This is a genomic window from uncultured Aquimarina sp., from assembly GCF_947496855.1.
In the GTDB taxonomy this organism is placed as follows: domain Bacteria; phylum Bacteroidota; class Bacteroidia; order Flavobacteriales; family Flavobacteriaceae; genus Aquimarina.
In genome coordinates this window covers 230,687-288,357 of sequence record NZ_CANMED010000007.1, presented here as the reverse complement: position 1 = coordinate 288,357, position 57,671 = coordinate 230,687, and the positions used below count along the sequence as shown (strand labels likewise).

General features: G+C 33.2%; 43 protein-coding genes and 1 tRNA gene (2 of these 44 running past the window's edge). 21 read left to right on the top strand and 23 right to left on the bottom strand.

The window, feature by feature from the left end; genetic code table 11:
- Together Q0921_RS20790 and Q0921_RS20785 are read left to right on the top strand one after the other, a co-directional pair.
- Positions 1-801: the 3' portion of a hypothetical protein gene (locus Q0921_RS20790; RefSeq protein ID WP_299260328.1), read on the top strand. It extends 123 nt beyond the left edge of the window; the window shows 801 of its 924 coding nt (coding positions 124-924); its start codon lies off the left edge, out of view; the stop codon is at positions 799-801.
- Between the two features lie 111 nt (positions 802-912).
- Positions 913-1,665, top strand: a complete 753-nt coding sequence (locus Q0921_RS20785) for a hypothetical protein (protein WP_299260327.1) — start codon at positions 913-915, stop codon at positions 1,663-1,665.
- Between the two features lie 163 nt (positions 1,666-1,828).
- Here the strand turns inward: Q0921_RS20785 and groL are convergent, their stop codons facing one another.
- The 7 genes from groL to miaB all read right to left on the bottom strand — a co-directional run bounded on the left by groL (position 1,829) and on the right by miaB (position 8,546).
- The gene (gene groL / locus Q0921_RS20780) at positions 1,829-3,466 is read right to left on the bottom strand and encodes a chaperonin GroEL (protein ID WP_299260326.1); all 1,638 of its coding nucleotides are present in this window, start codon (positions 3,464-3,466) and stop codon (positions 1,829-1,831) included.
- Positions 3,467-3,500: 34 nt separating this feature from the next.
- The gene (gene groES, locus Q0921_RS20775; protein WP_219007873.1) at positions 3,501-3,776 is read right to left on the bottom strand and encodes a co-chaperone GroES; all 276 of its coding nucleotides are present in this window, start codon (positions 3,774-3,776) and stop codon (positions 3,501-3,503) included.
- Positions 3,777-3,924: 148 nt separating this feature from the next.
- A complete protein-coding gene (secG, locus tag Q0921_RS20770; RefSeq protein WP_299260325.1) occupies positions 3,925-4,260 on the bottom strand; it encodes a preprotein translocase subunit SecG in 336 nt (111 codons plus the stop codon).
- A gap of 9 nt (positions 4,261-4,269) precedes the next feature.
- A complete protein-coding gene (locus Q0921_RS20765; protein ID WP_299260323.1) occupies positions 4,270-5,229 on the bottom strand; it encodes a hypothetical protein in 960 nt (319 codons plus the stop codon).
- Between the two features lie 18 nt (positions 5,230-5,247).
- Entirely contained in the window at positions 5,248-5,748 is a 501-nt protein-coding gene (locus tag Q0921_RS20760; RefSeq protein ID WP_299260321.1) for an LptE family protein, read from the bottom strand.
- A 55-nt stretch (positions 5,749-5,803) separates the two neighbouring features.
- Positions 5,804-7,063: a sigma 54-interacting transcriptional regulator gene (locus Q0921_RS20755; RefSeq protein WP_299260319.1), complete on the bottom strand. Its 1,260-nt coding sequence runs from the start codon at positions 7,061-7,063 to the stop codon at positions 5,804-5,806.
- A gap of 37 nt (positions 7,064-7,100) precedes the next feature.
- Positions 7,101-8,546, bottom strand: a complete 1,446-nt coding sequence (miaB, locus tag Q0921_RS20750; RefSeq protein ID WP_299260317.1) for a tRNA (N6-isopentenyl adenosine(37)-C2)-methylthiotransferase MiaB — start codon at positions 8,544-8,546, stop codon at positions 7,101-7,103.
- A 138-nt stretch (positions 8,547-8,684) separates the two neighbouring features.
- Here miaB and Q0921_RS20745 point away from each other — a divergent pair, with 138 nt between their 5' ends.
- The 8 genes from Q0921_RS20745 to Q0921_RS20710 all read left to right on the top strand — a co-directional run bounded on the left by Q0921_RS20745 (position 8,685) and on the right by Q0921_RS20710 (position 19,158).
- Positions 8,685-9,467: a hypothetical protein gene (locus Q0921_RS20745; protein ID WP_299260315.1), complete on the top strand. Its 783-nt coding sequence runs from the start codon at positions 8,685-8,687 to the stop codon at positions 9,465-9,467.
- A 200-nt stretch (positions 9,468-9,667) separates the two neighbouring features.
- Complete coding sequence (topA, locus tag Q0921_RS20740) at positions 9,668-12,169, top strand: type I DNA topoisomerase (RefSeq protein WP_299260313.1); 2,502 nt, start codon at positions 9,668-9,670, stop codon at positions 12,167-12,169.
- An 11-nt stretch (positions 12,170-12,180) separates the two neighbouring features.
- Positions 12,181-13,344 (top strand): formimidoylglutamase, encoded by a 1,164-nt coding sequence (locus Q0921_RS20735; protein ID WP_299260311.1) that lies wholly within the window; start codon positions 12,181-12,183, stop codon positions 13,342-13,344.
- Between the two features lie 110 nt (positions 13,345-13,454).
- Positions 13,455-14,828, top strand: coding sequence for a gliding motility lipoprotein GldK (gldK, locus tag Q0921_RS20730; protein ID WP_299260309.1), 1,374 nt, complete (start codon positions 13,455-13,457; stop codon positions 14,826-14,828).
- 93 nt (positions 14,829-14,921) lie between these two features.
- Complete coding sequence (gene gldL, locus Q0921_RS20725) at positions 14,922-15,548, top strand: gliding motility protein GldL (RefSeq protein ID WP_299260307.1); 627 nt, start codon at positions 14,922-14,924, stop codon at positions 15,546-15,548.
- 43 nt (positions 15,549-15,591) lie between these two features.
- Positions 15,592-17,136, top strand: coding sequence for a gliding motility protein GldM (gene gldM, locus Q0921_RS20720; protein WP_299260305.1), 1,545 nt, complete (start codon positions 15,592-15,594; stop codon positions 17,134-17,136).
- A gap of 15 nt (positions 17,137-17,151) precedes the next feature.
- Positions 17,152-18,042 carry a gliding motility protein GldN gene (gldN, locus tag Q0921_RS20715; protein ID WP_299260303.1) on the top strand — a complete coding sequence of 297 codons (891 nt, stop codon included), beginning with the start codon at positions 17,152-17,154 and terminating at the stop codon, positions 18,040-18,042.
- A 69-nt stretch (positions 18,043-18,111) separates the two neighbouring features.
- Positions 18,112-19,158, top strand: coding sequence for an FAD-binding oxidoreductase (locus Q0921_RS20710; protein ID WP_299260301.1), 1,047 nt, complete (start codon positions 18,112-18,114; stop codon positions 19,156-19,158).
- Here Q0921_RS20710 and Q0921_RS20705 read toward each other — a convergent pair.
- Positions 19,150-19,536: a DUF983 domain-containing protein gene (locus Q0921_RS20705; RefSeq protein ID WP_299260299.1), complete on the bottom strand. Its 387-nt coding sequence runs from the start codon at positions 19,534-19,536 to the stop codon at positions 19,150-19,152. The two genes, Q0921_RS20710 and Q0921_RS20705, sit on opposite strands and share 9 nt — an antisense overlap.
- Before the next feature lie 56 nt (positions 19,537-19,592).
- Here Q0921_RS20705 and Q0921_RS20700 point away from each other — a divergent pair, with 56 nt between their 5' ends.
- The 6 genes from Q0921_RS20700 (at position 19,593) to Q0921_RS20675 (ending at position 28,337) form a co-directional block, all read left to right on the top strand.
- On the top strand, positions 19,593-21,509 hold the full coding sequence (locus tag Q0921_RS20700) for an ABC-F family ATP-binding cassette domain-containing protein (RefSeq protein ID WP_299260297.1): 1,917 nt from the start codon (positions 19,593-19,595) through the stop codon (positions 21,507-21,509).
- A 226-nt stretch (positions 21,510-21,735) separates the two neighbouring features.
- Positions 21,736-22,191, top strand: coding sequence for a MarR family winged helix-turn-helix transcriptional regulator (locus tag Q0921_RS20695; RefSeq protein ID WP_299260295.1), 456 nt, complete (start codon positions 21,736-21,738; stop codon positions 22,189-22,191).
- 164 nt (positions 22,192-22,355) lie between these two features.
- Positions 22,356-23,522 carry an HlyD family efflux transporter periplasmic adaptor subunit gene (locus Q0921_RS20690; RefSeq protein WP_299260293.1) on the top strand — a complete coding sequence of 389 codons (1,167 nt, stop codon included), beginning with the start codon at positions 22,356-22,358 and terminating at the stop codon, positions 23,520-23,522.
- A gap of 2 nt (positions 23,523-23,524) precedes the next feature.
- Positions 23,525-26,731, top strand: coding sequence for an efflux RND transporter permease subunit (locus tag Q0921_RS20685; protein ID WP_299260291.1), 3,207 nt, complete (start codon positions 23,525-23,527; stop codon positions 26,729-26,731).
- Positions 26,721-28,079 carry a TolC family protein gene (locus tag Q0921_RS20680; protein ID WP_299260289.1) on the top strand — a complete coding sequence of 453 codons (1,359 nt, stop codon included), beginning with the start codon at positions 26,721-26,723 and terminating at the stop codon, positions 28,077-28,079. The genes Q0921_RS20685 and Q0921_RS20680 overlap by 11 nt, the downstream gene beginning before the upstream one ends.
- Before the next feature lie 75 nt (positions 28,080-28,154).
- Entirely contained in the window at positions 28,155-28,337 is a 183-nt protein-coding gene (locus Q0921_RS20675; protein ID WP_299260287.1) for a CPXCG motif-containing cysteine-rich protein, read from the top strand.
- A gap of 53 nt (positions 28,338-28,390) precedes the next feature.
- Here Q0921_RS20675 and leuB read toward each other — a convergent pair whose 3' ends face one another.
- The 4 genes from leuB to leuC all read right to left on the bottom strand — a co-directional run bounded on the left by leuB (position 28,391) and on the right by leuC (position 33,292).
- Positions 28,391-29,449, bottom strand: a complete 1,059-nt coding sequence (gene leuB, locus Q0921_RS20670) for a 3-isopropylmalate dehydrogenase (protein WP_299260285.1) — start codon at positions 29,447-29,449, stop codon at positions 28,391-28,393.
- Positions 29,450-29,464: 15 nt separating this feature from the next.
- Positions 29,465-30,988, bottom strand: a complete 1,524-nt coding sequence (locus Q0921_RS20665; protein ID WP_299260283.1) for an alpha-isopropylmalate synthase regulatory domain-containing protein — start codon at positions 30,986-30,988, stop codon at positions 29,465-29,467.
- A gap of 194 nt (positions 30,989-31,182) precedes the next feature.
- Positions 31,183-31,779: a 3-isopropylmalate dehydratase small subunit gene (leuD, locus tag Q0921_RS20660; protein ID WP_299260281.1), complete on the bottom strand. Its 597-nt coding sequence runs from the start codon at positions 31,777-31,779 to the stop codon at positions 31,183-31,185.
- 100 nt (positions 31,780-31,879) lie between these two features.
- Complete coding sequence (gene leuC / locus Q0921_RS20655) at positions 31,880-33,292, bottom strand: 3-isopropylmalate dehydratase large subunit (protein WP_299260279.1); 1,413 nt, start codon at positions 33,290-33,292, stop codon at positions 31,880-31,882.
- A gap of 389 nt (positions 33,293-33,681) precedes the next feature.
- On the opposite strand from leuC, the gene Q0921_RS20650 reads away from it, so the two are divergent.
- Positions 33,682-33,754: transfer RNA gene (locus tag Q0921_RS20650), tRNA-Met, on the top strand.
- Between the two features lie 397 nt (positions 33,755-34,151).
- Here the strand turns inward: Q0921_RS20650 and Q0921_RS20645 are convergent.
- Positions 34,152-34,718: a glycosyltransferase gene (locus Q0921_RS20645; protein WP_299260277.1), complete on the bottom strand. Its 567-nt coding sequence runs from the start codon at positions 34,716-34,718 to the stop codon at positions 34,152-34,154.
- 223 nt (positions 34,719-34,941) lie between these two features.
- On the opposite strand from Q0921_RS20645, the gene Q0921_RS20640 reads away from it, so the two are divergent.
- From Q0921_RS20640 to Q0921_RS20630, 3 genes are read left to right on the top strand one after another with little or no spacing between them, the layout of a single operon-like run.
- Positions 34,942-38,040, top strand: coding sequence for a hypothetical protein (locus tag Q0921_RS20640; RefSeq protein ID WP_299260275.1), 3,099 nt, complete (start codon positions 34,942-34,944; stop codon positions 38,038-38,040).
- Positions 38,041-38,047: 7 nt separating this feature from the next.
- Positions 38,048-39,280: a hypothetical protein gene (locus Q0921_RS20635; RefSeq protein WP_299260273.1), complete on the top strand. Its 1,233-nt coding sequence runs from the start codon at positions 38,048-38,050 to the stop codon at positions 39,278-39,280.
- Positions 39,277-40,827 (top strand): cellulase family glycosylhydrolase, encoded by a 1,551-nt coding sequence (locus Q0921_RS20630; RefSeq protein WP_299260271.1) that lies wholly within the window; start codon positions 39,277-39,279, stop codon positions 40,825-40,827. Before Q0921_RS20635 ends, Q0921_RS20630 begins: the two co-directional genes overlap by 4 nt.
- A 29-nt stretch (positions 40,828-40,856) precedes the next feature.
- Here Q0921_RS20630 and Q0921_RS20625 read toward each other — a convergent pair whose 3' ends face one another.
- The 5 genes from Q0921_RS20625 to Q0921_RS20605 form a co-directional block, all read right to left on the bottom strand.
- Positions 40,857-42,074 carry a glycosyltransferase gene (locus Q0921_RS20625; protein WP_299260270.1) on the bottom strand — a complete coding sequence of 406 codons (1,218 nt, stop codon included), beginning with the start codon at positions 42,072-42,074 and terminating at the stop codon, positions 40,857-40,859.
- 42 nt (positions 42,075-42,116) lie between these two features.
- Positions 42,117-42,416, bottom strand: a complete 300-nt coding sequence (locus tag Q0921_RS20620) for an STAS domain-containing protein (RefSeq protein ID WP_299260267.1) — start codon at positions 42,414-42,416, stop codon at positions 42,117-42,119.
- A 31-nt stretch (positions 42,417-42,447) separates the two neighbouring features.
- Positions 42,448-42,744, bottom strand: coding sequence for an STAS domain-containing protein (locus Q0921_RS20615; protein WP_299260265.1), 297 nt, complete (start codon positions 42,742-42,744; stop codon positions 42,448-42,450).
- Between the two features lie 136 nt (positions 42,745-42,880).
- Complete coding sequence (locus tag Q0921_RS20610) at positions 42,881-44,137, bottom strand: oligosaccharide flippase family protein (protein WP_299260263.1); 1,257 nt, start codon at positions 44,135-44,137, stop codon at positions 42,881-42,883.
- Positions 44,138-44,324: 187 nt separating this feature from the next.
- Positions 44,325-48,299, bottom strand: a complete 3,975-nt coding sequence (locus tag Q0921_RS20605; RefSeq protein ID WP_299260261.1) for a DUF4114 domain-containing protein — start codon at positions 48,297-48,299, stop codon at positions 44,325-44,327.
- Between the two features lie 691 nt (positions 48,300-48,990).
- Between Q0921_RS20605 and Q0921_RS20600 the strand changes: the two genes are divergently transcribed.
- Positions 48,991-51,060 (top strand): tetratricopeptide repeat protein, encoded by a 2,070-nt coding sequence (locus tag Q0921_RS20600; protein ID WP_299260259.1) that lies wholly within the window; start codon positions 48,991-48,993, stop codon positions 51,058-51,060.
- A gap of 239 nt (positions 51,061-51,299) precedes the next feature.
- On the opposite strand, the gene Q0921_RS20595 is transcribed toward Q0921_RS20600, so the two are convergent.
- The 5 genes from Q0921_RS20595 to Q0921_RS20575 all read right to left on the bottom strand — a co-directional run.
- Positions 51,300-55,259, bottom strand: coding sequence for a DUF4114 domain-containing protein (locus Q0921_RS20595; protein ID WP_299260257.1), 3,960 nt, complete (start codon positions 55,257-55,259; stop codon positions 51,300-51,302).
- 118 nt (positions 55,260-55,377) lie between these two features.
- Positions 55,378-56,094 carry a LytTR family DNA-binding domain-containing protein gene (locus Q0921_RS20590; protein ID WP_299260255.1) on the bottom strand — a complete coding sequence of 239 codons (717 nt, stop codon included), beginning with the start codon at positions 56,092-56,094 and terminating at the stop codon, positions 55,378-55,380.
- A gap of 14 nt (positions 56,095-56,108) precedes the next feature.
- Positions 56,109-56,429 carry an Hpt domain-containing protein gene (locus tag Q0921_RS20585; RefSeq protein WP_299260253.1) on the bottom strand — a complete coding sequence of 107 codons (321 nt, stop codon included), beginning with the start codon at positions 56,427-56,429 and terminating at the stop codon, positions 56,109-56,111.
- A 3-nt stretch (positions 56,430-56,432) separates the two neighbouring features.
- On the bottom strand, positions 56,433-57,497 hold the full coding sequence (locus Q0921_RS20580) for an ATP-binding protein (protein ID WP_299260251.1): 1,065 nt from the start codon (positions 57,495-57,497) through the stop codon (positions 56,433-56,435).
- A gap of 42 nt (positions 57,498-57,539) precedes the next feature.
- On the bottom strand, positions 57,540-57,671 hold the final stretch of the coding sequence (locus Q0921_RS20575; protein ID WP_299260250.1) for an FIST N-terminal domain-containing protein. It continues 1,002 nt past the right edge of the window; the window shows 132 of its 1,134 coding nt (coding positions 1,003-1,134); its start codon lies beyond the right edge, outside the window; the stop codon is at positions 57,540-57,542.

Genomic DNA, 57,671 nt, shown 5'->3' with positions numbered 1-57,671 from the left:
GGTGTTCAGGCTGCTACAGCTCCCTGGGCCTTAGCAATGGATTGGCGATTTAGCTTTGGATCTTGCGCTACCGGACCTGGTGTATGTTTTACAGATGGAGATGGAGATATTGTTATTAGCTGGGGCACTCTAAATAATTCAGGATCAGGTACAGGTTTTGTGAGTGAATTAAACCAAGCTTTTAAGCTTTTATTAAATGATAATGATGACCCAGATAATGGAGTGATCGCATTTCGCATAGAAGGAGATCGATTGCACATGGTGTTTTCAAGAAGTTTAGAGGAGCGTGATTTTAATCTTACCGAAGATGTTGTATTAAGAAGTAATGTGAGTAGAAATCTAGGAATGCAGGAGATTATTATCCCAGCAGGAGTATATGAGGTAGATAGAAATAATTTTGAGCACGGAGAAGTAAAAGTTCCTTTTGAAGGGAAAGGAATTGTTTTAGATTACCATGAAGATTATGGAAGAATACTTGCCAAAGATTATGCTGTTGGAAGAAAATCATCTTTAGAGGCTTTTTTAAAAGATTTAAATATTACCGAAAACGATTTAAAAAGACATCAAATTATTGAAGCTAAATTTACAGGGACAGCCTATGCAGAACATCTTATTGATGGTAAAATTATTCAAGTTTGGCATAAATATGAAAATGAGCCAGTATTTATGTTCGAAGGAGTTCTTAATGATGGAAGGCCAGTAAATTCTCAGAGAATTAGTTGGTGCGGAAATGAGTTTGGAGGATGGAATACCTTTGACTTTTTTTGGGATTTTATTGATAATGGCTGCTCGTGGTGCTAATAATATAATAGGAAGTCAAAATAATAAATTATTGAAGTTTTGTTTTTTCATAAGTAATAAAAGTGAAAACCTAATGAGAAAAGAAACAACATATCAAATAAAACTTAAAAAATGAAAAAAATAATTTATGGAGTAGTATTCCTTGCCATAGTAGGAATTGCATTTATCTCTTGTGATAAAGAAGAAGTGACTGAAATGAATTCGATATCTAATGATGAGGTTGTTAGTATAGGAGATAACAATTCTGAAATTGGGAAAAACTACAATTTTAGTAGGGATTTAACAGTAAAAGATATCAGGGGGAATGAAGTAGATCTTGTTATTTTTGCAAATACACGAGAAAATGCCAAAAGTCTGAATAATGAAAGTTTTGAAATTGTATTAAATAACGCTGAAGAAGTTGAAAAAAATATAATTTCAAATCCGATTCAAGCTAAGGTTTTAGAAGAGAACCTTGAGAACTCTATTGAAAACTCGGTTTTGGTATATATAAAAGACAAAAGATTCATTGATAATGTTAGTTCATTTGCTATTTACCCTTCTGCTTTTGAAAATGAGGAAAAAGCAAGTTCTGGAAATTTTAAAAATTATGCTTATGCAGCTGCAGGCGTAATTGGTGCAACCGTTACTTATACATCAGAGACGCAGTCAAAAGAATATTTGGAGCTTGATATTAAAAAGAAAAACGGAACTTATGGAATTTGGTCAAGATTATTAGGTACTAAATTGTATAATGTTGGTAATTCTGCAACGTACTGTGGATCCACTGTTTATCATACAATGATGATAAAGGTTAATTTTCATAAAATTAAAACTGGAAAATGCTGCTATGGGTATAGTTACTCATTTAAAACATCATGCTAATTAATTAAAATCTTTGTAATAAATAATAAGCCCTTGTTTCTAAATCTTGAAACAAGGGCTTATATTCATGTCAACAAATTACTTTACAAACTTGCTGAATAATCATTTTATAGTTGGTGTTTTCCACAAACAGTCTAAATGAATAGCTTGTGGTGGCTCACCGCTACATCATTCCTGGCATTCCTCCGCCCATTGGTGGCATTCCGCCTCCAGCAGGAGCATCTTCTTTAATGTCGATTAACGCACACTCTGTAGTAAGAATCATTCCTGATACAGAAGCTGCATTTTCTAAAGCGATACGAGTTACTTTCTTAGGGTCGATAATTCCAGCCTTAAGCATATTTACATATGCTTCAGATTTTGCATCATATCCGAAATCATCTTTACCTTCTAATACCTTAGAGATTACTACAGAACCTTCTCCACCTGCATTTTCTACAATAGTTCTTAAAGGAGCTTCGATTGCCTTGTTTACAATTTGCACACCAGTAGTTTCGTCAGCGTTCTCAGTTTTAATTTTGTCTAATGCGGCCTTTGCTCTTACTAAAGCAACACCACCACCAGCAACAATACCTTCTTCTACCGCTGCACGAGTAGCATGAAGTGCATCATCTACACGGTCTTTCTTTTCTTTCATTTCTACTTCAGAAGCAGCACCAACATATAATACAGCAACACCACCAGCTAGTTTAGCTAAACGCTCTTGTAGTTTTTCTTTATCATAATCAGAAGTTGTAGTTTCGATCTGAGCTTTGATTTGATTTACCCTGTTTTTGATTAAATCTTCTTCACCAGCACCATTTACTACGGTAGTATTATCCTTATCGATAGCTACTTTTTCTGCGGTACCTAAATTTTCGATAGTTGTAGTTTCTAGGGTAAAGCCTCTTTCTTCAGAAATTACCGTACCACCTGTTAGGATAGCAAGATCTTCTAGCATAGCTTTACGTCTGTCTCCAAAACCAGGAGCTTTTACAGCAGCAATTTTTAAAGCACCTCTTAGTTTATTTACTACTAAGGTAGCTAAAGCTTCTCCATCAACATCTTCTGCGATAATTAAAAGAGGTTTTCCTGTTTGAGCAACTGGCTCAAGAATAGGTAATAAATCTTTCATAGCAGAGATCTTTTTGTCATATAATAAAATATATGGGTTTTCAAGATCTGCAGTCATTTTTTCACTATTCGTTACAAAATAAGGAGAAAGGTACCCTCTGTCGAACTGCATTCCTTCTACGATATCTACGTGAGTATCTGTTCCTTTTGCTTCTTCTACAGTGATAACACCTTCTTTTCCAACTTTTTCAAAAGCTTGGGCAATAAGGTCACCAATTGTTCCATCATTATTAGCAGAAATAGAAGCTACTTGTTTGATTTTATCAGAAGAGCTTCCTACTTCTTTAGTTTGCTTTTCTAAATCTTTAGTAATTGCAAGAACAGCCTTGTCAATACCTCGTTTAAGATCCATAGGGTTAGCACCGGCAGCTACATTTTTAAGTCCTTCTTTTACGATAGCTTGCGCTAGTACTGTAGCAGTGGTAGTACCATCACCTGCTAGATCATTGGTTTTAGAAGCTACTTCTTTTACCATCTGCGCTCCCATATTTTCTAGAGCATCTTCTAATTCAATTTCTTTAGCAACAGTAACTCCATCTTTAGTCACCTGTGGCGCTCCGAATGATTTACTGATAACAACATTACGACCTTTTGGTCCTAAAGTTACTTTTACCGCATTTGCTAATGCGTCCACACCGCGTTTGATTCCGTCACGTGCTTCTATGTCAAATTTTATGTCTTTAGCCATAATATTTTTAATTTGTGTTTTTTGATTCAGTTTTTTAAACGATCGCTAGGATATCATCCTCGCGCATAATTAAATAGTCTTTTCCATCTAATTTTAATTCAGTACCAGAATACTTTCCGTAAAGTACAGTGTCACCAACTTTAACAGTCATTTCGTGATCTTTTTTACCGCTACCTACTGCTGCTACTTTACCTTTTTGTTGCTTTTCTTGTGCTGAATCAGGGATGTATAATCCTGAAGCTGTTTGCGTTTCAGCTGGAAGTGGCTCAATAACCACACGATCTGAAAGAGGTTTAATATTTACTCCCATTATGATTAGTTTTATATTTTAAAATTAAAATGAATTACTTGATGGTATATATTTCAGAAATTATGCCAGCGGCCCGATACTGACAAATTGAAACAAAAAATGCCGACTATATGACAAGTCGGCATTTTATTTTAGTTTTTATCAAGAGTTAATCTTGTGGAGTGTCATCTGCATCTGGAGCAGGTGTCACTGGTGTGTCAATTAATTGCACATCGTTCGTGTCCACAGTAGGATCTTGATTTGTTGTTGCATCCATAAGATCTACATTGGATAAAAGAATAAGCGCTAACAATAAGGTCGCTAGTGCCCAGGTACTTTTGTCTAAGAAATCTGTTGTTTTTTTTACACCGCCTAATTGCTGTGTTCCACCGCCGCCAAAAGAAGATGATAGACCTCCTCCTTTAGGATTCTGAACCATAATTACTACAACTAGTAAAAATGATACGATTACGATTAATATTAAAAAGATTGAAAACGTTGTCATTATATATTGTTATTTATTTTCTTGTAATTTTTTTACTGCTCGAATTTGGTCTGCAAAGAAACCACTTTTTTCGGGATTTTTCAAAATTAATATTTTATATGCTTGAATTGCCTTTTTATACTTTTTTTGAGCTAAATATACTCTAGCTAAAGTCTCCGTCATTAACTCGTCTGGAGTAACCGTATGTTTATTGGCTAAGTTACGTGAAGGAGTGTTTTTTTCAGCCGGTTTGATCTTTGGGTTATTGGCTATGAATTCATCAATCAGATTAAATTTATGTTCTTGATCCGGCAGCTTTTCAGTTTCTTTTTCTTTTGTAATTTCTATACTTTCATCCTTAATACTATCTTTTTCTTCAGTGTTTCGATCAATAGGTTGTATGGATGAGAGTTTTAACCATTCTGCGAAAGAGTGTGCCTCTTTTTTGTTAAAATCAAGAGGTTTGTCAATCTCTAACTCTTTTTCAATATTTTTTACAGAGTTCGATTCTTCTGTAGAATTATTTTTTTCAGATTGTTCAATTATAGTTTCAGCAATAGTAATATTTCTGGTAAAGTTTTCTTCTTTAGATGAAAATAAGGCAGGATCGAGCACTTCTTCTGCTTCTTCTATTTTCATGGATACGGCATCGTCCAGTGAAATTCTTGAAAGTACCTTTACTTCTTGTGCATCTATAACGTCGATATCTACTTTATTCTTCTTTGATGTTATAGGCTCTTTAATATTTTTATCAAAGAGTTTAGATGTTATAAAATCAAATAAAATACCTCTATCCGTTGTATGTGCGGCTGTGGTTTTTAGCTCTTGATTATATCTAAAGTTTTCATCTTCCTTTAAGCCTTTTAATATCAGAGCTCTTACAGATTGAAAATATGGAAACTCTCGAATGATTTTTTCCAGATTCTCTGTTTGCTCCTTATTAATTGAAGAAGGGTTTTGAAATAAATATGTAAGTTCTTTAGTATTCAAAAAACAATAATTAAGTTTTTACCACTTGGCTAATGTAGCATTAAGTATATCCTGTGTAATTCTTTCAAAGATTATTTCAAGAGCTTCGCCTCTTACTGCGGTTTCGGATTGAGAAGCAGGAAAGTCAAAAAAGAAAGAAAAACGTTGTTCTATGTCTTCTTTTGGGTTTTTAGTGTCATAAAAACGAACATTTACCGCAATTGTAAGTCGATTTTGGGCCGCTGTGTTTTGTGAGGTAGCATTTGTTGGTATTACAACATCCTGAACGATTTCTCCTTCATAAGCTATGTCTCCATTAGAGGTAACAAGATCCAGATTGGTTTGGTTTAGAATTAAATCTTGTAGCTGATTGGTAAAGGTTTGGTCAGTCCCCGGATTAATAATGGGAGATTGATTCTGGAAAAAGGCTACCTGAAACGTAGCAGCGTCTGTATTAATCCCACTAAAAGAATATGCACCACAGCCTTGAAGCACTGTGATGACTATCAATCCGATTAAAATATGTTTTAGTTTTTTCATTTAAATAAAAATTCTCGTAAAATTTGAAATTTATCTATTCTATAATAGCAAGGATTTATAAATCGTATTGCTTTATTTTTCTATATAAAGTTCGTTCACTAATTCCTAATTCTTCTGCAGCAGCTTTACGTTTTCCTCGATGACGTTCTAAGGATTTTTTTATCAACTCTAGTTCTTTATCATGCAACGAGAGTGTTTCTTCCTCTTCAATTTCCTCTGCAAAATGATACTTGTCATCCTCTTTTTTGGTAGCTTCCGCAGGTGTTATTTGTAAAACCTCTGTTGGTGGGATAGGTTCTTCAAAAGGGATTTCTTCTTCCTCCTTATCATCGCGATAAATCTTTCTAATTAATCCTTCGTGTTCCTCCTGGACTTGTTGCGAGTTTCCGCTCTGCATCAATTCCATAGTTAATTTTTTGAGATCGTTAAGATCATTTTTCATATCAAAAAGCACTTTATATAAAATCTCTCTCTCGTTACTAAAGTCACTATCTTTTTTGTCCGAAGAAATTACAGCAGGTAGATTGCTTCCTATGTTAGGTAAATATCCTCGTAAAGTATTAGCCGATATGGTTCTGTTTTGTTCAAGGACTGATATTTGCTCTGCAATGTTGCGTAATTGTCTGATATTACCACTCCAATGATATTTTTCTAGTAATACAGTGGAATCTTGTTCTAATCTAATAGTTGGCATTTTATACTTTGTTGCAAAGTCAGAGGCAAATTTCCTAAATAATAGATGTATGTCTTCTTTACGATCTCGTAAGGGAGGTAAAAGAATTTCTACAGTACTTAAACGGTAATATAGATCTTCACGAAACTTCTCTTTTTTGATCGCTTCAAACATGTTTACGTTAGTAGCAGCAACGATACGTACGTCTGTTTTCTGTACTTTAGAGGATCCTACTTTAATGAATTCGCCATTTTCCAGTACTCTAAGGAGTCTAACTTGTGTTGTTAAAGGTAGTTCTCCAACTTCGTCCAGAAATATTGTTCCTCCATCTGCTACTTCAAAATAACCGCTTCTTGTGGAAGTGGCTCCTGTAAAAGCACCTTTTTCGTGACCAAATAATTCACTATCAATAGTACCTTCTGGTATTGCACCGCAGTTGACGGCAATGTACTTGCCGTGTTTTCTATGGGATAGCGAATGAACAATTTTAGGAATACTTTCTTTACCAACACCACTTTCTCCTGTAACCAGAACCGAGATGTCTGTAGGAGCTACCTGAATAGTTTTTTCTATAGCACGATTTAGTTTAGGATCATTTCCTATAATTCCGAATCGTTGTTTTGTGGCTTGAACTGATTCCATTTAATTGAGCTATATTATTATGTTTTCTATGTTAAACTTAATTATTGTCAGAATATTCTACTGCTTCTCCGAGTAGCGTAGCACTTGTACATTGGTCAATACGAACCATTACAAAATCACCTATTTTATAATCGTTTTTAGGGAAAATTGCAACTATGTTTTTTGTTGTTCTTCCGCTCCAATGTTTATCTGATTTTTTAGATTCTTTTTCTATTAAAACTTCAAAAGTTTGTCCAATATAGGATTCGTGTCTATAAGCACAATGTTTACGTTGTAATGCAATTACTTCCGCAAGTCTTCTTTTTTTAACTTCTTCCGGAACATCGTCTTCTAGTTTTCTTTCGGCTAATGTTCCTGGCCTTTCAGAATAGGCATACATATAACCGTGTTCATACTTAATGCGTTCTAATAATGACAATGTATCCTGGTGATCTTCTTCTGTTTCTGTAGGGAAGCCTATAATCATATCCTGAGTTATAGAACAATCAGGAATGATTTGTTTTATGTTATCTACTAGTTCAATATATTCTTGGCGTGTATGTAAGCGATTCATTTCCTTAAGAATACGATCGCTTCCACTTTGTATTGGTAAATGAATATGTTTACAGATATTTTTGTGTTTTGCCATTACCTCGATTACATCTAACGTCATATCCTGAGGATTGGATGTAGAGAAACGTATACGAAGTTTAGGGTGCTTCTCAGCTACTAGATCTAAAAGCTTTGCAAAATTTGTGGCAGTAGCTTTTTGTAAATCACTAGCCTTATCATAATCCTTTTTTAGCCCTCCACCATACCATAAATAACTATCAACATTTTGGCCTAATAATGTAATTTCTTTAAAATTATTGATAACCAAGTCATTTATTTCTTTTAGAATACTTTGCGGGTCGCGGCTTCGTTCTCTTCCTCTGGTAAATGGGACTACACAAAAAGTACACATATTATCACAACCTCTAGTGATAGAAACAAAAGCAGAGACTCCATTACTTTGTAAGCGAACTGGAGAGATATCGCCATAGGTTTCTTCTTTTGATAAAACTACATTTACCGCATTACGACCAGCGTCAACCTCTTGTATCAAATTTGGTAAATCTTTATAGGCATCTGGTCCGACAACTAGATCAACTATCTTTTCTTCTTCTAAGAATTTATTTTTTAGACGTTCTGCCATACAGCCCAAAACACCTACTTTCATACCTGGATTAATTCTTTTTACTGCATTGTATTTTTCTAAGCGTTTTCTTACTGTTAGTTCTGCTTTTTCACGAATAGAACAGGTGTTTACCAAAACCAGATCAGCATCTTCAAGGTTTTGAGTAGTATTAAAACCTTCCTTGGCTAAAATGGAAGCTACAATTTCACTGTCGCTAAAATTCATTTGGCATCCGTAGCTTTCAATAAAGAGCTTTCTGGTATTTCCCTCTTTTTTGTCTAGAGACAATGCTTGTCCCTGGATGTTTTCATCAATAATCTTCTCCATGTATAATAATATCCTTGCCTATTCATCTCAAATAGTGTGCAAAGATACTCTTTAAAATGAGATATGACAAAGTGGCAGGGGTTATATTTGTTTAAATATTTATATTTGAGAAACTAATCGACTAAATCAATTCTGCGTATGAATGCTAATCAACTCTTTGAAAAAATAGAAAACAGTAATCCAATAGATTTTGGGAATATTTTTAATAAAAGTATAGAGCTTTTTAAGAAAATATGGTTGCAAGGATTTATTCATCTGCTTATTTCTATGGTTGTTATCATTCCTTTAATCATTGTAATGTATATTCCTATTATTGCGTTAGCAAGCATAGGTGGTTTTGAAAATAACTATGGAGAGTATGGGTATGTTCAAGAAGAGTTATCTATTGGTATGGGGCTTTTGTTTGTGGTATTGGTAATAATAGTTTCGTTGATAGCTTCAGCATTTCAATTAGGTGTTAACGCTCATTTTTATAAAGTTTGTAAGCAGGTTGATATGCAACTTCCAGAAACTAATAGTTATTTTATGTTTTTTAAAGGAAAGTATTTAGGTAAAATTTTTACGCTAGCAATAGCAACTTTTGGAATTGCACTATTGGCTGCTTTATTGTGTTATCTTCCTATTTTTTATGTAATGGTTCCTTTGCAGTTATTAGGAGTTATTTTTGCGTTTAATCCTGATGTAAGCGTTTCAGATTTGATTAAAGCAAGTTTTAAATTTGGAAATAAAATTTGGTTGGTAGCTTTTGGATTAATTTTGATTTCATCCATATTAGCTCAATTTGTTGGAATGATATTATGTTTTGTAGGGATCTTTTTTACAGCTTATTTTGTGTATTTACCTATATATTATATGTATAAAGATGGAATAGGTTTCGAAAACGAAAGAGAATCCGAGGACTGGAACGCACTTGTTGAATAAAAAGTAAAATGAAACCTGCTAATTTTGCAGGTTTTTTTAGTATAATTTTTGAGAAAAAATTTTGATCTCAAAAAATTGATATACTTTTGCTTCCAGAAATAAGTCATCAACGCTGAGTTATTCCCAACTGAAAATGTTTATTGGCGATTCCATCTGTCAACTAATAAACATTAATTATCAACAGATGAAAAAAAAGGATTATGGCTAAGAATTTAGTGATTGTGGAGTCACCAGCTAAGGCAAAAACAATAGAAAAGTTTCTAGGAAAAGACTACAAAGTAGCTTCTAGTTTCGGACATATTGCAGATTTGCCAGCAAAGGAACTTGGTGTAGATGTTGAAGAAGGGTTTAAACCGAAATATATTGTCTCGAAAGACAAGAAAGATGTAGTGAAAAAACTAAAAGATCTTTCTAAGAAAGCTGATATGGTATGGTTAGCAAGTGATGAAGATCGAGAGGGAGAGGCTATTGCTTGGCATTTGGCAGAAGAATTAAAACTGGATAAAGACAAAACACGCCGAATTGTTTTTCATGAGATTACTAAAAAAGCAATACTTAAGGCAATTGAAAATCCAAGAAGTATAGATTATAACTTGGTAAATGCGCAACAAGCGAGACGTGTACTTGATAGATTAGTAGGATATGAATTGTCTCCTGTTTTATGGAGAAAGGTAAAAGGGGGGTTGTCAGCAGGAAGAGTACAGTCTGTATCTGTACGATTGATTGTAGAAAGAGAACGTGATATACTTGGTTTTACACCGGTCGCTTCTTATCGAATTGATGCAGAATTTGCTAATGAAAAAGGAAAGTCTTTTAAAGCGAAACTTCCTAAGAATTTTTCAACAAAAGAAGAAGCGCAAGCATTTTTAAAAAAGAACTTGGGGGCAGGTTTTAATGTTGCAGATCTTACTACAAAACCAGCAAAAAAATCACCCGCACCTCCATTTACAACATCTACCTTACAGCAAGAGGCATCTAGAAAATTGTATTTTTCTGTTAGTAAGACAATGACGATGGCGCAACGGTTATATGAGGCGGGATTGATTACCTATATGAGAACCGATAGTGTAAATCTATCTACAGAAGCTCAAAACGGTGCAAAATCAGAAATAATTTCTGCGTATGGAGAAGAATACAGTAATCCCAAACAATATAAAGGAAAAGCTAAAGGGGCTCAAGAAGCTCACGAAGCAATAAGGCCAACAGATTTTTCAAGACATACGGTGCCGGTTGATTATGATCAACAACGTCTCTATGAATTGATCTGGAAAAGAGCGATTGCTTCACAAATGAGTGATGCTAAATTAGAAAGAACTAATGTTAAGATTGGATCTGTTTCTCATAATGAGCAATTTGTTGCAAATGGAGAGGTGATAAAATTTGAAGGTTTCCTTAAAGTGTATCTTGAAGGTAATGATGATGAAGATGAAGAGCAAAGTGGTATTTTACCAGCTATGAAAGTTGGTGAGAATTTGTTTAATAATTATGTTACCGCTACCGAGAGATTTACGAGACCTCCAAGTCGATATTCTGAAGCAGCTTTGGTAAAAAAGTTGGAAGAATTAGGTATTGGTCGTCCGTCTACATATGCGCCGACAATTTCTACCATTCAAAATAGAAACTACGTAGAAAAAGGTTCTAAAGAAGGAGAAGAAAGAGGATATGTTCAGATTACCCTTTCTGGTGATGCAATTAAAGAGAAAAACCTAAAAGAAAAAGTTGGAAGTGATAAAGGAAAATTAATTCCAACAGATGTTGGAATGGTGGTTAACGATTTTTTAGTAAATCATTTCTCTTCTATCTTAGATTATAATTTTACAGCTAAAGTAGAGCGAGACTTTGATGAAATTGCTGAAGGTCAGGAAGATTGGACTAATGTGATGAAGGAGTTTTATGATGAATTCCACCCTAGAGTAGAAGATGTTGCTCAGAATGCAGAACGTGAGGTAGGAGAAAGGATTTTAGGAGAAGACCCGGATTCTGGAAAACCTGTAAGTGTTCGTTTAGGGAAATTCGGACCGATGGTGCAGATTGGTACTGTAGAAGATGAGGATAAGCCAAGGTTTGCTAGTTTAGCACCGGGACAAACATTAGGAAGTATAACTTTTGAACAGGCAATGGATTTATTTCAATTGCCAAAAGAGCTCGGTGATTATAAAGGAGAAACAGTTACTGTAAATAATGGTCGGTTTGGTCCATACGTAAAGTTTGGAGCTAAATTTGTTTCTTTGGATAAAGGAGAAGATCCATTAAGTACATCACTAGAAAGGGCAATGGAGCTTATTGATGCTAAAGAAAAAGCAGATGCTCCTATATATACATATGAGGATTTACCAGTACAAAAAGGAACTGGTCGATTTGGTCCATTTATTAAGTGGAATGGGATGTTTATCAATGTGAATAAAAAATATGACTTTGATAATCTTTCTGACGAAGATATCGTTCAGCTTATTGAAGAAAAGAAGCAGAAAGAGATTGATAAGGTGATTCATAATTGGGAAGAAGAAGGTATCCGAGTTGAGAAAGCAAGATGGGGGCGTAGTAATATCTTAAAAGGTAAAATCAAAATAGAATTACCCAAAACCGTAGATGCTACTAAACTTACTTTAGAAAAGGTGCAAGATCTTATTGAAAAGAACGCTCCTAAAAAGAAGGCCGCTACAAAGAAAAAAACAACAAAAAAGACTACTAAAAAGAAATAAGTATATAATATATGTCTTTAGAGTTTCTTTCACCGGTTAGCGAAATAGTAGCAGCGCATGTTGCATTGCTTCCGGATCAATCATTAGGTAAGCAGATAAAAGTTCATACTTCTGACTATGGAGTTCCTGGCCTTGACAAAGTAGATATTGCAATTATCGGTGTTAGGGAGAATAGAAATGATGTTAATTTCCCGGAAGAAGGACTACATTTTGATACCATCCGAAAATCTTTATATGATCTATTTCCTGGTAATTGGGGGACTTCAATTGTAGATCTTGGGGATATTATTCCAGGAGAAGAAGTGAGCGATACTTATTTTTTAATGAAGGATATTCTTGCTACACTGCTTCAAAAAAATGTAACTCCTCTAATTATTGGAGGTAGTCAAGACTTGGTATACGGTCAATATCGTGCTTTTGATATTTTAGAGAGAATGGTAAATCTTGTCAATGTAGATAGTAAGTTTGATTTAGGAAATACTTCTCAGCCAATAACTAATACATCTTTTGTAGGTAAAATTATAGTAGAACAGCCTTATAATCTTTTTAATTATAGTAACATAGGGTATCAAACATATTTTAATTCTCAAGAAGAAATCGATTTAATAGAGAAATTATATTTTGATGCCTATCGATTGGGAGAAGTAACGTCAGATCTTACAATTGTAGAGCCCATCATGCGTGACGCGGATATTGTAGCGATTGACCTTGGAGCTATGAGTTCTACTTGTCTTAGTCATAAGTATGCCACACCGAATGGTTTTGATGGGAGAGAGATATGTGCTATTGCAAGATATGCTGGTATTAGTGATAAAGTAAAAAGTTTTGGGATTTATGAATTCAAAAACTTTAAAGACGAAGAAACGACCGCGCTATTAATTGCACAAATATTTTGGTATTTTATTGAAGGAGTTAATTATAGGTCAAATGAATTAAATATTAAAAACCAAATGGGCACACTTCATTATAATGTGCCTATAGAAGATGAAGTTCTTTCATTTTATAAAAGTGATAAAACAGAAAGATGGTGGATAGAAATACCTTTTATTTCATCTGGAAATAATAAATTGAAAAGACACACGTTATTACCTTGCACATACAACGATTATGAGCGTGCTTGTAATCAAGAAATACCTGAAAGATGGTATAAGGCAAAACGAAAAAACGAAGTTTAACATTTTTATTAGGGAGATTTAAGGTTTTTTTTGGAAAAAAATTGTTTTTCTGGAAATAAATAAATAGGTTTACCACCTTAAATCTCAAAGATCTTAACCTAAAACACGTTATGAAGAAATTTGTATCACTCTTTGCTATTGTAGCAATGCTCTATAGTTGTGGTGGAGGAAACCGCGGAGAACTAGTTGGAGTAAAGGGTAAAAAATGGCATCCGGAGAAACCCTACGGAATGGCCCTCATCCCCGGAGGATCATTTATTATGGGTAAATCTGATGATGACAAGGCAGCATTAGCTAATGCGCCTACAAAGACAGTTACCGTTCGATCTTTCTATATGGACGAGACTGAAGTTACTAACAGTGAATACAGACAGTTTGTTCGTTGGGTTCGCGATTCCACAATACGTATGAAGTTGGCTATAATGGCCGATGATATGGGAAAAGCTCCCGGAGATGATGGTATTGGAGAATACGCATTTCTTGATGCGAACACCGAAGATATGTCTGTGTATGAGAAATATGTCTATGACAATTATAGTGGAACCGGAGAAACGGGCTATGAAGGTCGAAAACTTAACAAAGACATAGATATCGAATGGGATACAGAGGATTATCCAGATGAGTTCTACACAGAAGTAATGGATTCATTATATGTTCCTTTAGAAGAATCTTATAATGGTAGACGAACGTTTGATGTGCAAAACTTTAAATTCAGGTTTACTTGGATGGATATTCAAGCTGCAGCTCGTGCCAAAAAAGGAGGAAGAAAAGATTTCGTTAGAGAAACAGTGATTGAAGTGTATCCTGATACGACTGTTTGGATTAAAGATTTTAATTATTCATATAATGAACCAATGCATAATGATTATTTCTGGCATAGTTCATATGATGATTATCCAGTAGTTGGAGTTTCTTGGGAACAAGCTAAGGCTTTTTGTACTTGGAGAACTATCGAGAAGAATTCTTATCAGAAAAAACGTAATAAGGAGTTTGTAAACTATTTTAGATTACCTACAGAAGCTGAGTGGGAATACGCAGCAAGAGGGGGATTGGAATCAGGAACATATCCTTGGGGTGGACCTTATGCTTTGAACGACAGAGGTTGTTTCTTGGCTAATTTTAAACCTTTACGCGGTAATTACGCAGCTGATAACTTCTTATATACAGTGGAAGCAAAGACATTTGATCCGAATGATTATAATTTATATAACATGGCGGGTAATGTTTCAGAGTGGGTGCAGTCTTCTTATGACCCTGCAGCCTATGAATATGTATCATCAATGAACCCGAATGTTAATGATGATCAGAACAAACGAAAAGTTGTGCGTGGAGGATCTTGGAAAGATGTTGCTTATTTCCTACAGGTAAGTACCAGAGATTACGAGTACGCAGATTCGGCTAGAAGTTATATTGGATTCAGAACGGTACAGGATTATATGGGTACTGACGTTACTGGAGAAGATAATACACAAAATCAGAATTAGAATAAGTCCCAAAATTTATCTATCAACCTTAATTACTAACCTTTTTTTAATTTAATATTTAAAAAAATTTAAAAAAAACTAAACACATTTATTATGGCAAATTCAAAAGCAAGCAAGAAATTAATGAATATGGTATACGGCCTCGGAGCGGCTGTAGTAATCCTTGGAGCATTATTTAAAATCATGCACTGGCCCTTCGGTGATCTTATGTTAATCGCAGGTTTAGTAACTGAAGCATTAGTATTTACTGTTTCTGCATTCGAACCTGTTGATGACGAAATTGATTGGTCTCTTGTATATCCAGAATTAGCTGGAGGTAATAAAAAAGACAAAAAAGAAAAAGAAACTCCAGACGGATTATTGTCTAAGAAATTAGATGATATGCTTAAAGAAGCAAGAGTGGATTCTAGTCTTATGAGTAGTCTTGGAGAAAGCATTCGTAATTTCGAAGGAGCTGCAAAAGGAATTTCTCCTACTATTGATTCAATCCAAGGTCAGAAAAAATATAGTGAAGAAATGGCAAAAGCTGCTACTTCATTAGAGTCATTAAACAGTCTTTATAAGGTTCAGTTAGAATCTTCTGCATCTCAGGCAGAGGCTAACCAAGCTATTGCAGATAACGCTCAGAAACTTAAAGACCAAATGGAAAGTCTTGCCAGTAACTTATCTTCTCTTAATGGAGTATATGGTGGTATGTTAAGTGCTATGAACAGAAATTAGTATTTAACTTTTAACTAAAAAATAACTACCAAAATATAGAAACATGGCAGGAGGAAAATTATCACCAAGGCAGAAGATGATCAATCTTATGTACTTGGTATTTATAGCAATGTTGGCATTAAATATGTCAAAAGAGGTGCTAGCTGCGTTCGGTTTAATGAACGAAAAGCTTACAGTGTCTAATGCAACAACAACAGAACGTAATAATGCTTTCATAGCAGGTCTTGAGGCAAAGGTTGAAGAGCAACCAGCTAAGTATGCCCCTTTAAAGGAAAAGGCAAGCGAGGTAAGTAAGTTATCGGCTGATTTAGTAACATATATAGATAATGTTAAAGCTACATTAACTAAGGATCTTTCGGATCCTAAAGATTATGTAGTTATGGATCAATCTGGTACTTTGGATCAATTATTTTTTAAGAGCGGAGTAATAACAGCAGCTGGACAAGAATTTTTGAAGAAGATGGAGGATTATAAAACCGGAGTTTCTGGTGTTATTTCGGAAAAGTATCCAACCATTGCTGCAGATGTGCAAAAAGAGTTTTCTACTGAAAAAGTAGAAGATAGAACTGGAAAAAAAATAGATTGGTTAAAGTATAATTTTGAAGGTTATCCTTTAGTTGCATCGATTACAAAGTTTACTCAAATTCAGAATGATGTTAAAACGACAGAAAGCAAAGTTTTATCAAAAATGCTTTCAGGACAATTAGAGTCTGAAGTTTCTTTAACAAATTTTGATGCGATTGTAGTTCCGGATAAAACAGCTTTCTTTAGTGGAGAAAAGTTTAAAGGAAAAATTATCTTAGGTAAAAAAGATAAAACACTTAAAGCTTTTAAAGTAATAGTGAACGGTAAAGAATTAGATCCGGAATCTATGCAAGAAGGGCAGACTATTTTAGATTTCCCTGCAGGTAATGTTGGAGAGCGCGAAATTAAAGGTGAGTTCCAGTTTAAAGAAGGGGATTCTATCATAACTATCCCTATTGAAAGTTCTTATGCGGTGATTCCAAAACCAAATTCAGCTGTAATATCTGCAGATAAAATGAATGTAGTGTATCGTGGAGTGCAGAACCCAATGACGATTTCTATACCAGGTGTTCCTTCTGTAAATGCAAGTGCTCCAGGTCTTAAGAAAACCGGTGGTGCTGGTAAATATATGATGAACGTTACAACGGTAAAAGCTAGAGAGGTAAATATTAAAGTTAGCGGTAAATTACCAAATGGTTCTTCAGTAAGTGATACTAAAAAATTCAGAATTAAAGATATTCCTAGACCAGTTGGTACTGTAAGAGGTGAAGATGGTAGTATTAAAATGTCTAAGAGTGGTTTAGATAAAGCTTCTATCGGGGCAATACTTCCAGACTTTGATTTTGATATTAAATTAAAAGTAACTGGCTTTAAGTTTAAGGTGGAAGGACAACCAACCATTAACGTTAGAGGAGGAAGATTAGATTCAAGAGCAAAATCTGCTCTTAGAAAAGCAAAACGTGGATCTTCTGTTCAGGTTATAGACATTAAAGCACAGTTAACAACCAATGCTGGATATAAATTAAAGAAAATATCTCCGGTTATCGTTGAGTTAACGAACTAAAATAAACTAATGATTATGAATTTGAGAAATTTGTTATTAACCGTTTTTAGCCTATTCGTGACCTTGTTTTCGTTTGGTCAGGCTAACATTTTGAATGCTGGTAGTCCAGAAGATATCGGAAAGAAAACGATCGAGCAGATCCAAGCCGATAATGACCTTCCGCTAGAATATGGTTATGTTGACAAGCGTGATGTACTTTGGGCAAAAACTACTTGGGAGACTATAGATCTTGATGAGCGTATTAATTTTCCACTGTATTATCCAATTGATACTGTTAATATAGGAGCAGATAGACGTGCATTGTATGATGTATTGTTGTCTAATGTTAAAAACGGTAAAATCCAAAAGATTTATGCAGATTCATATTTTACAGAAACGCGTACATTAGGTGATCTTGATGGTACTTTGTCTAAGATAGACACCTTGGATTTAGGATATGAGCAATTTAATGCTGGTGAGGCTGTAGATCCTCAATATGTTGAGATTACTACAATCAGTGCAGCTGATATATCTGAATACAAGATTAGAGGATATTGGTATTTTGATAAGCGTCAAGGAGAATTAAGATACAGATTGTTGGGTATAGCTCCAGTAGCACCAGATGTAAACTTTATAAATGATGATGAACCAGATATGGTTCCGTTATTTTGGGTTTGGTATCCTGATGTAAGAGAGATACTTCATAACGCAAAAGCATTTAATAGGAAGAATACCTCAATGCCTTTTACGTATGATCATGTACTTAATGCTAGACGATTTAATTCTGTCATATATAAAGAAGATAACATCCAGGGTGACCGGGAAGTTAATGACTATATAATTGATAACGCTTTGATGCAATTGCTAGAAAGTGAAAGAATTAAAGAGAGTATCAGAAATTTTGAAATGGATATGTGGAGTTACTAAACTCTTGTGTTTCTAAAATAATTTATAAACGCCCAACTAGTAAGTTGGGCGTTTTGCTATTTTTAATTTATGATTGATTATATAGTTGTTGGATTTGGATTAGCTGGATTAGCTTTTGTAGAGAAACTAAAGAAGAATAATAAATCATTTGTGGTTTATGAGAATTATTCTCAGAAATCTTCTAGAGTTGCAGGAGGATTGTATAATCCGGTAATACTTAAGAGGTTTACAGCGGCGTGGCTTGCTTCAGAGCAATTGGAGTTAGCGCTACCTTTTTATAAAAATATACAAGATAAACTTGGAGAATCCTTGGTTTCTGAACTTCCTGTTTTGAGAAGATTTAATAATGTTGAGGAGCAAAATTTGTGGTTCGAAGCTTGTGATAAACCAATTTTACAGATTTTTCTTTCATCAGAGTTAATCCGAAATGAAAATGAAGCATTGGATATTCCTTTTCTTTATGGAGGCGTTAAAGGCACTGGTAAGGTGGATATTGAAAAGATGCTGTCACTATATGTTTTAGATTTGGAAAAAAAGGAATTGCTAAAAAAGGAATCTTTCGAACACAATGAATTGGTAGTTGAAACGGATTGTATAGAGTATAAGGGCTTAAGGGCTAAGAATATTGTTTTTACTGAAGGTTTTGGTGTCAGAAGTAATCCTTTTTTTAATTATTTACCATTGCAAGGGAATAAGGGGGAGTATATTATTATTAAATCAAAAGGCTTGCGATTGAAAGAGGCAGTGAAATCATCTATATTTATAATTCCACTTGGCGACGATTTATATAAGGTAGGTGCGACTTATAATAATGAGGATAAAACACCAGATATTACTTCAGCATCAAGGGAACAGTTGGAAATGAAGTTAAGACGTTTCCTGAAGGTAGCTTATGAAGTAATTGATCAAGTTGCTGGAATTAGACCCACTATCAGAGACAGAAGGCCATTAATTGGAACACATCCTGAATATAATAATATGCATATTATTAATGGATTAGGAAGCAGAGGTATATTAATTGGCCCTTATGTAGCAAATAAACTCTATGATTTTATTGAGAATAATGGATCTTTAGAAAAGGAAATAGACATTAAACGTTTTGAACATTTACGATAGGTTTTTCTTTTTTCCGTAGTGCATAAAGATATTTATCCAAATGTTTCTAGATAATCGAAGAATTATTGGAAAAAAGGCCAATAGAGTTCCAACTATTACAAAAAACGTATTTAATAGGTTTAATTTCAGAAAAAAGTTTCCGATTAAAAAGGCTGTAACCGCAAAACCGATCCCTACGCCATAGCTTACATACATCGCTCCATAAAAAAAGGAAGGTTCTATTTTATATTTGGTATTACAATGACTGCAGCGTTCATGCATCTGAAAAATTTTCCCTAATTTATATGGATTCGTTTCCTTATACATACTTTCATTTTGACAAACAGGACACGTGCCTGTAAAGACGCTATAAATTTTAGTTCCTTTTAAGAAGCTCATAGTACTTTTATTCTACCGCAAAATTAGTCATCTTTGCAGAAAATATTCAAAAGCTGATGTTAAACATACATAACCTTTCAATTTCCTTTGGAGGAGAATATCTTTTCGAAGAAATAGCCTTTAGATTAAATGCAGGAGACCGAGTAGGATTAGTTGGGAAGAATGGTGCAGGAAAATCTACTATGCTTAAAATTTTATCTAAAGAGCAAGAACCGGATTCGGGTCAGATTGCTATGGATAAAGAACTAAGGATTGGTTTTCTAAAACAAGATATAGATTTTGTTTTAGGAAGAACTGTGCTAGAAGAATCTTATGAAGCCTTTACTGAAATAAAAAAGATAGAGAGAGAAATTGATCAGATTAATGTACAACTTGCTGAACGCACAGATTATGAAAGTGAGAGTTATAATCAGCTGATAACTGATTTAAGTGACCATACACATCAATATGAAATTCTTGGAGGGTATAATTATCAAGGAGAAACAGAACGTGTATTACAAGGTTTAGGATTTGTAAGAGAAGATTTCGATAAGCTTACTGATACTTTTTCTGGAGGTTGGCGTATGAGAATTGAGTTGGCAAAATTATTATTACAGAATAATGATATTCTTTTATTGGATGAGCCGACAAACCATTTGGATATAGAATCTATCATATGGTTAGAGAATTTTTTAAAAACCTATCCTGGAGTTGTAGTGATCGTTTCTCATGATAAAATGTTTTTGGACAATGTAACCAATAGAACTATTGAAATATCATTAGGAAGGATTTATGATTATAATAAGCCTTATTCTAAATACTTGGTGTTACGTAAGGAATTACGTGAGCAACAGCTGGCTACACAAAAGAATCAATCTAAGCAAATCGAACAAACCGAAAAGCTGATCGAAAAATTTAGAGCCAAAGCATCTAAAGCCTCGATGGCACAATCGCTTATAAAAAAATTAGATAAAGTAGAACGTATTGAAGTTGATGAGGATGATAATGCAGTAATGAATATTAGTTTTCCGATAAGTGTACAACCAGGAAAAGTTGTTATCGAAGCCGAAGAACTAGGTAAGAATTATGGGGAAAAAGAGATTCTGAAGGATATTAATTTATTAGTAGAGCGCGGTTCAAAAACGGCGTTTGTAGGACAGAATGGGCAAGGAAAATCTACGCTGGCTAAAATTATTATTGATGAAATCTCATACAGTGGAAATTTAAAACTAGGACATAATGTACAGATAGGATATTTTGCACAGAATCAATCAGAATATTTGGATGGTGAAATTACGATTCACGATACGATGATCAATGCTGCAAATGAAAAGACTAGAAGTAAAGTTCGAGATATGTTAGGTGCATTCTTGTTTAGAGGTGATGAAGTAGATAAAAAGGTAAAAGTTCTTTCTGGGGGTGAGCGTAATCGATTGGCTTTGTGTAAAATGCTTTTAGAGCCTTTTAATGTATTAGTAATGGATGAACCGACAAACCATTTAGATATTAAGTCAAAGAATATTCTAAAAGAAGCATTAAAAAGTTTTGAAGGCACATTGATTTTAGTCTCCCACGATAGAGATTTTTTACAAGGGTTAACTAATACTGTATATGAATTTAAGAATAGACAGATTAAAGAGTATCTTGGGGATATAGATTATTATTTAGAACAGAGACGAGTAGATAATCTTCGTGATATAGAGAAGAGAGATGAGCAGGTCAAATCTACTTCGAATACAAAAGAAACTGCAAAACAATCATATGAGAATCAAAAAAAGCTAAAATCACTTAATAATAAGTTAAGCAATATAGAATCCAAGATAAATAAGCTAGAAAGAGAGGTCAAAGAAATAGATGTAAAATTAGCTATCAATTATGATCAAACAATTGCAGAGCCAGATTTTTTCGATAAGTATCAAGTAAAAAAGGACAAATTAGCTTCTTTGATGGAAAATTGGGAAACATTACAAGAAGAAATAGACACATTATCTTAATTCTTGTTTTAGATATAATATTAGAAAATTATTCAAAAAATGGTGATGTAAATTAGGACTCTTGTATTGTAACGTGTCTATTTTTAAAGATCCTTGAATTAGAGTGTGTTACCTTAATGTTAAGATCAAAGAAATCGTATACTTAAGGATAATTTTTATCGTTAGTTTCAGGTACAACTGAATATTTATAGATATTTTTGTACCTGTAAATTAAATTATACAATGTATGAATGATACAAAAGCCATCGATTTAAACGCTCACGCACTATCTTGGATTGGAAAGATTCATTATGATTTTGGGTTTTTAGTTCAGAAAGCCTTTGGTGAAAATGGGTTAGATTTATCTAAAGAGCAATGGAGTGTTCTTAAGCGTTTGAAGGTGAAAGATGGGCAACCACAAAATGATTTGGCTTTTATTACCCATAGAGATAAGACTTCTATGACCAGATTGGTAAATACAATGGAGAGTAAAAATCTTGTGGTAAGAAAGAGCGATGAGAATGATAGAAGAGTAAATAGAATTTTCCTTACAGATTATGGAAAAGAAGTGATTGAGAAGGTAACTCCGATTATGTATGACCTAATTCCGGCAGTACAAGAAAGTTTGAGTAATGAAGAGATTGAAAACTTGATCAGTACACTAAAAAAGGTAAAAGTTAAAATTGCTGAAATAGCAGATTGATAAAATAATCATAAATTTTTTTAAAAAAGACATCTAATTATTTTAGATGTCTTTTTTAGTTATAGAGGTTAATTTTTTTTATGAGTTCTTTAACTGCAAGACACGTTCGTTGTTGATAGTTTTGTGTGGCTTTTTAGATTAAAAGTTTAAACAAAATGTTGTGTATGAGAAATGTAATACTTTCTATCCTTGGATTATTACTTATAGCTGGAGCTTTATTTGGAGCAAAAAAGCTTATTGATAGTAAAACTAGAGTTAAACCAAGATCAGCAAAGGTGATTAAAACCGTTTTCGTAGATACCATAAAAAATGGTACGGTGCCAATTAAAATCACTGCTAATGGTAATTTAACTGCAAAAAGAAGATTAGAGTTATTCTCTGAAGTACAAGGAGTGTTTCGAGGAGGAGCTAAGCTATTTAAAACGGGTCAGCAATATCAACAAGGTCAAACATTAATTAGAATTGATGCTTCAGAATATTATGCTTCTGTACAATCTGCTAAAAGTAATTTATATAACTTGATTACTTCTATAATGCCTGATTTACGCCTGGATTATCCTGAAATCTTTGATAAATGGCAAAACTATCTAACCAATTTTGATATTAATAAAGCAACACCTGAACTTCCTGAAACTGGTTCAGAAAAAGAAAAGTATTTCATTACAGGCCGAAATATATATACAACGTACTATAATGTCAAAAATCTGGAGCAACGTTTATCTAAATATAGAATTTCTGCACCATTTTCTGGAGTACTTACAGAAGCTTTAGTCACAGAAGGAACATTGATTCGACAAGGACAAAAGCTAGGAGAGTTTATAGACACCAGTGCCTATGAGATTGAAGTAGCGATAGGAAAAGAATATTCGGATTTATTAAAGATAGGAGAATCCGTAATCCTTTCAGATCTTAATACATCCAAAACATATACGGGTATTGTAACTCGAATAAATGGACGAGTAGATCAAGCTACACAGACAATTACTACTTTTATCGAAGTCAAAGATGCATCTTTAAAAGAAGGAATGTATCTGGAGGCTAACTTGAATGCCAGAAAAGCCGAGAACGCTATAGAGATTGATCGTAATTTACTTCAAGATGGAGATAGAATTTTTATAGTTAGAGATAGTATCTTGGATATAATTGACGTACAGCCTGTTTATTTTTCTGACAAAAAAGTTATTCTCAAAGGAATCCCAGATGGAGACGTTATTCTTAACAAACCAGTTCCTGGAGCGTATGCAGGAATGCTGGTGAAAATATATCAAGGCAAAGGAAGAACATCATCAGCTACTGATAGTAAGGTGAGCAATACTAATTCAAAACAGTAGTTATGCGTAAGATTATTTCTTATTTTATTAGATACCATGTTGCCGTAGATGTAATTGTCATTGCTTTTATCGCATTTGGAATATTTGGAGCTCTTTCGCTCAAGTCATCGTTTTTTCCACTTACAGATTCTAAAAATGTTAATATAACCGTTGTATATCCTGGTGCTTCTCCATTAGAGATCGAGGAGGGTATTATACTAAAGGTAGAAGATAATCTGAAAGGCCTGGAAGGGGTAGAACGTGTTACTTCGACCTCTAGAGAAAATAGTGGAAGTATCAATGTCGAAATTGAAAAAGGGAAAGATATCGATTTTATGCTGCTCGAAGTTAAAAATGCTGTGGATAGAGTGCCTTCATTTCCTACTGGAATGGAACCTATCGTAACCTCTAAACAAGAAGCAATTAGACCTACGATAGATTTCGCAATAAGCGGTACTGATATACCTCTGGTTACTTTAAAACAAATTGCGAGGCAGATTGAAAATGATCTGAGAGCAATAGATGGAATCTCTCAGATTAATATTAGTGGATATCCTGATGAAGAAATCGAAATCGCTGTAAACGAAAATAATTTGTTAGCCTTTAGGCTTAGTTTTAATGAAGTGGCACAGGCAGTTAATCAAGCTAATATATTGACTACAGGAGGTACTATTAAGACCGATGCAGAAGAATATCTCATCCGTGCAAATAATAGATCATATTATGCAAATGAACTGTCTAACCTAGTTATACGTGCAGATGCATCTGGTCGTACTATTAGGCTTAAAGACGTAGCAGAAATTAGAGATCGTTTCTCAGAATCGCCTAATGCAACTTATTTTAACGGAAACCTTTCAGTTAATGTTCAGATTACAAGTACCAATACCGAAGATCTGATTTCTTCTGCAGAGAAAACAAAAGAATACATAGAGCAATTTAATCAAAAGTATAATAACGTTCAACTTAATGTGATTAGTGATCGTTCTATTACCTTAGTACAACGTACCAAATTGCTTACAGAAAATGCAATTATAGGAATGCTATTAGTACTTTTATTCTTATCACTGTTCCTAAATACCCGTTTAGCGTTCTGGGTAGCGTTTGGATTGCCAATTGCCTTTTTAGGGATGTTTGTGCTAGCTGGATATTTTAATGTAACGATTAATGTACTGTCGCTCTTTGGGATGATTATTGTAATCGGTATTCTAGTAGATGATGGTATTGTAATTGCTGAAAATATTTATCAGCATTACGAAAAAGGGAAAAGTCCTGTTCAAGCTGCCATTGATGGAACAATGGAAGTAATTCCTCCAATAGTTTCTGCAATTTTGACTACGATAATAGCTTTTGGGATCTTCTTGTTTTTAGATGGTCGTATTGGTGATTTCTTTGGAGAAGTATCCGTTATAGTGATTCTTACTCTTGGAGTTTCTTTAATAGAAGCATTAATTATTCTTCCTGCCCATTTAGCGCATTCTAAAGCTTTGAAATCCGAGGACAAAAAACCTAAGAAAGGACTTGCGAAATTATTTTCTAAGCTTCGTTATGTTAATACTTTTGGAGATAAGATTATGAGATGGCTGCGCGATAATGTGTATAGTCCTGCACTTAGTTTTTCACTAAAAAATAAACTTTTTACCTTCTCCATATTTATAGTTATACTCATCCTTACAGTGGGAAGTGTTGGGGGAGGAATTGTAAGAACCGCATTTTTTCCTCGTATTGCCAGTGATGTAATTTCTGTCGACCTTGGTATGCCTAATGGTACTAATGAAAAGATAACCGATTCTATTATTTCTATGATAGAAGAAAAAGCATGGCTTGTTAATAAAGAACTAGGTGAAGAATTTTTAGTTGGCGAAGATTATGAAGGAAAACAGTTATTCGAAAATATAATTAGAAGTGTAAACTCGTCTTCTAATGCTTCTTTACGTATCAATATGTTACCTGGACAAGAACGACCAAATGAGGTAAACTCCGGATTGGTAGCGAACCGAATACGAGAAAAAGTTGGTCCTGTTTTCGGAACTGAAAGATTAATTTTTGGATCTGGTGGTAATTTCGGAGGAAGTCCGGTTTCTGTATCCTTATTAGGAAGTAATATACAAGAATTAAAAGCCGCAAAAGAAGAATTTAAAACAGTGTTAGAAAATGATTCTAGACTGAAGGATGTTGCGGATAATGATCCTGCAGGGATAAAAGAGATTCGACTGGAGCTAAAAGAAAATGCATACGCATTAGGTCTTAATTTACAAGATGTAATGTCGCAAGTAAGAGGAGGGTTCTTTGGGATTCAGGCACAAAGATTCCAAAGAGGTCAGGATGAAATAAGAGTTTGGGTTCGTTATGATAGAGAGAATAGATCTTCGATTCTAGATCTCGATAATATGAGAATCTCTACCTCGACTGGCGAAAGGATACCAATAAGCGAGATTGTTGATTATTCAATCGAGCGAGGAGATGTGTCAGTTAATCACCTTGATGGAAGAAGAGAGGTTCAGATTTCTGCAGATTTGAAAAATCCTGAGACTACAAGTTCCACAGATATTTTAGAAGAAATTCGTACGACAATTATGCCCGAAATTCTTGCTAAATACCCTACAGTAACACCTTCATATGAAGGACAGAATCGAGAGGCTGGAAAGTTTTTGGGATCTTTAGGTCCGGTTGGTCTTACAGCATTAGCTTTAATCTACATTACGATAGCTTTTACTTTCAGAAGTTATAGTCAACCATTATTGCTTTTACTTCTTATACCATTGAGTCTTCCTGCAGTTGCATTTGGTCATTGGGTTCACGGTTTTCCTATCAATATATTATCGTTATTAGGAATTATTGCGTTGATTGGTATTATGGTGAATGATGGCTTGGTACTTATTGGTAAATTTAATAGTAACCTTAGGGCGGGAATGACATTTGATAGTGCAATTTATGAAGCAGGAAAATCTCGTTTTAGAGCAATTTTTCTAACTTCCTTAACCACTATAGCTGGATTGGCGCCATTAATTTTTGAAGAAAGTCGTCAAGCAAAATTCTTGATTCCTATGGCAATTTCCATAGCATACGGAATCGGATTTGCAACAGTACTCACTTTGTTAGTATTACCACTATTTTTATCATTTAGTAATAAGATAAAAGTAGGGACCAAATGGTTAGCTACAGGAAATAAAATCACCAAAGAGGAAGTAGAACGCGCTATAAAAGAACAAAAAGAGGAACATGAATTATAAGCATAGATATATAGCAGGATTAGTCTTGTTTTTGTTTATGGCTGGCGGTAACGCTTTTGCCCAAAAGTTAACAAAACAAGAAGCTATTCGGTTGACCTTAGAAAATAATTACGGAATTCTAATAGCCACTAATAATATCAAGGCAGCTAAAAATAATAAAGGAGTATTAAACTCAGGGTATTTGCCTACACTGGCGGCTAATGCGGGTGCAAACTACCAAGAAGCTTCTTCAGAGACCTCGTTTTCTGGGGCGATTAATCCTAATACAGGCTTGCCAAGAGAGGATATTGAAATAGATGGTGCTGAAACACAAAGATATAATGCATCTCTTAACTTTAACTATACCTTGTTTGATGGCTTGGGACGATTTTATAATTATAAAAGATTAAAAGAGCAATATAATTTAACAGAATTACAAGCTAGAGAGACTATAGAGAATACGTTGTTGCAATTATTTTCGGTGTATTATGAAGTTGCTAGATTGACAGAGAATCAACAAATTCTCGAAGAGACACTCCGAATTTCTAAAGAAAGAGTTACTAGGTCTACTTATCAGTTTGAGTATGGGCAAAATACAAAATTGAATGTATTGAATGCAGAAGTAGATGTAGCAAATGATAGCATTAATTTATTAAATACAAAGCAGCAGTTGATCAATACGAAACGAGATCTTAATATCATTGTTGATAATGAATTAGAAATAAAATTTACAGTTGACACTATTGTTAATTTTATTTCAAAACTAGAAATAGATAGTTATTTAGAAAAATCTATTGAAAACAATGTGACACTGTTGCAAAATGAAAGTAATATTCGAATCAGTGACTATGATGTAAAAGTTAGTAAGTCAGGTTATTTACCGGTTATCGGTCTTACTGGTTCTTATGGTTGGAACGAAAACAGAAATCCGCCATCTGCTTTTTTTCCAGGAAATGTAGCAGATACATATACATTAGCTGGTGGGGTAAGCTTAAGTTGGAATCTTTTTGATAGTGGTGGCACCATCACAAGGGTTAAGAATGCTAAAATTGCTTTAGATAATCAAGAGTTGGCAAAAATTCAGGTAGAGCAACAGGTAAAAAGAGATATTGCAAATGCTCAGGGAAATTATCAGAATCGCTTAAAAGTTTATGAGATTCAACAACAAAACGTTCTGACGAATCAAAACAATTTTGAACGATCCAAAGAACGATTTAATTTAGGGCAAATCACCTCTATAGAATTTAGGCAAGCTCAAATTAATCTGATACAAGCGCAAACTAATAAAACATTGGCTAAATATGATGCTAAGCTAGCTGAGTTGCAATTGTTACAGCTTACAGGTCAGTTGTTGAATGTTGAGCTTTAATAGTGTAATTGCTCTCTCAGTTATTGTACTTAGCCTGTTGAAGTGTATAAAAATGAATTCATAATAATTAATCTGATGTTTGAACATTTCTTTCAATGTCCCTATTGTTGGGAAGACATATCCATGTTGTTAGATGTCTCGGTTTCTCATCAAGAATATGTAGAGGATTGCGAGGTGTGTTGTAATCCTATTATGATAAACCCAAGATTCGAAGATCAGGAATTAGTTTCTTTTGAAGCAATTAATATTGAGCAGTAATTACTTTGATCTAAGACTTGACAGGTTTTAAAAACCTGTCAGGTCTGAAAGATTTATATATTCTTCACTAACCAATCTCCAACTTCACTGGTTTTATATGCTTTTTTGTCTTCGGAAAGATCTTCGGTTACAATACCTTGATCCAAAGATTTATTTACTATTGTTTTGATTGCTTCAGCTTCTTCTGTTAATCCAAAAGCTGTTTCGAACATCATAGCAGCAGATAATATGGTTGCTAATGGATTGGCGATATCTTTTCCGGCTGCTTGTGGATATGATCCGTGAATTGGTTCAAATAATGAATTTTTTTCTCCCAAAGATGCAGAGGGCATTAATCCCATCGATCCTGATATGACCGAGGCTTCATCTGTAAGAATATCTCCAAAAAGATTCTCTGTGATTAATACATCATAAGAATTGGGCCATTGTACTAATCGCATCGCTACAGCATCAACGAATTCATAACTTACCTCGACTTCTGGGTAGTCTTTTTCCATAGCTTGTACTGTTTCTCTCCATAAACGAGAAGATTCTAACACGTTTGCTTTGTCTACGCAGCATAACTTCTTACTACGCTTCATGGCCGTCTCGAATCCTTTTTTAGCTAATCGCGTAACTTCTGCACGCGTATAAGTACAAGTATCATAGGCAGTATTTCCATTATCTTCTCTACCTCTTTTTCCGAAATAAATACCACTGGTTAATTCACGAAGAAATACCAAATCCGTTCCTTCAATACGTTCACGTTTTAGAGGGGATTTGTCAATTAATGACGGAAAGGTAAAGGTAGGTCGTACATTAGCAAACAAACCTAGTTTCTGGCGCATTTTAAGTAATCCTTGTTCAGGTCTTACTTTTGCGGATGGATCATTGTCAAATCTTGGATGACCAATCGCTCCGAATAATACGGCATCTGCATTAACACAAACTTCGTGAGTTTCATCAGGATAGGGTTCGCCTACAGCATCAATGGCTGCTGCCCCCGTTAATGCTGTTGTCCAGTTTATTTGATGATTGTATTTTATCGCAATAGCGTTACAAACTTTTACAGCTTGATCAATAACTTCTGGTCCGATGCCGTCTCCGGCGAGTAGTGCAATGTTTAATTCCATTCTAATATTCTAAAATTATAATTCAATAATATTGAGCATTTTTTCTGTTGCCTTAATTGCAGAAACTGTTTGATCAGAATCCAAGCCTCTGGTTACAAATTCTTTTGCCTCAGTTTTCCAGGTGATCACAGTCTCGCATAGTGCGTCAGAATTACTTCCCGGAGGAATACGCACTGCGTAATCAATAAGTTTTGGTAGTGTTTTATCTTTTTGTTTATATACTTTTCCTAGTGCATTCATAAATGCATCATATTGTCCATCCCCTTGTGCATGTTGTTCTATAATCTCATCATCCATTTTAATTGCCAATGTAGTAGAAGGTTTTAAGCCTTTTGCGTGATTTAAGGCGTAGGACATAATTTTCACCTTGTCTTTATATAATTTACTGTCTAATACATCCGAAATGATATACGGTAAATCTTCTTGAGTTACGACTTCTTTTTTATCACCGAGTTTAATTATTTTTTGGGTAACCTTTTTAATATCTTCAGGACTTAGTTTTAATCCCAATTCTTGAAGATTTTTTTCGATATTGGCTTTGCCCGAAGTTTTACCTAGAGCATACTTTCGTTTACGTCCAAAACGTTCTGGCATTAAATCATTAAAATACAAGTTATGTTTGTTGTCACCATCTGCGTGGATTCCAGCAGTCTGAGTAAATACATTATCACCTACCACAGGTTTATTAGCAGGAATTTTAAACCCAGAGAAGGTCTCTACCAGTTTACTAACTTTATATAGAGCAGATTCTATTACATTGATACTAACTTCTGGAAAGTAATCATTGATTACTGCTACTACACTTGCTAGAGGGGCATTTCCTGCGCGTTCTCCCATACCATTCATAGTTAGGTGCAAGCCATTGACTCCAGCTTTAACTCCTTCGATTACATTGGCTACACCCAAATCATAATCGTTATGTGCGTGAAAATCAAAATGTAAATCGGGATATTTATTTCGTAAAGCGGATAAATATGTATATGTCTCAGAAGGGATAAGAACTCCTAATGTATCAGGCAACAACACTCTCTTTATAGGTTGTGTAGACAGAAAATCTAGGAACTGGTATACATATTCAGGAGAGTTGCGCATACCATTGCTCCAATCTTCTAAGTAAACGTTAGTGATGATTCCTTCTTGAGTTGCTTGTTTAAAAGTGGTCGCAATGTCCTCAAAATGTTGTTCGGGAGTTTTTTTTAATTGATATGTGAGGTGATTCAGAGATCCTTTGGTAAGAAGGTTTTGAACCTTGGCTCCTGTATCTTTCATCCATTGTATGGATTTGCCATTATCCACAAAAGTTAATATTTCTACTTGATCAATATATCCATTTTCATTCGCCCAATCAATGATATTTTTCACTGCTTCAAACTCTCCTTCGGATACTCTAGCGGATGCTACTTCGATACGATCTACAGCTAGTTCTTCAATCAGCAAACGTGCGATCGTTAGTTTTTCTGAAGCAGAAAAGGATATCCCAGATGTTTGTTCACCATCTCGGAGTGTAGTATCCATGATTTCTATTGATCGTTTGCTCATATTTGTTTGATTTTTCCTTCTCAGATCTGACAGGTTTTAAAAATCTGTCAAGTCTTTTTTTGTGTTAGGGATAGCCCTTGGACTCCGCTCAGGACGGACCTCATCCTTTTTAGAATTTGTACCCTGAGGTTCTCGAAGGATACAAATTCTAAAAAGATATAAAGGATAGCCCGCTCTAACGCCCGAATCACATTTTAGAAAGGGCGTGTAGTTGCGAATTCCTGAATTTCTGTTTTCATTTTGGACAAATAATCTATATCATCATATCCGTTCAGCATGTTGTCTTTTTTATAACTATTAATGCCAAAGGATTCTGATTCACCAGAAGCTTTTATTGTAATCGTTTGCTGAGGTAAGTTTACTTCGATTTCTGTATCAGGATTTATCTTAATGGCCTCGAATATTTTTTCCAAAAACTCTGGGCTTACCTGTACAGGTAAAACGCCAATATTAAGGCAATTACCTCTGAAAATATCTGCAAAGAAACTAGAAACTACACATCTAAATCCATGATCATATACTGCCCAAGCTGCGTGTTCTCGAGAAGATCCAGATCCGAAATTTTTACCACCTACAAGGATTTTGCCGCTATAGGTTGGGTTGTTTAATACAAAATCTTCTTTTGGAGTATTATCATTATTATATCTCCAGTCTCTAAAAAGATTCTCTCCAAATCCTTTACGTTCTGTTGCTTTTAGAAAACGTGCAGGAATAATCTGGTCAGTGTCTACATTCTCTATAGGTAATGGTACTGCTGTAGAGGTTACTATATTGAATTTATCGTATGCCATGTTTTAATTGCGAATTATGAATTTAGAATTAAGAATTCAGTGTTTGTAATAGTATTCGTTTTTACATTCTGAATGCTGTACGCCAAATTCTAAATTAATGTTATGCTAATGCTTCTTCTTTTAAAAGTGTTCTGGGATCGGTTACTACGCCTGTAACTGCTGTTGCAGCTGCGACGAGAGGACTAGCTAGTAAAGTTCTTGATCCAGGTCCTTGTCTTCCTTCGAAATTTCTGTTGGAGGTACTTACCGCTAACTTTCCTGCTGGGATTTTATCAGCATTCATTGCCAGACAAGCAGAACAACCTGGTTCTCTAAGCGTAAAGCCAGCTTCAGTGATGATATCTAAGATTCCTTCTTCTTTGATCAATCCTTCTACTTCGTGAGATCCGGGAACTAGCCAAGCAGTAATGTTTTCTGCTTTCTTTCTTCCTTTGATGATAGAAGCAAAGGCTCTAAAATCTTCAATTCTACCATTTGTACAACTTCCTAAGAACACATAATCTACAGATTTACCAATCATGGTATCACCTTCACTAAAATCCATATATCCTAAAGATTTTTTATAAGTAGCAACACCGCCTTCTATATTAGAAGCATCAGGAATATGATTCGTAATACCAATTCCCATTCCGGGATTCGTTCCATAGGTAATCATAGGTTCAATATCAGCACCATTAAAAGTAAGTTCTTTATTAAAAACAGCATCTTCATCCGTTTTTAGGGTTTTCCAATATTCCATGGCAGTGTTCCACGCTTCCCCTTTTGGTGTTAATGGTCTTCCTTTAATATATTCAAAAGTTTTTTCATCTGGCGCAATCATTCCGCCTCTTGCACCCATTTCTATACTAAGATTACAAACGGTCATACGACCTTCCATAGTCATGTTTGTAAACACATCTCCAGCATACTCTACAAAATAACCAGTAGCACCAGAAGTGGTTAACTTAGCAATGATATATAATGCAACGTCTTTTGGTGTTACTCCAAAACCAAGTTCTCCATTAACATTGATCCGCATTTTCTTTGGCTTAGGTTGCATAATACATTGTGTAGATAATACCATTTCTACTTCAGATGTGCCAATACCAAAGGCAATAGCACCAAAGGCGCCGTGTGTAGAGGTATGTGAGTCTCCACAAACGATGGTTGCTCCAGGTAATGTAATACCATTTTCTGGTCCCACTACGTGAACGATACCATTTTTTTCATGTCCTAATCCCCAATGAGAAATTCCCCAAGCAGCAGCATTTTCTTCTAATGCTTTTAATTGGTTCGCTGATAAAGGATCTTCTACCGGCAAATGTTGGTTTATAGTAGGGGTGTTATGATCTGCAGTAGCAAATGTACGTTCTGGATAAAGAACGGTGTTTCCTCTACTTTTTATACCTAAAAAAGCTACAGGACTTGTTACTTCGTGTATGAAATGGCGATCAATAAAAAACACATCTGGTCCACTTTCTATATTACGTACTACATGTGAATCCCACACTTTGTCAAATAATGTCTTACTCATTTTTACGATTTTTACTACAATACGATGGATGCATTTAGCATCTTATTATTAAAATGTTAAAAAGGAGGTAAATTTACGAGTTACTGAAGATATCAGCTAATAAAACTACTAAGTGAGGAGTAGTTTTAAGTATATCTCAATATTAGTAGTAATTTTAGATAATTTGATAAAAAATATATTGATTTTAGCAAATACTATTATTTCTATTTTGGTATATAATTTAAAATCAAGAAGTAAGAAAAGCTATGGTAAAAAAAATGGTAGTTTTTGTTAATTATCCTTTGTAAAGCTAAAAAAGGTTGTATATTTGCCGTCCGCAAGGGATAATAAGTAGTTTGTTGAGCTCATAACTCGAAGTTTAAAAGACAAGTAAATTACTAATTATATATCGCGGGATAGAGCAGTAGGCAGCTCGTCGGGCTCATAACCCGAAGGTCACTGGTTCGAGTCCAGTTCCCGCTACTTTAAAAAGCTAAAATATTGAAATTCAATATTTTGGCTTTTGTTTTTTTAGCCAATTTCATCCGAAAAACACCTTGTTTACCTTAATAATAGTGTGACTTTTATCTTCTCTACCCGAAGGTCACAAGTTTGATATTTAAATGTGTAAACGTTTGGATAGTATGGTTTTATGAGTTTTTTAATAAAAAAACGAACCACTTTATTTAATATTGGTGTGGGGATTTGGTGGGGGGTATCTACCTTTAGAGTCTAAAAAAGGATTTAGATCAATTGTTGTGTTTATGCAAATATTTTTGAAAATCCTTTAAACCTAATTTAGAATAACGCATATGAATCTATTTCTTTAATGGTTGTTCAAAAATTGTTTTTATCGTCTGTTCTTTCCCAAAATATCTTTTCATTCTAGTAAATATCTATACATCAAAAAGTTTTCTGTAAAGGCGATAGGCACTAATTCAGCTTTATTAGTTTTGTCTCCGAACTGCGTGTCCTGTATTGATAATCCTACGATCAAAACAATCAGTATATTAGTCACTTTAGATAGTAAGGATCTTATTTTATCTTTCTCAATCCCTTCAGAAGCATTTTTGGCTCTGTACCCAAATACCATGCTTAGTTTTTTGTTGGTTTTTAATGTTTTTAAAAGATCGTCAAAATTTTCAAAATCGGTAGGTAAATCGGCATCTATATACCCAACAAAACTAATATCTCCTCTGCTATGAAGATATCTTGCGCCTGCTCTAACCGCAGCAACTTTACCAGATTTTTTTTTCATGTCAATAACACTCACTTTATAAGGGTTTTCAGATTGTATACTTTTTAATACAGTGATGGTGTCATCTTTACTACCATCATTTACAAAGCATAAATGAACGTTGTTTTCTTTTTGAATAAAATTTATGAAAGCAGTTGCGTTTAGTCTTTTTTCTTCGTTATAACAAGGTATAATAATTCCGGTTTTCATAATAAGTTATTTTGGGATTATACCTCAAAATTAATTTGGGATGCTACTCTGAAAGGGAGCTTTTCGATTACAGGAAGATTGCTATAGGTGAATGGCCTTATTGAATAGATTTGACATTCATTAAAATTGAAACCTTTGTTGTATATTGATGATTGAAATTTCCCTATATCTTGGGATTTTTTGACTTTCATCTTATTTTAGTGAAGTTGTTAAAAAGGATAATTTGGATACAGTAACAAAAAGGATTAATAAATACTTAGTTAGCGCATTACTTATTGGAGTCGTTTTTCACGGAACCAGTATTTTCTTTACATTAGAATCCACTTATGATGCACTGATTCATTTATTTTTTGGGAATCACTATGCTAATAATTGGTTCGAACCATGGAATTATAGTTGGTATACTGGATTTACCGTTATGGGATATCCGCCATTGGTTCATCAAAGTATAGCGTTATTTTCATATATAGGTGGCTTAAAATTCGGATTATTTACTGTTGCTATTATTGGGATTATTCTATTTATTACAGGAGTATATCGATTTTCTTTGCTTATTACTTCTAATAAAACTGTAGCTGGTTATGCAACTGTATTAGCTGTGTTTTCTTCTTCCTTTTTAGAAACGCTTCACGTTTTTGGGCAACTACCCAGTGTAATAGGAGTTTCGGTATTGATGCATACGATGCCTGAAATTTATCTTTGGATTAAAACTGGTAGATACCGATATTTATTAACATCTTTGAGTTTACTTTCTGTTACGATAACATCTCATCACGTAACTCCAATTTTTGGAATGGTCTTCTTTATTTTTCCTTTAATTGGAATGGTAATTATGGATGTGTCTAAAGAAAGAGTGGGGCCACATGAGAAGGTTAAATTCCTTGTTTTTTTCAAAGTATTTCTCTCTTTATTCAAGAGAATAGTGACTTTTGGAGTAGGATCACTAATATTAATCATATTTTGCATTTTACCGTATTGGATAAATACAAAGAATAACCCAATAACTCAGGTTCCTATTCCACATGGGTCAAGGGATAATTTTTTAGAAGTGACTTCCTCTGGTTTAGTGTTTTTTTTAATCCCTTGGGGAATTCTGTTATTTGTTCTTCCTTATATCTGGTATCGTTTTTTTAGTAAACGTTATTTGTTTTATGGTCTATCGTTTACAATTTTAACAATTCTCGGAACAGGAGGTACTACGCCTATTCCAAAAATGATATTAGGTGATAATGCTTTTAATATTTTAACATTAGATAGGTTTACACTTTGGGCTTCTATTATGGCGATACCTATATTTGGTGAATTTGCATATCGTTTTGTAGTTGGAGACTTAAGAGATTTCATACAAAATAAACTAGGACGCCTTTTTCATCGTCTATTAGGAGTTGGATTAGCGGGGGCTTTTATTTTTATAGCAATTTTCACAATGAGTCTAGGGTATTTTAAACCTTCGCAGCCTCAAAAATTAAAAATGTTACCTATTCTTAATTTTCTAAAACAAGATCAACACGATCATTGGAGATATTTACCTCTTGGATTTGGAGATCAGATGGCTTGGTTATCTGCTCAGACAAAAGCGATGACGGTTGATGGGAATTATCACTCTGCAAGAAGACTGCCTGAATTAACTACCAGAGCAGTAGAACGGTTAGAGAATTCTAAATATCGAGGAATAGAAGGAATTGGATCTTTACAACAATTTCTAACAGTTCCTGAGAAGTATAATTTGAAATATGTTTTCTCTAATGACAAGTTTTATGATCCTATTTTATACTTCTGCGGTTGGCAACGATTAAGACAATTAGAAAATGGAATTATGGTATGGGAAAAATTAAACATACCTCCATTGTCCACTATATTACCCAAAGATGATATACCTCTGTATCAGCGATTGATGTGGGGCATTATTCCTGTGCTTACTGTTATTATTGCTTTCTTTTTGAATATCCAGATGTTATGGATTCGAGTTTTAAAATCCAGACCAATAAGTACGGTTATAATCTCTGGATTTAAACAATATTATAATCGTTTTAATCCTGTTGTATCAGGAATATCGCTATTATGGGTGTTAATTTTAATTCCAATTTTCGGCTATGGCGGATATCTTTTTTATATAAAAAATGCTGATCAGATTAGCCCAGAAAATGTGATAACAGCGTATTATGATTCTCTAGATTTTAAAGAGTTTAAAAAAGCATATTCTTATCTGGACCCTAAAAGTGATAAAACACTTGATCAATTTATGTTAGAAGTTTCTGTTACCGATGGACTACTAAGTTCTTATGCCAAACTAGATGAAATTGAATTAAATACCATTGTTGCCACTGATAGTACTGCTAAAATAAGAGTTAATACTTTTTGGGTGACTCCGCTAGAAAAAATTGATAAAACTTATTATCACGAAACTGTAAAATATAACAATCAATGGTATTTAAAAACATCGGACTATGATTTAGACATTCCACCGGATCAATTATATGTTGAGAATGTTACTAAATATTTTAATCATGGAAGACGCAGAATCACTTCAGAACAAACACATCATGAAGATGTACTAAAACAACCGGTTTTAGAGATCTTGAATGCCAAAATTGTTCAATTAGATTCTATTTATACTATTGTTGGTGTTTTGCAAAACATAGATAATGTACCTGCGGATGTTGTTGTAAACGGAACTCTTTATAATCAGAATAATAAACAGTTGGCTACCTATAACGTAAAACATCAGATGAAGCATAAATTAATGCCAAAAGAGATTACTAGTTTTAGAATTAATTTTGAAGGTATCGCTTGGATTGATAATAAAGAAAAAGGACCTACTACTTTTAATCCTAATGAGTTTACTGCCGTAAATTTTGAGGATGTTCCCGTAACGTTTAATTTGCAATGTGCGGGTAATGTTGCAAATGTAGATTTATACAAAGGAGTTGCAATTCAGGATATTACGATAAATAAAGGAATCGTAAAAGGAATCGTTTTTAACACGGGAGTTCAAGAGGTGACAATACCCCAATTATTGATATCTTATTATAACAAAGATAAAATTCTAATCTGGGTGGATCATCTATTTCTAAGAGAGGGAATACGCCAACAACGAAAACAATTTTTTGAGTATACATTATCAGAAATTAGTAATTTAAAAATCCTAAACAATGACATGGAAAATACTTTTGTTAATGGGTTACCTAATAAAGATATTGCTAATAAGGTAATACAAGAAAGAGAAGTGTCGCATGAGACGGATCAGTTAATCCCTGTAAAAGGAAAAGGATATAAATATATAAAAATAGAAGTCAATAGTTATATAGGAGCTTCCAATTAAAAACAATATGAATCTAAAACAAGGTATCCATGTTTTTACACTACTTTTTGTACTTTTTCTAAGTATAGGATTTACTATGGTTACTATTGATAGTACTGATGATATTACTATTGTCGAATTTCCTGATAAAAAAACAGTTCTTGCGGGAACAGAGATTACAATAAACTATAAGTTAAGTGAACAGGTATCTGCTCAATTATTTTGTCATACTTCTTATGGAAGTACTATTATAGATGGTATTTTTAAAAATGGAGAAACCGTTTTTAAATTCCCAGAATATATAAGTAAGAAAAAAGGGCTTGTGGATTATACGCTAGTCTATAACAATAAAAAACTGCATACATCCACTTTAGAGATTCTTACCAATAAAAATACAGAAACACATATGGAGTCTTATCTAGGACCTCCTAGTATTATAGCAGGAGGAATGGATTATGCAATGCTTGTTGTTGTGCCAACAGATGATTATGATAATCCTGTAGCTGATAGTACAGAAGTTATCATACGACATCAGTTTTTGAATCTAGAAAAAGAAGATATATACTTAAGTGATTCTTTTATTGGATGGAAAAACATATTCTCTTATGAACAATCAGGAAGAATTCTAGTGTCATCAGAGGTGCAAAATACGAATTCGAAGGAATATGCAATCGAAGTATTTCCTGCGCAGGCGGAAGATTTTGTAATACGTTGTAAACGAAAACATGAATATGCAGATGGAAATCAAATTTCTAGTTTTATAACCTCTGCAATTAAAGATCAATTTGATAATATCGTAGTCGATGGGACTCTAGTAGAGTTTTCTATTACCAACACCTCTGGAATGTTACTAAAAACATATGGAACAACAATTAATGGAATTGCTGAAGGAAAAATGTTACATCCTGATAAGAAAGAATTATGGAATGTTACGGCATACGTAGTAGGTATGGGAATGAGTAAAACAATTGATGTTGCGTATAAACCAATTCTAGAAGATTATACTGTAGTTTTTAAAGATGATAATAGAAAAATTATTATTGGTCCAATATCTAGTTTTATGAAACAGATCTTACCAGATGGAGCAATTTTAAAATTAAAAATATTCAAAGATGATACTCTTTTAGAAACAAAAATAAAAACCTCTTCTAAAGGGTATGTCATTTTTAATATAGAACAAAGTTTTTTCCCGAATGATACATATACTCTTATCATTGAAGGTTTGGGCGTACTAAAAGAATTTAATGATTTACAACTATGATAGCCCCAAATAGAAATATATACAGGATTTTATTAGTTCTATCTTTTTTGGCGCTTAATGGAGGGATTCTTTATGGTATTAGCCAGGTATTTTTATTTCTTAATACAGGAGCTGATCGAACCTCTATGTTAAACCTTACTAAAAAAAGTCAACAAGTGTATTTACCTAAAATTATTTGGAAAGACACATTAAACCCAGGAAGGACAATGGAATCCCAGACGTTATCAGAGATACAACAAGACTATCTCGATGCTTGGTATGTAAAGAATGTAGCGTATAAGGCCAATGACTCTTTTGGTATTAATGATTTTTATACTCAAAATGCACGTAAAAATTTATATAAAACTATTGATGATAATAGTTCTAAAAAGGTTCATATAGAAGGCACAACTATTAAACATAATACACATTTGGATTTTTATAGTGCGGATGGACAATTAGTTGTTTTTACTGATAAAAACGTAAAAGAATACCAAAGGATTTATAAAGAAGATAGCTTATTATTAGAGAAAGAAACTTTAACTGCCTATAAAGTTATGATGCTTTTAGAAGATGGTTTTTGGAAGATTCGACATATGGTAAAAGAAGCTAATCTATTAGAACAAGATAGTATAGAATCCAATAAAAAAACAGTAGTTATTAACGGAAAAATTATGGTAAAAGAGGAGCCTTTTTATATCAAAGGAATCAATTATTATCCACAAAAATCACCTTGGGATATGTTTGGAGATAATTTTGATATTGATGTGATTGCTGAAGATTTTGAAATTATAAAAGCTGCAGGATTAAATACTATTAGAATTTTTGTGCAGTATGAAGATTTCGGGAAAGCCAAAGTTTCGTTAGATAAGCTCACGAAATTAAGAAGCGTTTTAGATTTAGCAGAACAAGAAAATTTACAAGTTGTAGCCACTTTATTTGATTTTTATGGAGATTATTCAATCTTGGATTGGACACTTACACATCGTCATGTCGAACAAATTGTGAGTGAATTTAAAAACCATAGTGCCATATTAGCTTGGGATATAAAGAATGAACCTAATCTAGATTTCGAAAGTAGAGGTAAAGGTCTTGTTTTATCTTGGTTGAAAGAAATGAGTAATCAGATTCGCGATTTTGACCCTAATCACTTAATTACAATCGGTTGGTCTGATCCTGAGTCAGCAAAATTATTATTAGATGAAATAGACTTTGTATCCTTTCACTATTATAGAGATCTAGAAGATTTTGTCGACGTATATGATACCGTGCTTTCCAAGATAGATAAGCCTATCGTACTGCAGGAATTTGGTTTATCGTCTAATAAAGGATTATGGAATCCTTTTGGACCTTCAGAAGAAGATCAGGCTTCTTACTATAAAGATTTTCAAAAAATAATGACTGAGCGAACGATGCATTATATGTCGTGGACATTATATGATTTCACAGAAGTACCCTCGTCAGTTGTGGGCAAACTCCCATGGCGTAAGCATAAGCAAAAACATTTTGGGTTTATTGATAAAGATGGTAAACAGAAAAAAGCTTTCGAATTTATTACAGATAAATAATGCAGTAATTAAATAAAATTTAGAAATCTCTAAACAGTTAGTTGATTTAAGTTCTCTTTTAATTTTGATTTTTTTCCTTTTTTAATTTCCTCAAATGTTTCTAAATACATTTCTGTGATTGTACTCATCGGCAATGCTGTCGCCGCTTGATAATTAGCTTTTCCTAGTTCTGTTCTATATTCAGGGTTTACAACTATTTTTTCGATGGCATTGGCTAAACTTTCTACACTATCAGGAGCAAAAAATTCTCCTCGATAGCCTTCTTCTTTTACTAAAATACTAAGATCCCCCAAATCTGGCATGACTACAGCTTTACCATAACTACCAGCTTGATGCAATACTCCAGAACTACCTGTAGTCGATGTGTAAGGAAAAACTACCATGGCACTTTCTTTAAAAATAACCGGAACATCTTCTTCTGCTACATATCCTGTAAAAGTTAATTGAGGAACGTTTTTATAATTCTCTTTTACAGTATCCAGATACCCTAAAACATTTGGGTTATCGGTTCCAGCGATTACTATTTCTAAATTCTTCTGAGTTCTTTTTCTTACTATTTCTACTGCTTCTATCATTACCTCAACTTTTTTGTAAGTTCCAAATTTACCAAAAGTCATTACTTTTAATATATCTCCAGAAGATTCATAAGATGGTTCTTCTGGTATTTCGAAAGTTCCGTGAGGAATTAATACAATATTATCCACCTTATATTTTTGCTCTAAAATATTTACATATTTACTTATGGTAACAGCCACTTTATCAGAAGATAGTATAAATTTAGTAAGGGTGGTCCCAATAAAATTATATATTTTTTGTAAGACCTTGTTAGTTGTAAATCCAGCATTTCCTAAATCTACTTGCTCCATAATATTATGCAATAAGGCAATCGTAGGAATTCCTTTTCTCTTACATAATAAAGGCAGTAATAACCCAAGAGCAGCAGCTATTTTTTTATCCCCAAACTTCATGAATTGTAGGTTAAATAAAATAGCATCTGGTTTTGTCTGATTCACAGCCTTCATCACAGAAATTACATTCGTATAGGAGTTAAACTTCCAAGATTGCTTTACAGTTATTTTACAACCATCTTCTTCAAAATTGATATCAGCTTGATCGGGAGCAGTGTCTGTAAGTAAAATAATTTCTGTTAGTTGTTTATGTTGTCTAAAATGTTTTACCAAATGATATGCATATTCATTTAATGTTACTTTACTAGGAGGATAAGCTGTTACAATGGCTAGTTTCATGGGTTCTTTTAATTTTATTAATATCCGTTTTGAAGAAACATACTAATAATCATTTCTAAATATATAGGATGTTTTAGTTTGTTTAAATGTTGGTACTATATTTTTATTTTTTTTTCCTAATACAAAAAGTATTTTTCCTCGTTTTACTGCTTTTTTATGAATGATCTGTAATACACGGATAGCTCTTTTATCCATTTTTTTTACTTTTTTTAAACACATTATGACTTCTTGATAATGATCAAGAAGGTAGTTAAAATGATCTTTTACAAGGTGATTGTTTAATCCAGTAAAATCACCGTTAATTTCATATGTTCCTTTTTGATTTATAATTTGCAATTTCATGATATTTCGTTTTTTGGGGAATAATGGTATATTATAAATAATCGTTTCTTAAAACATAACTATTCTTGCCGAATGCTTTATTTATTGCTTTATTGTTGTTACCAATAATGTAAAAAATCTTGTTCAGACTCATGGCTTTTTTATAAAGTTTCGTTAATGCACTAACTCCGGAAATATCGATTTTTTTTACGTTCTCAAGGCTTAACACAATTTGATCCTTATGTTGTAATAAATGTTCAAAATGATGTTTAAGAGATTTTACATTTGTACCTTTAATTTCTCCCTCTATTTCTAAAATTCCGAAATTATTTGTTATTTGAAGTGCCATAGTATTTTGGGTTTAATGGGTTTATTAATGCTGTAAATATCTTCATTTTAGAAGCTATATTGATCTTGGTTTCGATGAGTTACCTTTATCTATAGTTTAAGAGTAACTATGTATCGATTTGTAAAACTTTCAAATATTAAGTGTTATATGTTTTTGTTGTATTCCATTTTTCCTTCTTTAAGAAGTACAGTACCTGAAATACTAAAAGAATAGCCATAGCAAATATCTGCATCACCACTACTTGAGCTAAACTATCATGAAAATACACAATGAGTACTACCTGAGAGATTCCTAATAATCCAGATAATAAAACGGGTATATACTGATCTAATGATAAAAAATAGTAAGCAAAGATATTGGCAATTGCGAATAGGGATGTAGCAATGGCATATTTCCATAATAAAGGAGCAACTGTAATATATTCTGAACCAAACATTAGATTAATTACTGTTTCAGGAAATAAGTAACATCCAAAAACAATACAGGTTGAGAGTATAATAATGTATCCAACATATGTGAATAGAATTGGAGCTGTCGCTTCTCCATCTTTTTGTTTTTCCACTACTTTAGGTAATAAAAGCATCACAAACATCCATGCAACAAAATACACGACACGACCTATCAATGCTAATGAGGCATATAAACCAGCTTCATATTCTTCAAAATAATGTTTCACTAATAAGATATCGCTATTATTAATAATGATTTGTGTTAGCTCGTAAAATGCTGTTAGCATAAAAAATCTAATAATATGCTTGGTGTGTTTTTCAGGAAGTGTTTGGACTTTGAAAATCGAAATATCCTTTGTCTTAAAAGGTAATAATCCAAATATGAATGATATAACAATTCCTATAGCAATAGAGAAAATGGGCTGAAAAGGCAATACATAGATCAATACCAAAGTAAATAGTAATCTACTGATCATTTCTCCTTGATAGGTTATGGCAAGCTGACCAAACTTTTTTGTTCCTTGAAAAACTCCTCGATTTACGCTCATTATGAAGTAAATGGGTATGCCAAAACCAAAAATGGTAAACATCCTTGCTGATTTTGTATTAAAAACAGTCTGTAAGTCATTGGCAAATATGATTACTAAAATTCCAAGAACAATTCCGATAAGGGAAGCATATCGATAGCTGAGGTTTATGAAATTGTTTAAGATACTTTCTTCAAAAAGCACAGAGAATTTTGCCGTAGCTAATTGAAAAGTCATTGCTATAAATGATAATACTAAGAGAAACGTGATCAATAGTGCTGCATCTGCAAATAACTCAGGTCCTAAAATCCTTCCAAGTAAAAGATTGTAGATATAATTACCCCCATTTACAATAATCACACTACACATGAATTTTTGTTCTGCGGTTAATGTTGGTATGTAACTCTTAATAGTCATTTCTAAGGGTGTTTGTCAATTGATTTAACATTATGGATGTAATAAAGATCCATATAATCTTCATGATATTCGTTTTGTCTTCGATGAATTGCCTAGATCTATTGTCTAATGGTAATTATCTATAGATTTAACATGATTTCTGATAGCATAAAGTGTGCAATCTCATTTTATTTGATTTTTGGGATACTTAATATATTATGAAACTCCCTACATATTCTTTTGATTTATCTCCAATAATTATATATCGATAAACTCCTTGATTAAGATGTTTAGAAGTAAAAGTTGTTGTTCTAGGTTTATTAATTGAAACCTCTAGTTCTTCTTGCTGTACAACCCTTCCTAGCATATCAATCACACGAATACTAAGTCCCGTATGTTCATTAGGTAATAGAATATCTGTAGTTGTCCTAAATGGATTAGGGTAATTGCGCATCTTATTTTTAGATGCTTCTTCCGAATAATCTTCTGCACCTAAAATTTCTTCTGAAACCTTAAATGCGAGTTTAGATACTTCGATTTCGAATAAAGAAAAATCAGTATAATTCCCTTGAATAGAGAATACAACACTTCTCACATTTTTTGCTTCAGAGGCATTTTCTCCATTAGGATTTGTAAATTCTGAAAATGGGATATTATATAGTTGTTTACTACCTATAGGAATGGTGTATCTTAATCGGTCATCCCAATCTACTAAATTTTCAGTAACAAGAATAACCTCTACTTCTTTATCAGCTAATAACTCAACCTCTAATTCGTTATACTCAGAAACGTCTAACGTTAGATCTCCTCCCAATATATTTCTAAATATATTGAGCGTTGCTTTTAAAGAACCAGCGACGGTTATATCTCTTTCTACTGGATAATAATTCTCTTCGTCTTCACGATCTTCGCTTTGTATAATGTCAAAATCAGTAATCCCAACACCTTCTTCTTCGTAATCAAGACCCCATGGTCCATCGGCAAGATACAGCGCATCTATTTTATCATTATCATCTCCTTTGATCGCAAATCCAATATCAAACAGATGTCCGGTTTCTATAATGATCTTTTCTTGATATGATCCCGATAATGCTATGGATGAAGTAATCAATTCTTCATTAGATAATTCTGTGATTCTTTTGTTTCCTGTAAAATAAATTTGATTAGACTGTTCTTTGTTTACAATATCAAGCACAAGCTTTCCATTTCTGTAAAACCCTTTTTGAACAAATACTAAAGGTATATTAGATGGAATAAATGTTTTTCCTAATCCTTTGTTTTCTAGAAGTTTGTCGATAACCGTATTTGCGATATGTACTACTTGAGGGATAGAACCTCCCCAAATCTGAAAATTAAGATAATCTCCTTCAGGATATTGATCAATGTTCCATAGACTGTATAATTCATTCTGGAATTCATCTAACCTTACAGAAAAGTGTAAGGTTTGCTCTAACTCACCAGTAGATCTTCTTATTTTAGTGTTTACCATTTCATAATTACGAACACTTAATGTTCTGATGTCCTCTAAAACAGAACCATTTAATCGATCACAGATAGTTTTAGAATGATCGTAAACGTTTCCGTTAGTTGTTGTTGCTAATGCCACTCCAACTCTACTTTCTCCATCATAATAATCTATAGAAAACACAGATGTTGCATTCGTAACCCCTATCAAATCATCTGGTGTAGAAACAAACGGAGTTTCAATTCCAGAAGCTCCAGTTAGTGGGAAATAGATGCTTAAATCTTCATTGTTTTCTGTTTTGTAAGATATATTATCGGGATTAAATGTTTTTTGTAATTTTTTCTTGTTGTAAACGTTGTTTGTTTTTGATCTAGTAAAATTTCTTTTAGCAATTAAACTTGCTAGATCACCGTTACTTTCTAATCCGCCATCATTACCAGAAGTAACCTCTTCTTGTTGTTCTAGTTCAGGAATGTTATTCGTTTTGATAGATGAATATTGATCAGCTGTTATGAAAAATAGTAAATCATTAAAATCATGATCTATACCCGGATAATCTCTTCTTAAATCCTCAAAACCTAATATAATTTGCTCGTTTGGAGTATCTGCTAAAAGGACATTATGAGGTTTTAGGGTTTCATCGCATTCTGGATTAAATACTGTCTGAGAATATAGCTGCCAGATTCCTTCATCTATGTTGTTATTGTCCCATGAATCTACTAATAATACCCATCCAATTCCTGTATTGGTAGGAAAACTACCCAAGTTTATTGTATTTCCAGACTCGAGTCCTCCATTACTTCCTGAAGCTGAAGCATTAGGAAGAATAACGGTAATATCTTCTGGTGATGGAGCTGTTGTAAGTGGTGAATTAATATCATAGGTATAATAACCCAATAGATTTTTATAATCAGTATTTTCACTAATAAAAGTGATTGATATATTCGTAGTACCTTCTAAAATAATATCTGTATCATATCCTCCATAAATATAATTAGGATTACGATTTGCTACAGAATTTCCTTCTGGTAATGCAGTATCTATCTTGGTCAGGATTTCAGGAGCAATAGTTCTATCTGCGACCAAATAATCAGGTACTCCATTAATATCATACGTTCCTAAGTATTGATATCTTTCGCTAATACTAGCTACGGGAAAGCTATTTGGATTTTGGTCTCCATTATCCGAATCAAAAACCGTTTCTTTCGTATCAAAATTATCATCAAGACCATCTTGATCAAAATCGGTATTAGCAATTAATGTATCTGCAATACCATCGTTATTAGTATCATATGCATCCACGGTATCTAGTATACCATCATTATTAGAGTCTGTATCTAGAAAATCAGGTGTATCCGCGCCATCTGTATTTTGATATCCTTGTGGAACTCCTCCTTGATCAGGATCAAAAGTATCATCTATACCATCTCTATCTTGATCTGAACCAGAAAGAGTTATAAAGTTTACGCTGTTCTGGCCTTCTATGAGATCAATAATTCCATCTTGATCCGCATCAATATCATAAGGGTCATATATTAAATCTCCATCGGTATCATTTGGAAAAAATGCTACTCCAGTCTGATCTATATCAACAATATCGGCAATACCGTCAAAATCAGAATCCTGAAATCCAGTATCGTTAATATTAAATAAACCATCCCCATTAGTATCGTAACTTCCCAACCCTGCTTCTACAATATCATAGATTCCATCATTATCACTATCCAGATCTAAGGCATTAGGAATACCATCTCTATCACTATCAAATGCAAGAGAAACTCCACTATTACAAGTAGTACCAAAATCAGGATCTAAGTAATTAAATATACCATCATCATCATCATCTCCATAAGGATCAATTCCTCCACCTTCTACGATATCAGGAATACCATCACCATCGGTATCTTTATCAAAAGGATCCAATACTTCATCTGCATCTGCATCAATTGGAGAAACTCCAGCGGCGCATTTGAAACCATCATTTTGATTAGTCACTTCAGTATTGTTTAATAATGTAGCATAAGGAGATGTTGTTTGATAATCATTAACCAAATGTAATCCTCCTTTATTACTCGACACATATAGTCTATTACTAGTATCTGTATAACATGCACCAAAAGTATCATTAGGTAGATCTGTAACCGTTTTAGAGCTAAAAACCGGTGTTGATGTACCTAAATCCCATTTATACACATTTCCTTTACTACCTCCATAAAGATCTCCGTTAATAAACACAATATCTGCGCAAGTATTTGGAGACGCTTGATTAGCTACAACAATTTCAAATGTTGGCGCTGTGGTACCATCATAATCTTGGAGATTTATGATTTTATGAAAAGATTGCCTACCTCCATTATTCTGAAACACCCACAAGTTTCCTTCATTATCGACATCAGCCGCATAGCCTCCTCCAAATTGTACACCTCCATTTGGTGCAACAGCTCCCAGGTCTACCACTTGGTCCATACCTAATCTTAATAAGTGTTTGTCGCTGCTTCTAATTGCATACAGAAAATCATCTACTACATTATATCCACCCGCATTATAGCTAGGTGTCGTATGTAAAGGAATAGAATAGGTTCCTGTAATAGGGTCGTAAGATCTTAATGATCCAGAAATTACCTGATAAAATTTCGCTTCATTGCAATCAAAAGATTGTTGAGCCTGAGTGAAACTTATCGTAAAAATTAAGAGTATGAATAAAGTAATTTTTTTCATAAGCATTATGGGTTTTTTCATTGAAAATTGAAGCTATTATTTCTTATGAGAAATAGATCCGTTAACTAATGATATATTGTATGCATCATAGTGATATTTAAAATAATTAATTCCTGTTTGCAAAGTTTTGGTTTTATCGATACGACCATTGTCTACAAAACATAAGTATTAATTAGGGTTTTCATTATAAAATTTATTCGGTTTGGATATACCTTACAAATGACGACTGGTAAGAGTTGTAAAGTATGTTAGAATAATAATTGGTTCTTTTTTTTAAGAACTTCTTTTTATTCTTTTTATTAAACTTTCTTCTAGGGCTTTTTGAAGATTCTGTTTCTTGATTAATGCTCAACTCTGATTATTAGCTTGTTGTAAAGATAGTATAGGTGATTATTTTACGGATACGGTAAAACCATATTGTTTTTACGTTTTGTTAAAAAAACCTACATTTTGTCTGTTTTAGGTGTTTTTAAAGTATTATTTAACTTTTATTTAACTTTATAAAGAAGGAAAAATACTACATTTTAATGTGTTTTTGAATACATGTTATATAAAATTAGGGGTATTTCCCCATTTTTATGAATGTTGAAAAAGGGAAATTTTACTTAAATCAACGCTTTTTTTAAGATAAAAAATCTTTTTATAGCATTCTAATTACTAACTTCATACCCTAATAGATAAAATCCTCTGTATGACCCGTAGATTTATGTGCTTAGTGTTTTTTATGTATGGTTCTCTACTGTTAGCGCAAGATTTACAAGAAGGTTTTACCTATTTAGAAACAGGTAAGTATTTTGAAGCAGAAACATTCTTTGAAAACATATTAAAAGAGTATCCTGATAATAAAACAGCAAAATTATGTTATGGAAGAGCAGTGGGACTATCTGGTAACTCAGAAAAAGCTGTTTCTATTTTTACTGAGTTAAAAAATATTTATCCTAACGATTTTGAAATTAAACTTAATTATGCAGAATCTCTATTATGGAGTAATAAATTTATTGAAGCGGAAGGGTTTTATAAAGAAATACTAGAAGAAAATGACACTAGTTTTCCTGCTGTATTAGGATATGCGAACACATTATCTAATTTGAAAAAGTATGAGGAAGCCCTTATAGAAGTAAATAAAGCGTTAACAATTCAAAAAGAAAATCCAAATGCACTAACCTCTAGGAAATATGTTAGGTTAGGATATGCTAATCAATTATCTCAAAACAAAGAATTCGAAAAAGCATTGTCATTATTAAATCAAAATTTAATTGATTTTCCTAATGATAAAGACTCACAATTGAACAAAGCTAATATCTATCTGATGACAGAAGACCTGGATAATGCTGCTAAAGTATATCAGGAAATTTCTACGAATCCTAAAGATAGTATTCTTGCCATGAATGGATTATCTCTAGTGTTCCATAAAAAACATAAAGAAAAAAAAGCTTTAGAAATTGCTAGTAATGCAAAAGTAAAAGCAGAAAACTATAAGGATGATAAAGAACTATTTATCTCTACTAATGAACGATACATACAAGCACTTTTATGGAATCGGAAATTTTCTAGTGCTATTAAGGAAATAGAGCAGCTGAGGTTAAAATACCCTGATGAAACTAGAATAATGGCATTATCAGCTACAGAAGGGATGTATACTAGTAAATTTAAATCAAGTTTACAGAGTTATACTACTATTCTATCTAAAAGCGAAGGGTCTTTTGATGGAAACCTAGGGATTGCAAATGCATATCGAGCGACAGGAGATGACAAGAAGGCTTTTACATATGCTTTTAAAACATTGGACTATTATCCTAAGCAACCAGATGCAGAAAAATTAATCAAAACACTTAAACTATCTTATACACCTTTTGCCGAAATAAAAACAGCTTTTACTTTTGATAATGGAAATAATGAAGCTGTAAATTTATCGCTTCGTTCCGAGTTACCTATATCAACCAAGTTTAAATCAGAATTAGAATATATACATCGTACAACGAAAAATACAGTAATTAAAAACGAGGCTTCATCCAATGAGTTAGCTTTGCGGTTTTCATATAAGTTTAATGGCAATGTATCGCTAAAAACCAAAGGAGGTATTAGTAAGTCTAATGCTTTTACTAATGATTATACCCAATGGACTGGTGAGATACGATTAACTACTAAACCATTTAGATTACAAAATTTGGATGTTGGATATCAGAGAGAGTTACAAAACTTTAATGCGGATTTAATTGACCGCGAAATTGTAATGAATAACTACTTCCTTAATTATAATTTAAGTACGAATATAAATTTAGGTTGGTATACACAATATATATATACATCACAGACTGATGATAATAGTCGAAATTTGTTGTTTACTTCGTTATACTACAACATACTTAATAGGCCAGCCATAAAATTCGGAATTAACTATCAATACATGACTTTTGAGAATCAGGTCCCTACTATTTATTTTAGTCCCAAAAAGTTTAATGTGGTGGAAATTTTTGCAGATATGATTAGTAAAGATAGTGGTAAATGGTTCTATGGGTTAAATGGAGCAGCTGGATATCAATTTATAGAGGATGATCCTGGAACTACAACATATAGAGCAGAAGGTAAACTAGGATATAATTTCTCTGATCGTTTAATAGGTACATTATATGGTAAATATAGTAATATTGCTTCTGCTACTGCAACAGGTTTTGAATTTACAGAATTTGGATTCTTGTTAAAATGGTACTTCCTAAAACAACCTGTTTTTAATAAGAAAATTATGGAATTGAAACCTTAGGTTATCTCATAATTATCCCTCTATTTATTTATAATTTTGTATATAAGTTGCATATGAAAAATAGATATGCGTAGTTTTATGCGCAGAGAATTCTAGTAACAAATAGATTGAGATAAGAATTAAAGGAGATTTGATAGAAATAATTTCAATAAAATAAATACATTTTACTATAAAAAAAATAGCGAGAACAAAATTATAATTTGTCCTCGCTATTTACCCAAATCTGAAACTAAACCTTGTTATTGTTTCATAAAACTACTTTTATATGTTGTATTAGCGTTATTGCTTATTATGTATGTATAAATCCCTATCTTCAAGTTTCTGGATTCAAAAATGGCTTCATTATCAGAAATCATTTGTAATTTTTCATTTCTCACGATTCTTCCTAACATATCAATTACAGTAATCATTATATTTCCTTGTACTGTTTCAGGTACTTTAATAAATGTTGTCGCCTGAAATGGATTCGGGTAATTGGTAATTTTGGTAACAGTTACTATCGGATTATGATCTTCTGTACTTAAGGTATTAGATGATACTAATGATGCGTTATCAATACTCATATTAAAAGGTGAGTAGTTTTGATAATCCCCGTGTATAGAGAATACAACGCTTCTTAAATCATTAATGTTAGGTATAGGTTGATTTCCGTCGGTAAAATCAGAGAAAGCTATAGTATATAATTTATTTTCTGTATTCGCTTTTATTGTGAATCTTGGTCTATCATTCCAATCAGTAAGATCTTTGGTAACCAAAATTACTTCTACATCATTTGTGGTACTCATCTCAAATTGTAATGCATCATATTCAGAAACATCTAAAGTAAGTTCACCAGCTAATATATTTCTAAATAGGTTTAAAGTTTCTTTTACTTCTCCTTTTACAGTTGCATTACGTTCTATTATGAATGCATCTTCTTTTTCTACTGGCGTATGTTCAATTACTTCGAAGTTTTCGATAATCGCACCTTGCTCTTGATAATCTACTCCCCAAGGACCATCTGCCAAGTACAATGCATCAAGTTTAGTAGTATTCTCTCCTTGAATAGAAAACCCAATATCGAATAAATATCCTGTATCTATCGTAACTTGTTCATTATATGACCCAGATAATACTACAGTCTGTACATTGTTTTCTTCACCAGATAATTCAGTCTTTCTACTATTACTAGTAAAGGTCATTTGATTAGTACCTTGCTTATTAATCATTTGTAATGTTAATTTTCCATTTATGTAGTGTCCTTGTTTCACAAAAACAGTAGGAACGCGCTCAGTAACTTCGTGACTTCTTAAAGGCTTATCTGCAATGAACTCATCTAAAATATGATTTGCAATATTAGCTACTTGTGATACTGATCCACCCCATATCTGAAAGTTTTTATAATCTCCTTCAGGATAGTCAGCGATATTCCATAAACTATAGATTTCATTTTCTGAAGCTTCTTCTTTGATTGAGAAGGTCAAGGCATATTCTATTTCTCCCGTTGCTCGCTCAATTTTAGTACTTACCATTGTATGACCTTTAATCATTACGGTTCTTACATCTAATAACTTAGAACCGTTTAATCGATCACAAATCGTTTTAGAATGATCATAAATACTACCTTTGGTTATTGTAGCTAACCCTGCAGCTACTCTGCTGTCAGCTTGGTAATAATCTACTGAGAAAACCGCTTCAGCATTTGTTATTTCGATTAAATCTTCAGGACTTGATACGTAGGTAGTCTCATTACCTAGTAATCCGGTTTCTGGGAAGTAAATACTTAAGTCATCATTATTTGCAGATTTATAAGATTTCTTTGCAGGCTCAAAACGTTGTTGTGATTTTTTTGTATTAAAAATTGAATTTGTTTTGGTTCTATTGAAATTACGTTTAGCAATAAGAGTAGCAAGATCTCCATTACTTTCTAATCCACCATCGTTTGCAGAGGTAACATCAGTAGCAGTATCGATACCAACATAGTTGTCTGTTTTTAAGGCAGTATAAGGACTTGCGGTGATATAGAATAAAGCATCGTTGAAGTCTTGGTCACAAGAAGCGTAATCTCGTCTAATATCTTCAAATCCAAGAATTATTCTTTCGTTATTTGGATCGGATAACAAAACGTTATGATAACGTAATTGAGCATCACTTTCTGGGTTATAATCTGGATCAGAATGTAATTGCCAGTTTCCTGCTCCTACACATCCATCTGACCAAGCATTAGCTAATAATACCCATCCGATTCCTGTATCAGGAGAAAACCTTCCAATATTTACTTTGTCTCCAATTTCTAGACTACCACCGCTTCCTACTGCAGATACATTAGGGAAAATAATAGTGATATCTTCAGGAACTGGCATTGTTGGATTAGGATCATTGATGTCATAGGTGTAAAACCCTAAAGTATTTTTATATCCTGCACCTTCTCCAACAAAAGTAATCCATATATCAGCTTCTTTTTCTAAAACAACATCAGTATCATATCCTGATGAAATATAATGTGGATTAAAATCCGGTACTGGATACCCTTCAGGCAACGCATCATTAATCATTGTAATGGTTTCTTGACTTACAACATCTTTTTCATCTAAGTATAATGGTGTACCATCCGAAGAAAATTCACCTAAGTAGTTGTATCTGTCACATATTTCTGGAATTGGAAAACTATCAGGAGTTTGTCCTCCGTTTTCTGGAGCAAAACTTGTTTTCATTAAATCAAAATTATCATCTAAACCATCTTGATCTGCGTCATTACCAGAAACTGTTGTTTCTGCAACTCCATCACCATCACTATCATATGCTTCTGTACTATCTGATATTCCGTTATTATCAGAATCAGTATCTAAATGATCAAAATTATCTGTGCCATCTGTATTTATAGTTCCATTAGTAGTACCTCCAAAATCGGTATCAAAAGCATCATCTAATCCATCGTTATCTTCATCGGTATTTGATAATCCAGTAAATGAATTACTATCTTGTCCTTCGATAATATCTACGATACCATCATTGTCAGAATCTGTATCATAACAATCATAAATTGTATCATTATCCGTATCTAAAGGAATAAATGTACTTCCCGTTTGATCTATATCAAAAGCGTCCGCTACACCATCATTATCAGTATCTGCGTAATTTGTGTCTAATGGATTATGTACTCCATCATTATTGGTATCCTTGTCACCTTGTCCAGCTTCTACAATATCATATATTCCATCATTATCTGAATCAATATCTAAAAAATCCGGCATACCATCACCATCTCTATCAAAGGCATCCTGCACTACATTATCACCATTACCGCTAACATCGTTATCTAGATAATTGAATAAGTCATCATCATCATCATCACCATAAGGATTTGTGCCATTACATTCTACTGTATTAATAATTCCATCACCATCCACATCATTATCCATAGAGTCAAGTATACCATCTTGATCTTTATCCAAAGGAGAAATACCACTTGCACATTTAAAACCATCATTAGAATTCGTTGTTTCTGTAAGATTAAGTAAAGTTGCTGTTGGAGTAGCACTTTCATAATCATTGATTAAGTATAATCCACCATTGTTATCTGATAAATACAAACGATTATTAGCATCTGCGTATGCGGCACCAAAAGTACTACTCGGTAAATTGGATACTGATTTACTGGTAAATACTGGAGTACCTGAAGTAAGGTCCCACTTATATAATTTTCCTCTACTACCTCCGTAAAATGATCCATTTACATAGGCAATATCTGCACAATTACTAGGAGAAGCTACATCTGCTTCAATAGTCTCAAAGATAGGAGATGATGAACCATTGTAATCTTTTAGGTTCGTTATTTTGTGAAATGTTTTTTTGTTGGTGTTCTGAAAAATCCAAAGGTTCCCTTCTGGATCTACATCAGCAGCGTATCCACCTCCAAATGCTGTAGTGCCATCTGGTGTTACTGCTCCTAGATCAACTACCATATCTTTACCGATTCTAAGTAAATGTTTGTCGCTACTCTTAATAGCGTATAGATAATTATCAACCACACTATATCCTCCCGCGTTATAAGAAGAATAACTGTGTAATGCTTCAGAATATGATCCTGTAACCGGATCATATGCTTTCATAGCTCCAGATATTACTTGGTAGAAATTACCTTCATCACAATCAAAAGGTTGTTGTGCATTTATTAAGGTTGTTATAAGAAGTGTTAAAAGGAAAGTAATTTTTTTCATGATACTATAATTTTGGTTTTCAGATACTCAAAACTAATGTATATGCATGATGAAAAAGGAAGTATTTCGTTCACTGGACGTGTGCTGTCGACCAATGGAAGTTAAAGCAAGATATGAATTATAATAAATTGAGGCGCTTCATTAATTCTGGACGTTTAGAGCGACTTACAGGAATTACATCTTTTTTTATAAGAACGCTATTATCTTCTATATCAATTATTTTTTTAGTATTAATAACATAAGAACGATGTACTTTTAGAAAAAGATCATCTGGTAATTTTTCTTCAATTTTTTTCAGAGTAGAATGTACCGTGTAATTCTGTTTTTCTGTTTTAAGTAAAATGTAATCACCTTTTGCTTCTATCACTAAAATTGTAGGAATATCAATCTTAATTAATCTTCGATCTATGTTGATATAAAGATCATTTTCCCCAGAAGAAATACCGGTGGTTTCACTTTCTGATTGATCCTGAGGATTTATATCAGGTGTACTTTCTGCTTTTTGTATAGCTTTTAGAAATCTAGGCAATGTTATTGGTTTAACTAGATAATCCACAATACATTCGTACTCAAATGCTTCTAAAGCAAAATTCTTATCAGAAGTGGTTAAAATGATTTTTGGAGGATTTTTTAATGTTTGTATAAAATCAAAACCAGTAAAATCTGGCATGTGAATGTCTAAAAATATAAGGTCTACTGTTGTACTATTTAAAAACTTAATAGCTTGAATTGCATTAGAAAACTCCTCTAGAACTTTAAGCTGATCAACCTGTGAACAAAGTTGTTGAATAATCGCTCTTGCCATTTCTTCATCATCTATAATAATGCAATTCATATAAATAAGTTATTTTATATCGTCTTTAAAAAGTTTTCTATAGAATTTAAAATTAACATAAATTCTTGAAATAATTGTGAATTATGCTGCTTTAATTCATCTTCAAAGTCAATGGCAACCCGATACCCGTTCTCCAATCCGAGCATTCCGATTTTATGTTTTAACTTATGTACATTCTCTGCAGTTTTCAAAAAAACTTGGTTATTATAATTAGTAAGAAATTCCTTTTTCTCTTCGGGAAACTCTTTTTTCATGATCGTAATTATCTTTTGTTTGAACTCTTCTGATCCTGCAGATAGTTCATTTATATAGTTCATATTAGGTGTTTCTGGCATACTTTATTTTTTTAATGTAAAGTAAAATGTGGTTCCTTCTTCTAAGGCGGATTCTAACCAGATTTTACCACCATAATGTGCCACTATTTTTTGAACAATAGATAATCCAATTCCAGTAGATGCTTTGCTATCATCTATACTTTGAAACATTTGAAATATTTTTTCGTGATATTTTTTAGAAATACCTTTTCCGTTATCCTTTACATAAAATTGCCAAAACCCTTCTTTGTCATAAGGAATTGTTCCAATTTCAATAATCCCTTTTTCTTTATTTATACTAGAAATAGCATTACTTAGTAGGTTTTGAAAAATTTGTTGAATACGTAGTTTATCACCGCTAATTTTAGGTAATAAATCTTGGATAATAAACGTTATGTTTTCAGGTTTTTCTAATAATTTAATGGTGTTTTCTAACATCTCATTAAGTTGTATTGATGCTACAAGATGTTTCTTTTTGTCAATTACGGAATACTCTAAAATACCATTGATTAGATTATCCATTTTTTCTATATTTTGATCAATTATATCTAGATTGCTTACTAAGGTTTTATCTAGGTCAGGGGTGTCTTCTTTAATCCAGTTTATAAGCGTATTGATATTTCTTAAAGGCGATTTTAGGTCATGAGAAACTACATGAGCATAGTCTCTAAGTTCTTTATTACTTTTTTCTAAGTCTTTTAAAATTAAGTTTCGCTGTGTTTCTATTTTAGAAATTTGAAACGCTTGCTCTTCTATTAAGTTTGCTAATTCTATACCACTTAGTTCTTCTGTTTCGCCACTTTTTTTCCCTTCTTTTTTATAGGTAATAGATTGTAGTGTTTTAGTTGTATCTGTTAAACTTTTAATAACTTTTCTTTGTTCTTCAGCTTCAAGTTTTAATCTTTTGTTAGCATCAAATAATTCTTCAGAACTTATTGACATAGCTCTTTGAAGCATGCTTAACTGTTCTTCGTAATTAGAATATGAACCTTGTACCGCTTCAAGAAATGCTTTTATTGCTGGATTGTTTTTTAAATCCTCATCGAGTTGTTTTCTGACTTGTCGTGTTAATAAAGAATTCATTTTCATGTAGCCCAACTATTTAAAAGAAAAATTTGTTTTATGTGAAGTTTATTCGCTAAAAAGAGTTAGTGTCATAGTTTGATTGTGCAGCTCACAAGAGCTTCCTGAACTAAAAGGTGCTAGCTCTCCATAAGAATAAAAGCCACTTACGGTAGCTTGTTGTCCAATAGCTTCAATTAC

Coding starts and splice junctions, on each gene's coding strand:
- Q0921_RS20785 (WP_299260327.1), top strand. CDS start 913: ATGAAAAAAATAATTTATGGAGTAGTATTCCTTGCCATAGTAGGAATT.
- groL (WP_299260326.1), bottom strand. CDS start 3,466: ATGGCTAAAGACATAAAATTTGACATAGAAGCACGTGACGGAATCAAA.
- groES (WP_219007873.1), bottom strand. CDS start 3,776: ATGGGAGTAAATATTAAACCTCTTTCAGATCGTGTGGTTATTGAGCCA.
- secG (WP_299260325.1), bottom strand. CDS start 4,260: ATGACAACGTTTTCAATCTTTTTAATATTAATCGTAATCGTATCATTT.
- Q0921_RS20760 (WP_299260321.1), bottom strand. CDS start 5,748: ATGAAAAAACTAAAACATATTTTAATCGGATTGATAGTCATCACAGTG.
- Q0921_RS20755 (WP_299260319.1), bottom strand. CDS start 7,063: ATGGAATCAGTTCAAGCCACAAAACAACGATTCGGAATTATAGGAAAT.
- miaB (WP_299260317.1), bottom strand. CDS start 8,546: ATGGAGAAGATTATTGATGAAAACATCCAGGGACAAGCATTGTCTCTA.
- Q0921_RS20745 (WP_299260315.1), top strand. CDS start 8,685: ATGAATGCTAATCAACTCTTTGAAAAAATAGAAAACAGTAATCCAATA.
- topA (WP_299260313.1), top strand. CDS start 9,668: ATGGCTAAGAATTTAGTGATTGTGGAGTCACCAGCTAAGGCAAAAACA.
- Q0921_RS20735 (WP_299260311.1), top strand. CDS start 12,181: ATGTCTTTAGAGTTTCTTTCACCGGTTAGCGAAATAGTAGCAGCGCAT.
- gldK (WP_299260309.1), top strand. CDS start 13,455: ATGAAGAAATTTGTATCACTCTTTGCTATTGTAGCAATGCTCTATAGT.
- gldL (WP_299260307.1), top strand. CDS start 14,922: ATGGCAAATTCAAAAGCAAGCAAGAAATTAATGAATATGGTATACGGC.
- gldM (WP_299260305.1), top strand. CDS start 15,592: ATGGCAGGAGGAAAATTATCACCAAGGCAGAAGATGATCAATCTTATG.
- gldN (WP_299260303.1), top strand. CDS start 17,152: ATGAATTTGAGAAATTTGTTATTAACCGTTTTTAGCCTATTCGTGACC.
- Q0921_RS20710 (WP_299260301.1), top strand. CDS start 18,112: ATGATTGATTATATAGTTGTTGGATTTGGATTAGCTGGATTAGCTTTT.
- Q0921_RS20705 (WP_299260299.1), bottom strand. CDS start 19,536: ATGAGCTTCTTAAAAGGAACTAAAATTTATAGCGTCTTTACAGGCACG.
- Q0921_RS20700 (WP_299260297.1), top strand. CDS start 19,593: ATGTTAAACATACATAACCTTTCAATTTCCTTTGGAGGAGAATATCTT.
- Q0921_RS20695 (WP_299260295.1), top strand. CDS start 21,736: ATGAATGATACAAAAGCCATCGATTTAAACGCTCACGCACTATCTTGG.
- Q0921_RS20690 (WP_299260293.1), top strand. CDS start 22,356: ATGAGAAATGTAATACTTTCTATCCTTGGATTATTACTTATAGCTGGA.
- Q0921_RS20685 (WP_299260291.1), top strand. CDS start 23,525: ATGCGTAAGATTATTTCTTATTTTATTAGATACCATGTTGCCGTAGAT.
- Q0921_RS20680 (WP_299260289.1), top strand. CDS start 26,721: ATGAATTATAAGCATAGATATATAGCAGGATTAGTCTTGTTTTTGTTT.
- Q0921_RS20675 (WP_299260287.1), top strand. CDS start 28,155: ATGTTTGAACATTTCTTTCAATGTCCCTATTGTTGGGAAGACATATCC.
- leuB (WP_299260285.1), bottom strand. CDS start 29,449: ATGGAATTAAACATTGCACTACTCGCCGGAGACGGCATCGGACCAGAA.
- Q0921_RS20665 (WP_299260283.1), bottom strand. CDS start 30,988: ATGAGCAAACGATCAATAGAAATCATGGATACTACACTCCGAGATGGT.
- leuD (WP_299260281.1), bottom strand. CDS start 31,779: ATGGCATACGATAAATTCAATATAGTAACCTCTACAGCAGTACCATTA.
- leuC (WP_299260279.1), bottom strand. CDS start 33,292: ATGAGTAAGACATTATTTGACAAAGTGTGGGATTCACATGTAGTACGT.
- Q0921_RS20645 (WP_299260277.1), bottom strand. CDS start 34,718: ATGAAAACCGGAATTATTATACCTTGTTATAACGAAGAAAAAAGACTA.
- Q0921_RS20635 (WP_299260273.1), top strand. CDS start 38,048: ATGAATCTAAAACAAGGTATCCATGTTTTTACACTACTTTTTGTACTT.
- Q0921_RS20630 (WP_299260271.1), top strand. CDS start 39,277: ATGATAGCCCCAAATAGAAATATATACAGGATTTTATTAGTTCTATCT.
- Q0921_RS20625 (WP_299260270.1), bottom strand. CDS start 42,074: ATGAAACTAGCCATTGTAACAGCTTATCCTCCTAGTAAAGTAACATTA.
- Q0921_RS20620 (WP_299260267.1), bottom strand. CDS start 42,416: ATGAAATTGCAAATTATAAATCAAAAAGGAACATATGAAATTAACGGT.
- Q0921_RS20615 (WP_299260265.1), bottom strand. CDS start 42,744: ATGGCACTTCAAATAACAAATAATTTCGGAATTTTAGAAATAGAGGGA.
- Q0921_RS20610 (WP_299260263.1), bottom strand. CDS start 44,137: ATGACTATTAAGAGTTACATACCAACATTAACCGCAGAACAAAAATTC.
- Q0921_RS20605 (WP_299260261.1), bottom strand. CDS start 48,299: ATGAAAAAAATTACTTTATTCATACTCTTAATTTTTACGATAAGTTTC.
- Q0921_RS20600 (WP_299260259.1), top strand. CDS start 48,991: ATGACCCGTAGATTTATGTGCTTAGTGTTTTTTATGTATGGTTCTCTA.
- Q0921_RS20595 (WP_299260257.1), bottom strand. CDS start 55,259: ATGAAAAAAATTACTTTCCTTTTAACACTTCTTATAACAACCTTAATA.
- Q0921_RS20590 (WP_299260255.1), bottom strand. CDS start 56,094: ATGAATTGCATTATTATAGATGATGAAGAAATGGCAAGAGCGATTATT.
- Q0921_RS20585 (WP_299260253.1), bottom strand. CDS start 56,429: ATGCCAGAAACACCTAATATGAACTATATAAATGAACTATCTGCAGGA.
- Q0921_RS20580 (WP_299260251.1), bottom strand. CDS start 57,497: ATGAAAATGAATTCTTTATTAACACGACAAGTCAGAAAACAACTCGAT.